Source organism: Asticcacaulis sp. AC460 (assembly GCF_000495795.1).
In the GTDB taxonomy this organism is placed as follows: Bacteria; Pseudomonadota; Alphaproteobacteria; order Caulobacterales; family Caulobacteraceae; genus Asticcacaulis.
This window is the reverse complement of sequence record NZ_AWGD01000045.1, coordinates 1-52,206: the sequence shown is the minus strand read 5'-3', so window position 1 is coordinate 52,206 and position 52,206 is coordinate 1. Positions and strand designations below refer to the sequence as shown.

The 52,206-nt window shown below is 60.8% G+C and carries 52 protein-coding genes; 10 read left to right on the top strand and 42 right to left on the bottom strand.

What is annotated here, in order from left to right; genetic code table 11:
* Positions 1-848: calcium-binding protein (locus ABAC460_RS47205; RefSeq protein ID WP_023455904.1), on the top strand; the 848-nt coding region annotated here is incomplete at its 5' end.
* Between the two features lie 143 nt (positions 849-991).
* On the opposite strand, the gene ABAC460_RS47200 is transcribed toward ABAC460_RS47205, so the two are convergent.
* The 7 genes from ABAC460_RS47200 to ABAC460_RS50070 form a co-directional block, all read right to left on the bottom strand.
* Positions 992-1,216 (bottom strand): hypothetical protein, encoded by a 225-nt coding sequence (locus ABAC460_RS47200; RefSeq protein ID WP_023455903.1) that lies wholly within the window; start codon positions 1,214-1,216, stop codon positions 992-994.
* 3 nt (positions 1,217-1,219) lie between these two features.
* Positions 1,220-1,645 (bottom strand): M15 family metallopeptidase, encoded by a 426-nt coding sequence (locus ABAC460_RS47195; protein WP_023455902.1) that lies wholly within the window; start codon positions 1,643-1,645, stop codon positions 1,220-1,222.
* Positions 1,642-1,845 carry a hypothetical protein gene (locus ABAC460_RS47190; RefSeq protein ID WP_023455901.1) on the bottom strand — a complete coding sequence of 68 codons (204 nt, stop codon included), beginning with the start codon at positions 1,843-1,845 and terminating at the stop codon, positions 1,642-1,644. Before ABAC460_RS47190 ends, ABAC460_RS47195 begins: the two co-directional genes overlap by 4 nt.
* 63 nt (positions 1,846-1,908) lie before the next feature.
* Complete coding sequence (locus ABAC460_RS49315; protein ID WP_162150359.1) at positions 1,909-2,532, bottom strand: class I SAM-dependent methyltransferase; 624 nt, start codon at positions 2,530-2,532, stop codon at positions 1,909-1,911.
* A 144-nt stretch (positions 2,533-2,676) separates the two neighbouring features.
* On the bottom strand, positions 2,677-3,411 hold the full coding sequence (locus ABAC460_RS49310; RefSeq protein WP_162150358.1) for a class I SAM-dependent methyltransferase: 735 nt from the start codon (positions 3,409-3,411) through the stop codon (positions 2,677-2,679).
* Between the two features lie 86 nt (positions 3,412-3,497).
* A complete protein-coding gene (locus ABAC460_RS49305; protein ID WP_081716698.1) occupies positions 3,498-4,229 on the bottom strand; it encodes a class I SAM-dependent methyltransferase in 732 nt (243 codons plus the stop codon).
* Positions 4,230-4,253: 24 nt separating this feature from the next.
* A complete protein-coding gene (locus tag ABAC460_RS50070) occupies positions 4,254-5,279 on the bottom strand; it encodes a hypothetical protein (protein WP_155914770.1) in 1,026 nt (341 codons plus the stop codon).
* Between the two features lie 140 nt (positions 5,280-5,419).
* Here ABAC460_RS50070 and ABAC460_RS47175 point away from each other — a divergent pair, with 140 nt between their 5' ends.
* Positions 5,420-6,307: a hypothetical protein gene (locus ABAC460_RS47175; RefSeq protein WP_023455898.1), complete on the top strand. Its 888-nt coding sequence runs from the start codon at positions 5,420-5,422 to the stop codon at positions 6,305-6,307.
* 43 nt (positions 6,308-6,350) lie between these two features.
* Here the strand turns inward: ABAC460_RS47175 and ABAC460_RS47170 are convergent, their stop codons facing one another.
* The 27 genes from ABAC460_RS47170 to ABAC460_RS47045 form a co-directional block, all read right to left on the bottom strand.
* Positions 6,351-6,593: a hypothetical protein gene (locus ABAC460_RS47170; protein ID WP_023455897.1), complete on the bottom strand. Its 243-nt coding sequence runs from the start codon at positions 6,591-6,593 to the stop codon at positions 6,351-6,353.
* Between the two features lie 27 nt (positions 6,594-6,620).
* Positions 6,621-9,323: a hypothetical protein gene (locus ABAC460_RS48700; protein ID WP_023455896.1), complete on the bottom strand. Its 2,703-nt coding sequence runs from the start codon at positions 9,321-9,323 to the stop codon at positions 6,621-6,623.
* On the bottom strand, positions 9,320-9,691 hold the full coding sequence (locus ABAC460_RS47160) for a hypothetical protein (RefSeq protein ID WP_023455895.1): 372 nt from the start codon (positions 9,689-9,691) through the stop codon (positions 9,320-9,322). The genes ABAC460_RS48700 and ABAC460_RS47160 overlap by 4 nt, the downstream gene beginning before the upstream one ends.
* 9 nt (positions 9,692-9,700) lie before the next feature.
* On the bottom strand, positions 9,701-11,857 hold the full coding sequence (locus ABAC460_RS47155; protein ID WP_023455894.1) for a fibronectin type III domain-containing protein: 2,157 nt from the start codon (positions 11,855-11,857) through the stop codon (positions 9,701-9,703).
* Positions 11,857-12,234 carry a DUF6950 family protein gene (locus ABAC460_RS47150; protein WP_023455893.1) on the bottom strand — a complete coding sequence of 126 codons (378 nt, stop codon included), beginning with the start codon at positions 12,232-12,234 and terminating at the stop codon, positions 11,857-11,859. Before ABAC460_RS47150 ends, ABAC460_RS47155 begins: the two co-directional genes overlap by 1 nt.
* Positions 12,222-12,830, bottom strand: a complete 609-nt coding sequence (locus tag ABAC460_RS47145; RefSeq protein ID WP_023455892.1) for a hypothetical protein — start codon at positions 12,828-12,830, stop codon at positions 12,222-12,224. Before ABAC460_RS47145 ends, ABAC460_RS47150 begins: the two co-directional genes overlap by 13 nt.
* Positions 12,827-13,510: a hypothetical protein gene (locus ABAC460_RS47140; RefSeq protein ID WP_023455891.1), complete on the bottom strand. Its 684-nt coding sequence runs from the start codon at positions 13,508-13,510 to the stop codon at positions 12,827-12,829. Before ABAC460_RS47140 ends, ABAC460_RS47145 begins: the two co-directional genes overlap by 4 nt.
* Before the next feature lies 1 nt (position 13,511).
* On the bottom strand, positions 13,512-15,782 hold the full coding sequence (locus ABAC460_RS47135) for a phage tail length tape measure family protein (RefSeq protein WP_023455890.1): 2,271 nt from the start codon (positions 15,780-15,782) through the stop codon (positions 13,512-13,514).
* Positions 15,779-15,955 carry a hypothetical protein gene (locus tag ABAC460_RS50065; protein WP_023455889.1) on the bottom strand — a complete coding sequence of 59 codons (177 nt, stop codon included), beginning with the start codon at positions 15,953-15,955 and terminating at the stop codon, positions 15,779-15,781. The genes ABAC460_RS47135 and ABAC460_RS50065 overlap by 4 nt, the downstream gene beginning before the upstream one ends.
* Positions 15,956-15,978: 23 nt before the next feature.
* Complete coding sequence (locus tag ABAC460_RS47130; RefSeq protein ID WP_023455888.1) at positions 15,979-16,332, bottom strand: hypothetical protein; 354 nt, start codon at positions 16,330-16,332, stop codon at positions 15,979-15,981.
* Between the two features lie 2 nt (positions 16,333-16,334).
* Entirely contained in the window at positions 16,335-16,760 is a 426-nt protein-coding gene (locus ABAC460_RS47125; RefSeq protein WP_023455887.1) for a phage major tail protein, TP901-1 family, read from the bottom strand.
* 6 nt (positions 16,761-16,766) lie between these two features.
* Positions 16,767-17,177, bottom strand: a complete 411-nt coding sequence (gp17, locus tag ABAC460_RS47120; RefSeq protein WP_023455886.1) for a tail completion protein gp17 — start codon at positions 17,175-17,177, stop codon at positions 16,767-16,769.
* A complete protein-coding gene (locus ABAC460_RS47115) occupies positions 17,177-17,428 on the bottom strand; it encodes a hypothetical protein (RefSeq protein WP_155914769.1) in 252 nt (83 codons plus the stop codon). The genes gp17 and ABAC460_RS47115 overlap by 1 nt, the downstream gene beginning before the upstream one ends.
* A gap of 11 nt (positions 17,429-17,439) precedes the next feature.
* Complete coding sequence (locus ABAC460_RS47110) at positions 17,440-17,784, bottom strand: phage head completion protein (RefSeq protein ID WP_023455884.1); 345 nt, start codon at positions 17,782-17,784, stop codon at positions 17,440-17,442.
* Positions 17,784-18,341 (bottom strand): head-tail connector protein, encoded by a 558-nt coding sequence (locus tag ABAC460_RS47105; RefSeq protein ID WP_081716697.1) that lies wholly within the window; start codon positions 18,339-18,341, stop codon positions 17,784-17,786. Before ABAC460_RS47105 ends, ABAC460_RS47110 begins: the two co-directional genes overlap by 1 nt.
* Before the next feature lie 122 nt (positions 18,342-18,463).
* Positions 18,464-18,886: a hypothetical protein gene (locus ABAC460_RS47100; protein ID WP_023455882.1), complete on the bottom strand. Its 423-nt coding sequence runs from the start codon at positions 18,884-18,886 to the stop codon at positions 18,464-18,466.
* A 31-nt stretch (positions 18,887-18,917) separates the two neighbouring features.
* Positions 18,918-20,135, bottom strand: coding sequence for a phage major capsid protein (locus tag ABAC460_RS47095; protein WP_023455881.1), 1,218 nt, complete (start codon positions 20,133-20,135; stop codon positions 18,918-18,920).
* A complete protein-coding gene (locus tag ABAC460_RS47090; protein WP_155914768.1) occupies positions 20,116-20,802 on the bottom strand; it encodes an HK97 family phage prohead protease in 687 nt (228 codons plus the stop codon). The genes ABAC460_RS47095 and ABAC460_RS47090 overlap by 20 nt, the downstream gene beginning before the upstream one ends.
* Before the next feature lie 134 nt (positions 20,803-20,936).
* On the bottom strand, positions 20,937-21,260 hold the full coding sequence (locus tag ABAC460_RS47085) for a hypothetical protein (RefSeq protein WP_023455879.1): 324 nt from the start codon (positions 21,258-21,260) through the stop codon (positions 20,937-20,939).
* Positions 21,257-22,477: a phage portal protein gene (locus ABAC460_RS47080; protein WP_023455878.1), complete on the bottom strand. Its 1,221-nt coding sequence runs from the start codon at positions 22,475-22,477 to the stop codon at positions 21,257-21,259. Before ABAC460_RS47080 ends, ABAC460_RS47085 begins: the two co-directional genes overlap by 4 nt.
* Positions 22,477-23,703, bottom strand: coding sequence for a phage terminase large subunit (locus tag ABAC460_RS47075; protein ID WP_023455877.1), 1,227 nt, complete (start codon positions 23,701-23,703; stop codon positions 22,477-22,479). The genes ABAC460_RS47080 and ABAC460_RS47075 overlap by 1 nt, the downstream gene beginning before the upstream one ends.
* Positions 23,704-23,852: 149 nt before the next feature.
* Positions 23,853-24,188 (bottom strand): hypothetical protein, encoded by a 336-nt coding sequence (locus ABAC460_RS47070; RefSeq protein ID WP_155914767.1) that lies wholly within the window; start codon positions 24,186-24,188, stop codon positions 23,853-23,855.
* A gap of 164 nt (positions 24,189-24,352) precedes the next feature.
* Entirely contained in the window at positions 24,353-24,814 is a 462-nt protein-coding gene (locus ABAC460_RS47065) for a hypothetical protein (protein WP_023455875.1), read from the bottom strand.
* 76 nt (positions 24,815-24,890) lie between these two features.
* Positions 24,891-25,670, bottom strand: coding sequence for a hypothetical protein (locus ABAC460_RS47060; protein ID WP_023455874.1), 780 nt, complete (start codon positions 25,668-25,670; stop codon positions 24,891-24,893).
* A gap of 230 nt (positions 25,671-25,900) precedes the next feature.
* Positions 25,901-28,030 (bottom strand): beta strand repeat-containing protein, encoded by a 2,130-nt coding sequence (locus ABAC460_RS47055; protein ID WP_023455873.1) that lies wholly within the window; start codon positions 28,028-28,030, stop codon positions 25,901-25,903.
* Positions 28,031-28,180: 150 nt separating this feature from the next.
* Positions 28,181-30,223: a beta strand repeat-containing protein gene (locus tag ABAC460_RS47050; RefSeq protein ID WP_023455872.1), complete on the bottom strand. Its 2,043-nt coding sequence runs from the start codon at positions 30,221-30,223 to the stop codon at positions 28,181-28,183.
* 172 nt (positions 30,224-30,395) lie between these two features.
* Entirely contained in the window at positions 30,396-33,887 is a 3,492-nt protein-coding gene (locus tag ABAC460_RS47045) for a beta strand repeat-containing protein (protein ID WP_023455871.1), read from the bottom strand.
* 353 nt (positions 33,888-34,240) lie between these two features.
* Here ABAC460_RS47045 and ABAC460_RS47040 point away from each other — a divergent pair, with 353 nt between their 5' ends.
* Complete coding sequence (locus tag ABAC460_RS47040) at positions 34,241-35,041, top strand: response regulator (RefSeq protein WP_052012832.1); 801 nt, start codon at positions 34,241-34,243, stop codon at positions 35,039-35,041.
* Between the two features lie 152 nt (positions 35,042-35,193).
* Here the strand turns inward: ABAC460_RS47040 and ABAC460_RS47035 are convergent, their stop codons facing one another.
* Positions 35,194-36,732: an ATP-binding protein gene (locus tag ABAC460_RS47035; RefSeq protein ID WP_162150357.1), complete on the bottom strand. Its 1,539-nt coding sequence runs from the start codon at positions 36,730-36,732 to the stop codon at positions 35,194-35,196.
* A 147-nt stretch (positions 36,733-36,879) separates the two neighbouring features.
* On the opposite strand from ABAC460_RS47035, the gene ABAC460_RS47030 reads away from it, so the two are divergent.
* Both ABAC460_RS47030 and ABAC460_RS47025 read left to right on the top strand, forming a co-directional pair.
* Positions 36,880-37,917 (top strand): bifunctional nicotinamide-nucleotide adenylyltransferase/Nudix hydroxylase, encoded by a 1,038-nt coding sequence (locus tag ABAC460_RS47030; RefSeq protein WP_023455868.1) that lies wholly within the window; start codon positions 36,880-36,882, stop codon positions 37,915-37,917.
* A 56-nt stretch (positions 37,918-37,973) separates the two neighbouring features.
* Positions 37,974-39,353: a nicotinate phosphoribosyltransferase gene (locus ABAC460_RS47025; protein ID WP_023455867.1), complete on the top strand. Its 1,380-nt coding sequence runs from the start codon at positions 37,974-37,976 to the stop codon at positions 39,351-39,353.
* Positions 39,354-39,503: 150 nt separating this feature from the next.
* Here the strand turns inward: ABAC460_RS47025 and ABAC460_RS47020 are convergent, their stop codons facing one another.
* Complete coding sequence (locus ABAC460_RS47020; protein ID WP_023455866.1) at positions 39,504-41,381, bottom strand: calcium-binding protein; 1,878 nt, start codon at positions 41,379-41,381, stop codon at positions 39,504-39,506.
* A gap of 183 nt (positions 41,382-41,564) precedes the next feature.
* On the opposite strand from ABAC460_RS47020, the gene ABAC460_RS47015 reads away from it, so the two are divergent.
* From ABAC460_RS47015 to ABAC460_RS46995, 5 genes are all read left to right on the top strand, one after another.
* Positions 41,565-43,511 carry a sialate O-acetylesterase gene (locus ABAC460_RS47015; protein WP_023455865.1) on the top strand — a complete coding sequence of 649 codons (1,947 nt, stop codon included), beginning with the start codon at positions 41,565-41,567 and terminating at the stop codon, positions 43,509-43,511.
* Between the two features lie 88 nt (positions 43,512-43,599).
* Entirely contained in the window at positions 43,600-43,917 is a 318-nt protein-coding gene (locus ABAC460_RS47010; protein ID WP_023455864.1) for a DUF485 domain-containing protein, read from the top strand.
* The gene (locus tag ABAC460_RS47005) at positions 43,914-45,575 is read left to right on the top strand and encodes a cation acetate symporter (RefSeq protein WP_023455863.1); all 1,662 of its coding nucleotides are present in this window, start codon (positions 43,914-43,916) and stop codon (positions 45,573-45,575) included. The genes ABAC460_RS47010 and ABAC460_RS47005 overlap by 4 nt, the downstream gene beginning before the upstream one ends.
* A gap of 80 nt (positions 45,576-45,655) precedes the next feature.
* Complete coding sequence (locus ABAC460_RS47000) at positions 45,656-46,327, top strand: hypothetical protein (protein WP_023455862.1); 672 nt, start codon at positions 45,656-45,658, stop codon at positions 46,325-46,327.
* Positions 46,328-46,398: 71 nt separating this feature from the next.
* The gene (locus ABAC460_RS46995) at positions 46,399-47,115 is read left to right on the top strand and encodes a DUF3307 domain-containing protein (protein ID WP_023455861.1); all 717 of its coding nucleotides are present in this window, start codon (positions 46,399-46,401) and stop codon (positions 47,113-47,115) included.
* Positions 47,116-47,178: 63 nt separating this feature from the next.
* Here the strand turns inward: ABAC460_RS46995 and ABAC460_RS46990 are convergent, their stop codons facing one another.
* From ABAC460_RS46990 to ABAC460_RS46965, 6 genes are all read right to left on the bottom strand, one after another.
* The gene (locus ABAC460_RS46990; RefSeq protein WP_023455860.1) at positions 47,179-47,646 is read right to left on the bottom strand and encodes a hypothetical protein; all 468 of its coding nucleotides are present in this window, start codon (positions 47,644-47,646) and stop codon (positions 47,179-47,181) included.
* A gap of 52 nt (positions 47,647-47,698) precedes the next feature.
* Positions 47,699-48,865 (bottom strand): toxic anion resistance protein, encoded by a 1,167-nt coding sequence (locus ABAC460_RS46985; protein ID WP_023455859.1) that lies wholly within the window; start codon positions 48,863-48,865, stop codon positions 47,699-47,701.
* A 139-nt stretch (positions 48,866-49,004) separates the two neighbouring features.
* Positions 49,005-49,907, bottom strand: a complete 903-nt coding sequence (locus tag ABAC460_RS46980) for an HpcH/HpaI aldolase/citrate lyase family protein (RefSeq protein ID WP_023455858.1) — start codon at positions 49,905-49,907, stop codon at positions 49,005-49,007.
* The gene (locus tag ABAC460_RS46975) at positions 49,904-51,013 is read right to left on the bottom strand and encodes a cysteine protease StiP family protein (protein ID WP_031237573.1); all 1,110 of its coding nucleotides are present in this window, start codon (positions 51,011-51,013) and stop codon (positions 49,904-49,906) included. Before ABAC460_RS46975 ends, ABAC460_RS46980 begins: the two co-directional genes overlap by 4 nt.
* The gene (locus ABAC460_RS46970) at positions 50,997-51,746 is read right to left on the bottom strand and encodes a hypothetical protein (protein ID WP_023455856.1); all 750 of its coding nucleotides are present in this window, start codon (positions 51,744-51,746) and stop codon (positions 50,997-50,999) included. The genes ABAC460_RS46975 and ABAC460_RS46970 overlap by 17 nt, the downstream gene beginning before the upstream one ends.
* Positions 51,743-52,206 (bottom strand): TRSP domain-containing protein (locus ABAC460_RS46965; protein WP_023455855.1); only part of this gene is annotated, 464 nt, incomplete at its 5' end. The genes ABAC460_RS46965 and ABAC460_RS46970, both read right to left, overlap by 4 nt.

The following is a 52,206-nucleotide window of genomic DNA, read 5'->3' as shown; positions in this document are numbered from 1 at the left end:
CGGCTGACACGGTTATCTCCCAGGTCAGCTACACCCTGGCCGACAACCTGGAAAACGTCGAACTGGCCAGCTGGGGTACGGCGGCGACCAATGCCTGGGGCAACGCGGTGGCCAACCACGTCACCGGCGGCCGCGGTTCCAACCAGCTCTATGGCATGGACGGCAACGACACCATCTCTGGCGGTGAAGGCAACGACACCCTCGACGGTGGCGCGGGTGCCGACTCCATGGCCGGCGGTCAGGGCTCCGACGTCTACTACGTCAACGATGCCAATGACGTCGTCTTCGAAGACTCGATCTCCGGCGCGGGTACGGACACGGTCATCTCGACCGTCTCCCGCACCTTGGCAGCCAACGTCGAGAAGCTGACCCTGGACGGCGCGGGCGACATCTACGGCTTTGGCAACACCATGAACAACACCATCACCGGCAATATCGGGGCCAACGCCCTGGACGGCGGTGCGGGTGCGGACACCATCACTGCCGGCGCCGGCGCCGACTCCATCTTCGGCGGCACGGGCAATGACAACCTGACCGGCGGTGACGGCGCCGATCGCTTCGCCTTCAACAAGACGGGTGGCGGCACCGACCACGTCACGGACTTCCAGGTGGGCGTCGACCACCTGGCGTTCAACGCGTCGGAGTTCACCAACAGCCTGGCCAACACCCTGTTCACCAGCAACGCCAACGGTACGGCGGTCGGCAATGTCGGTCAGTTCATCTACAACACGACGACCCACACCCTGGTTTGGGACAGCAACGGCACCGGCAGCGGCGGCGTTACGGCCACCGTCGTCTTCGACAACAATGTCACCATCACCAAGTCGGACCTGGTCTTCCTGGTGTAAGACGAAGGTTCCGCGCAAACTGAGAAAGGCCGGCGGGAAACCGCCGGCCTTTTTCTTTCAGTAAAAGGCAATTCTTCTCCTCTCCACTTGCGGGGAGCGGTGGAGGGGTATCTTGCAGAAGGCAGCCCAGCCCCCGCCCTCCCCTACTTGAACACCAGCGCCATGATCACCGTGAACATCGCGCCCCCTACGCCGATCAGCAACAGATTGACCCGATTGGTGAGATCCTTCACATCCCCTTTCACCGTGGTCAGCCCGTCATCGATGCGGCTGTAGCGCTCGGCGCACACCTGCTCGTGGGTCGAAATATCGGCCTGAGCCTTGAACGCCGCGTCCAATGCCCGCTCGGCGACCGTCTGTTCCGTCATGGCTTACAACCCCTTCCCGGCTTGAAAATCGGCCAGCGACCGCCCGCCGGTATATTGAAAGTGCGGATACTCGCGAAACCGGGTCCAGTCCCCGGCCCAGTCCAGCCCGTGCGCCTTGCCGATAGCCCCGATCCTCAGCCACAGCCGGCGGTCTTCACAGGCGGTTCCCCACACCGGCTTGCCCAGCCGCAGCGGCACGACATCGAACGCCACCCGCCAGTTATGAAAGGACTGTCCGCCCTTTGCATTGGTGACCTTTTTGCCGGGCCGGCTGCGTCCCTGGGCATAGAGCGCATCCTGGCTGTCGTGGTCACGATAGGTGGAGGTGACGAGGAGTTCGATCCCCTGGGCATTACAGCTTTCGAGGAACGCGCGCGCCTTGGCCGCGACGATGGGATGGAGCGCGGCGATATCCCGGGTATTGATCATTGGCCGCCCTCCCCGCTGTTGCGTGACTTGCCCCAGTAATATCCGGCAACGAGCGTGAGGATGCCGATGATGGCGGCGCCGGCCTGGATGAACATGTCCTGGTTCCCGACCGGCACGGGCACAAACGCCAGCACAACGAGGATAAAGGCGACAAACCCGATCAGGGCAAAAACCAGCACATGCTGAACTTCGAGTTTCATACAATTCCCCAATAAAAAACGCCGCTGTGGAGCGGCGCTTGCAGAGTATTTTGTTAAATCTTGTTAGCGGCGTTTGCGCCAGAAAGGCGTATCAACACGCCGCGACCCTCGAGAACCGGGATTAAGCCAAAAATGGTTTATAGCCTCCCTGTTTCTGGCAAACCCGGATGGAATTTTACCTATCCAATCAACGTAATTGTAGTCTTGACCTTCCCAATAATGGGACACTCTCGTGGCTGGTTCGCCGTCCGAATAATACTTCACCATCCAGCCAAAGTTCACAGTCCGCGTCAATATAGGAAAATAGTCCATTGATACGGCACAATCGTCGAAGAAATACATCGAGTTGTAAATACACAGAATCCCCCCAGGCTTTAATACATCATGTAATAAATTTATTTCATCAACAAATTTTCCGAAGCCATATACGTCCTTTATATTCACCACTTCCTCCCGCAGGGGAAAACGGCAAAACACGCTCATCGCCAATATCAAATCATAAGGGCCGCCAGAAAATACTGCTTCATAAGTCGATTCCTCTATCGAAATTCGGTCATGGGAAATAGCCGACGCCTTCTGCAACGCCTTTTCGTCGAGATCTACTCCTTTGATAATTGCATTAGGAAACACATCCGCCGCGTCCAGACATTCCTCACCAGAAGAACAGCCGAATGACAAAATACGCAAGGCGCGCCGACTTCCCAAAATAGCCGCCGCTTCTAGAAGAAAGGGAAGGTTTCGCCCCCTCCTAGTGCTTGTATGTATCTGGTGACGCTGTCCCAAGGATTTATTTCAACATTTCGAAAGGCACTGCCAAAATAAGCAAAAAATTCAATCCTTTATCTTTCGCCACAAAGTCACATCATGCAGCAGATGGGCGCAAGTTTCAGGATTGATCCACTCTTGGCGAATGCCATTTGCCTGAAGAGTCTTATCCTGTCTTTTCATCTCGATCCACTCATCTTCGGTCAGTTCGTCACCGCGAAAGAGTACGACATTACGGTTTGCGCGGCGGCCATCAGGTTTGTGCCTGACCATCCAACTACCATAAGGCGGAAATCCTCTGGCTTCAGGCTGGTACGCATCGAATAATGAAAAGTCGTCAAAAAAATATGCGGCATTGAATAGACCCAATATCCCGCCGTGAGCAAGATGACGATGAAGAAGACGAAGGCCATCATCAAAATGCGTGATCGGGTACAGGTGAGAAATATCCTCAAACTGCTTTGATTTTGGAAAAACGCAAAATACATTCATCGCAAAAATCGCGTCAAACGGACCGTGCGCACGAAGATTTCCCTCTGTTGAATCCATAATTGAAATGCGGGGATGATGAATATGGGCCGCCTTTTTTAGTGCTTCTTGGTCGACATCAACCCCAGTGATATCAGAATAGCGAAACACCTCAGCCAAATCGAGGCATTCCTCCCCGGTAGAGCAACCGAAAGACAGTACCTTCAGCTTTTTACGTCTACCAAAAAGACGCCTCGCGGATCGGAAAATATCGGCATGTCGCCCATGAAATGTTTTTGTGTGCGTTTGGTGTCGTTTAGTCAGTTCGTGCATACCCATCCCCATAAATTACACACAATACGCATGCGCATTTCAGTTTCGCAACTTTGCGAAAAATGAACAAATTAACATATGATAAACTATGCCTGCTTGATCCAAAGCGAGACATCAGTATGACGACCAGAATAAATTTCCGATGCTACCCACTCGTGCCTCGCAGAATCTTTCCTTAAATCCGGACTAACCGCCTTCAACGCTCTCCACTCTTCCCGAGAATATTCCTTCCCTTCGTACGTTGTATAAATACTTGTCGCCCGCTTCCCGTCGGGACGATATCGTTCCATCCAGCCGCTATGTAGGTTTACACCATGCATCAAAGGGGCGTATTTGGAATAAACTTTTGTATCATCAAAAAAATACTGGCAATTATACATTCCCAAAACACCGCCAGGCTTCAAATACCTATCAAGGTCATGTATCATCTCATCAAACATATAAAATGGATAAATTTCAGATATATTATCCAAGCCCTCCGTTGAGGGATAACGACACAATACATTCATAGCAAATACAATATCATATGGCGCGCCGGAAAGTATATTTTCTTCCGTAGAATGCATGAATTTGATGCGAAAATCATTTATAAGATTAGCTTTTGCCAATGCTTTAATATTAACATCAACACCAATTATCTCCGCATTCGGGAAAATCTCTGCGAAATCTTGACATTCGGCCCCAGTAGAACAACCAAAAGACAAGATTCGAGGTGAATTGGCCAAAACCAACCGTGATGCAATCTCCTGCATCAAATCAGTATGTCGGCCGCGAAAAGTCTGAGTGTGCAACTGGTGGCGGGGTTTGGCGTCGTCCATACCCCACCCTATCACTGCGACTACCTATGCTGCAACGCCGAAGATGTCGGTAATGAAGCGACCATTGAGGTCTATTGGAATCGGATATCCAGTCGAATTGATAGCCACCGCCGAAAGGACCTGGTCAGCTATCTGATCGCCAAACTTGAAGGTAAGGTTATAGGTTCCGGCGAGGGGCTTTATCTTGAATTCGACCGCAGCACGGCTTACCAGCGTTGTCCCCTGCACTTCTATAGGAGACCCCCAATGGCTTGCCGTAGAGATCTGATACCCCGAAATTATAACACTTGAAGTCGAATTCGAAGACGCAAGGCGCGGGGAGTTGCTCGCCGGAACCAGCCCAAATGTCAATGTTCCAAGCGCGGTCGAAATACACGGAGCAATCATCCACATCAGGTATCTCCCCTCCGTCAACTTGATAATTCCGGAAGAAGATACCGAACTCCCTTTAGTACCAACTGCCCCATTTCCATTCATATCAAAATTTGAATACGCCTGAGAAGTGAAAGCTGCAGATGCAGCAACAAGTTGAAAACAACCAAAACTCAAACTACTGGCTATTACGTACATAAAATACGTATTACCAGATGTAAAGGTAAAGTTCTGCTGCCCTCCCGCGATAGAATGGGAGCCTGAACTGCCGTCGCCGGCAATTTTAATAGCATCGAACGAAAACGCCCCCATTTGGTTTTGTGTAACTAAGACGCGAGTTCCTGTTGTTCCCCAAGCTTCTGGCTGAAGCGAAAAATTACCCACCGCTGTCTCTGCTGGTTCCACCAGCAATCCCAAATCTGTCACTGCGGGAGTGCCGCTTGGAAATAATGTAAAATTCCCCGCGCTCGTAAGTGCCCAAGCCTCCGACGGCCGCGAAAATGTCGCCGCGGTTGGATCGGACAACAACGCGCTCCAGGACGTATATTCGCGCCCTTTCAACCACGACCAGCCCGAAACAGGCTTAATATGAAAAGCCGCTCCAGGAGTAACCCAACTTGGCGTAGGCCTCGGCCCGCGAAAAGCCAGCCCCATACGGCCGATACCGAATCCCATCATTTTACGAAACCTGTCCTTTTAGCTTGAATTTCATCTCATCGGCCTGCAAAGCACACACCCCCTTGCCCGTCGGGAGTGACGTGTTACGGTGGTCCACGAAACCGGAACTATTCCAAAGACTTTCGAACCTGAGATGTGACATGGACGGTACCGCCCTCCCCAAGCCTGACTTTGGCAGCTATGACGTCGCGGCTCTGCGGACGCATATTCTTCAGCGCGCAACGGAGACTGACGCGGGAACAGATCCCTTCCGTCATCTCTACATAGAAGAGATTTTTCCCGACTGGTTTTACGAAGAGCTGCTTGCCCTGATGCTCCAGAAAAAGCACAGCGACGACCTTCAGGATCGCCGGCAGGACAGCAAGGCTTTCGTCACTAAACGGTTCAACCTTGTTGAGTTCGACCACCCGCTGATCAACTGCCTTCGGGCTGTCTTCAATGACACCGAAGTCAAACTTCTTCTGCTTCAGAAATTTTACCTGGACCCGGACGAAGAATTCGCTGCCAGTCTGGCCATCCACAAAGAATTCGAGTTCTTTTTTACCAAGGCGGGACGTTTTCAGAATATCCACGTCGATATTCCGCCAAAGTGTCTATCCTTCGTTTTCTATTTTCCGGAGCATGAAGTTTCTCCCGAAGAAGCCGAGCACAATGCGACCGTCCTTTACGACAAAAACCTCACGCCGCACTATCCCGCCAAATATAGACGGAACACCTGCTGTATTTTTGTCGCCCACTTCCATTCCTACCATGGCTTTGCATCGACCATCGATCGTGATGTCCTGGTCATGTTTCTGATCAGCTATCCCGAACTGGCGGAATGGTTGCGCCTAAAGGGATCAGGCAAGGAAATGCCGCCCTATAAGGAGATGCTGGACGCCATTGAAAACAAGCTTCGCCGTTATCCGTTGATTGAGTACGGAACCAGCGAAGAAATGCTCATAACCGCCCGCGCAACCTGTCGGATCAACGCGCCCAGCGGCCGCGTCATGCGGGAAGATGAAACCGCACCGGACGTGATGATGTAGCTGCACGCCAGCCCCATCCGACCGATGCCAAATCCCATCATGCTCAGGCTACCGTCACTTCCTGGCCGCCCGTGACGGCGAAATACTCCACCCAGCCCGACGGCACGGTCAGGCTCTTGCCGCCGATGGTCAGCACCACCGGCGTGCCATTGGCGTACACCCGGATGATCCCGGTAATCGCCGGCGTAAACGTCGCGGCATAGCTCTGCACCGGCCGGCCCGCCACGGGTCCGATCCGGCCGCCCTCCTCGCCCATCGCCTTGAACAGCGTAATCTCGGCAGCCATAACAAATCCTTCCAGAAAATGTGAAACCTATAGCCCCAGCCTCAGCCGGGTCACCTCAACGGGTTCGCGCACGAAGCCGAAATCGCTGTCCGACGGCGCACAGACCGGCCGCTCAAAGGCCAGCCAGTCCTCGTCATCCGCGATAAAATAGGCCCGGCATGTCGCAGCCGCCCCACTGCCCCCACCGCCCGTCAGTGTCACCGTCACGGCCGCCTCCAGATTCGCCCCGGCGGAATCCAGCACCACCGAGGTCACCTTCCCGCCGGCCACGACGGCATGCGCCATCGGCCACTGCTTTCCACCATTCGAACCGCCGCCGCCGAACACCACCGTTGGCGCCGACGTATAGCCGCTGCCTCCGCTGGTGACCGTGACCGACCGTGCCGTGCCCAGGGCCGGCGTGTAATAGATCCGCAGGATCAACTGCTCAGCTTCCGAAGGCACAACCGCCGTCGAGGTGAAACTGACATCCCCCTCCGCGGCCACGACCGGACAGGCCCCGTTCGACAGGTCGATCGCATCCGGATTGAGATTATCGTCGGTCAAAGGCGCGACCGCTTCGCGGTACTTCAGGTCCCACGAAAGCTGCTGATTATTGTCCGACCAGGCCGCGCCGCACCACGCCCGCAGCTTGAACGACGGATATTTCCCCTTCAGCTCATGCAGCCGGTCCCCGGTGATCGACTGCGCCACCAACAGGCTGTTCGCTCCGCCCGTATCCTTGTTGCGCTTGATCCGGACAGCATAGCGCCCACGCTTGCCGGCGATCCGGCTGACCGTGGCATTGCCTCCGGTCCGCACGGCATACCACCCGTTCGCCCATTCCGTCCCGGTCGCGGTCACGGCCAAACTCCCGGCCGGCCACTGCAGGAACTCGCCGTTCAGCAAGATCGGCGGCCCGCTATACGGTTCGTACAGCGACGGATAGCGGTTGCCATACCCCGTCCCGACATTGTCGGCCATTCGCACCGCCGGCCCGTCATAGTCGATCTCGCCGAAGTAACAGTTGACCGGGGCGATCGGAGCGATCGCCCCGACGAAGGCCCGCCGGAAGATCCAGTCGGTATCCCCGTCATTCCAGAGCGCCTCGACCAGATCGCCATCGGCCGGCGCCACGAAACCGCGCGTCACCGGATCGACCTCGCCGAAATAGTCCGGGGTCGGTCCCTTGGCGCGGAAGATCCAGTACACATTGACCGACACGCCCTCGACCACGGTCGTCGTGCCGCTCCACGCGATGGCATAGGACTTTCCGCAGTCCCCGCCCGGCACAAAACTGGCATAGCGCCATTCCCGGTCGATCCGCCCGCCGCCGGTAATATCCTGGCGGCTGATGATCTTCCCGAAGCTCGAATGCTGGGCATAGTTGCCGGCCGACGATCCCATCGATCCTGCCACGCCGCCATACCGCGCCACCGACGAACCCCAGTGACCGTTATAATACGAGGTGACCAGGTCGACCCGCGACCCCCGCCCGGACATGTGCACCCCGCCCAGATGGCACTCGACGGCCTCGGCGTGGCGCACATGCATCCGGTCCCCGGTCAGCGAACAGGCCGCATCCCCCGTGCGGTGGGCGTACAGGTAGTCGCACGTCCATTCCCGGCACGAATAGGTCACCCCCAGGGCCTCTTCGCCCAGTGTGTAGAAGGTGGTCTCCAGGTCGGCCATCCGCCCCAGCGCCCTGCCCGTCACATAGCTCCCCGGCGACACCACCGCCGGGTGCGCCACCACCACCTGGGTCTCGGTCATCGCCACGATCTCGAACTCGCCGTTGAAAGCGTCGGCAACCGTCGACTCGACGTGCGAGATCCGCACGCGCTTACCCAAGGCCAAAGCCGGAATCCCCGTCTGTGCCACGATCGGATTGCGCGTCACCGTAAAGGTCGTGCGCCCGCCATTATCCGCCGACCACACCGCCCCGGTAACCCGGTTCAACGCCGTCTTGTGCGAGATTTCACGCTGCGACCACAGGAACGGATGGCTGTCGGCGGTAAAGCGCGTCTCATCGACCCATTTGCGCACCCACAGCACGTGCACCTTGCTGGCGCCCAGGTCGCCATAGATGCCGAAACCCGCGCTGTTGCGGATGCCGGCGGCGATGGTCAGCTCGGAACCACCCTTGATCGCCAGGACCGGCCCGTTCAGCTCATAGCCCCGCACCGTCGCATTGCCCTGCGTACAGTTGCTCAGCAACAGGCCGGAATTGCCGTTGTAATACCAAAGGTCGATGTCGAACTGGCTGCACCCGGTGAACTGAAAGGCATAGGCCGACGATCCATAGACCTTGCCCTGGTATTTCCATGATCCGGGCCCATAAACCTCGCCGCCGACAATACTGAAATTGCGCAGGTTGCTGCCAGCGATCGCCACCGATCCACCATTGAGGTTCGACACCCGCTGATGCGTGAGGATCGACCCGCTCAGGTCCAGATCCACCCCCGACCGCATCTGGATCGGCGTGCTGCCGATGTCGAACAGCCGTCCCTCGCTCGACAGATAGACCCGTTGCCCCAGCCGCATGGCCTGATCGCCGGCAGCATCGATCGCCGCCTGCAGCCACTCCCGCGGGCTCAGCTCCCCCCTGCCCGTATCCGCGACCGACCGGACGACGGGCGGAATGCGGTCGGCGACGCTTCGCCGTTCCGCCCCTTCAAAGGCCGAGAAGAGCGGCGATCCCGACCGCCCGCGCGCCCCGCCAACCAGGACGATATTGCGCGGCGCCGTCATGGCCGCACCCGCAGAACACCGGAGCCGATCTCGCTGGCACCGTCGTCGCCGTCATAGACCGCCGTCAGCCGCCAGTCGAACACAGTGAACTCCAATCCCTCTTTCAGGACAAACTGCGCCAAGTCTTCCGCCGACAACCGCACATCGACCTCCCCGGCGGCGGCATCGATGATGGTCAATCCGCTCTCCCCCTCTGCATCGTTCTCCACCACCGCCACCGGCCCGCACGCAAAGCGGAAACCGGTATAGTCATTGAGGTCGACGGGCTCGAACGCCCCGTTCTCGACATGCGCCATCAGGGTCAGCCCCGCGGCAAAAAAGGTCCCGGCCGTGGCCATCAAAGGCACGGGGGCATAGGTAACGGGCATGGCTCTGTCCTATGGAATTGTGATGAATGCCGGCGACGTCGGAACCGGGACGGACGTAAATCCGGCCGCGTTTTCTGCTCGTACCCACAGATAATAGGTCCCGGCCGCCAGTCCGCTTTCGACGTGGCTGGTCGCCGTGATCAATCCGCTGATATCGGTCGGGCTCGTAAAGCTACTGCCGCTGGTCGTGAACACCCGATAACCTGTAACCGCAGGCCACCCCGTCGCCGTCCACGTCACGGTCAGGTCCGGCGCGCTGTAGGTCCGCCCCGGCGCCACGGGCCCGAACGCCTCCGCCCCGATGTCCGGAACGAAGGCGCCGCTGCCGGGACCGCCCGATGATCCCCATTCGGTCGTCGCCGGCCCGCCATACCCGCCACCGAAAACGGCGCGGCATTGCAGGATGACCGCCTCCGATGGCATGGGACCGGTCACGATATCCGCATGACCGCTGTCGCTTGTCGACCCGGCATAAACCGGCCCGCTCCAGGTCGCACCACCGTCCGTGGAATACTGGTATTGATAGGCGACATCGGACCGGTAGGCGTTACTCAAATGCAGGGTGTACCGTGCCTGATAAACGCCCGGACTGATCTGGACATAGTCCAGCAGCTCGTAATCGTTGATATTAGGCACCCCGACCGTATTGGTTCCCGTACCGCCACTGGCCGCCGTGTCGATCTCGATATACTCGTCGTCCTCGAACGCGAAGGCATCTTCCGTCATCTCGACGAAGGTCATGCGAACCTTCCCCGAGATCAAGTCGACAATCTCCACCCGGGTCGGCATGACGACGATGCCGTCCAAAGCCGCACAATCGGAAATCTTCAGCTTGACCAGCATCTCCCCCATACATCGGATCAGCGACAGCCCGCCGACCACGTAACCGCGCAGGCGGGCATTGACCTTGGCGTCATGGATCTTGGCGATGCGCTGGGCCTGCCAGTGATTTTGCACCCACGGCAGATCCAGCCGGCCGGCGCGAACCTCTCCGGCCTCGCTGATCAGGGCTTCGTTTCGCCACCGACCAGCATCGCCCTCCTTATAAGCCTCCGCCGCATGGGTGTAGACGATATCGAACGCGTTGCTGTCGGCTTCGGCATCGACCCCGCGCTCGAAGTAATAGCCATCGATAATGTCCAGCGTATCGTCGATTTCGACCAGATCCTCCGGATTCAACCACTTGCCGGCATAGACGATCAATCCGCCGCGCCCGTCCTCGGCCAGATAGCCGGAACACGCCTTCAACATATTATCGACCACCACCGACGGCGCATTGCTGACGTAATAGACGCCCCCCAGCGCATATCGCGCCTGGCTGGACAGATCCGGCAGCATCACGCTTTCGTCGCAGACATTCGCCGCCGTCGACCAGAACCGCAGATTGGGATTGATGACCCGTTCGAAATTCTTGCCGACGTCCTGGACCAGATAGTGCGCCAGGCAAACTATAGGGTTGTCGCTCCATTCCCAGCTATCGGCGTCGTCGATGCGATGATCGCCCACCCCGCCGTCGCGCGTGTCGTCGCGGCGCCAGTCATAGACCTTCCGCGCCTTCATCTCGACCGAAGGCGCCGGAAGCCCCTGCGGATAGTCGATCGAAAACTTGTCGAGCGGCGGATTCTGGCAGATCAGCAACAGGCTGGCGATCCCGTCGCCGCGCGCCGTCGCCGGCCACAAGGACGGCAGCGCCGCCGTGGCCTGGCTGTAGCTGGTCTCCGTGGCCAGCCCCAGACGCGTATAGATGCGAACACGGTCGTCATTCACGCCGAAGGTCTTGTCGTCCGGCGATATGACAAAGTTCGACCCATTCAGCGTGACCACAAAGTCATTGAGATAATAGGCCTCGATGCTCTCGATCTCACCGTCGTGCAGCGCGATGACGTCGTAACTGTCGGTGTCCTTGGCCGCATACAGCATGTACGACCCCGAGATGCGCACCCGGCCGAAGGCCCGCATACGCTCAGGGATAGGTTGTTTGGTCGTCTGGTAGGCCGCCTCACCGGCCGGAATATCCTTGCGGCCCACCGAACTGAGCGCCGTCGAAACCGTATAGGCCGTTGCGACATAGACGGCCGCATAGACGGCGGCATAGGCCGCGGTGCCGGCCGTAAACCCCAGAGCCTGGGTGACCCAGGCGGCAAACGCTGAAATCGGATCTCCCATCAGACCGTCCACGCCTTCAGGCATTTGGCCGGGCAGATCAGAACGCCACGCCGCCCCTGCAGCGCCCAGCGTTTGCCCGTGCAGATCGCCATCATCGGCTCCAGCAAGCCGGCTGCCGACACGACGCCGACGTCACCGCGCCGGGGCTGATCCGTGACCCTAAGCGACGTCAGCCCGTGCTCACACAGGGCCACAAGCCCGCCGAAATGGCGCAGCAACGCCTCCGCCCCGCCCTCGTCATAGACGCCGAAGGGTTCCGAAAGGTCGGGGTGGCCGTTCTCGACCAGCCACGCCGCAATGGTCTTGGCGCAATCGCTCAGACCGTAGGCGAAGCGGGTCGCCGACAACCGCGAAAGAAAATCGTCTAAACTGGCCATGGCTTTGTCGTCTCGTTGGCGTAACCGCGCACATTTCTGCAAAAATCGTCGTCCGACGATCGGGTTTTCTGGTCGCTGTCGGTGTAATAGGCGGGGTTGCCCTGCCGGCGCCGGACGAACTGCGATCCGATGCTGATGCTGATCGACGTCCTGGGCCCCATGTCACTGTCGGACTGCTCCTTGGACACCGAACACTTGTCGATCGTTCCCGTCCACAGCCAGAAAGGCGTTCCGACAGGCTGCAAATCGACCGGATCGAGGACCAGGAAACCGATGGAGGCACCGGCATAGCGAAGGTCGGACGAGTCGGTTTCCAACCCGGCCGCCAGATCAGCCCCCTGCACGCCATAGGCCGACATCCCCAGATCCACCCGCGAAGCCTGGCCGTTGATCAGGCTGGTCAGCGACGGAAGCCCGGTAACCTCGCCGATACCCAGATAGGTCCCGCCGGTCACATCGACGGCATCCCCCGCCAGCGCAAATGTCCCGAACGAAGCCGCGGCGCGGACGGGTGTGGGCGTATCGATATAGAGGATCGGCACGATGCTGACCGTCTCGGCCCGCAGCAATGCCAGTTGGTCATCACCGATAATCACGGCCGCGCCTCCACGAACGTCACCTGCAAACGGCCCGTCGCTTTCGACAGCCCGTCATAGTCGATCTGAAACGACCCCGGTTCGGCATGGACGTGCAGGAAGCAGTAGGACATGTACGCGGTCGCGCCTTCGGCCACGGCGCCCCGAAGCGGCGGCCGTATCTCGAAGGTTTGGTCAGTCCCCGACGTAGCTCCCTTGACGACCAGTTCGTAGATCCGCCACCGGTCCCCGTGGTGAAGACTGAACTTGCCGGCCCGGATCGTACCGGCGCAGTCCAGAACGATCGTCGTCTGCCGGTTGGCCGCGGCCGAATTGACGGCGAGCGAAATCGCCTGGGTGTAGTCGGCCGGATCGAACGTCACCCGCGCCGGAAAGGCCGAAGTCTCAAACGTCCGCGCGGGATCGCCGCCACCGACCTGCGACCTGGCCTGTCGCAGCGGCAGGATCAGCGACGGCACGCCGGACCCAATCAGGGCCAGCCACGCCTCCGCGGCCAGGACCGACTCCTTGCTCTTCAGCAAAGCATCGATCTGGATGCGCCAGGAACCGCCGGCCGAGGTGTCGACCGTCTGCGACCGGGCGCCATCTATGGCGATACCACCTGATTGCGAATTGCCGATCAGAGTCACCACCGGATCGGGGCAATGAAAAAGGCCGCAAGGCCAGACCAGATCCGCCACCTTATGCCGCCTCGTAGGTATCGCTTCGGCGGACGCTGCCGTAAGCGGTTTGATTGGCAATCTCGACCGCCCGTCCGGCCGCCGCTCGCGCATTACGCGCGCTGACGGCATTGACGTGGACATCGAAATATTTCGATTTATCGACCTCGACGCGCACGATCATCGGCCCACCCGCTGCAGCATTGACGTGCGGCATAATGGTTCCGGACACACGCGGCACAAACAATTCGGGCCGTTTCTCCCCGACCACATAGGCCCGGCCAGCCTCAACGGGCCCGCCCCCAGCACGAAACCCGGCAAAATCCATCAGGTTCGTCATCCAGCCACCGGACGTCCCGCTACCCCCACCCTGGCCGAAAATCCCGCCGCCCCCGAAGATTCCGTCGTGGCCATAACCGGCATCCTGGGCGGCGTTACCCCCGATCAGCATGCCGAGAATTTTCTCGAATCCTGAGGACGCCCATTTGGCGACCATGTTTTGCAGCGTGCTTTTGAAGGCCTCCTCGAACGTCGTCATGCCGGCGACGGCGCGCCCGAAGGCATCGGAAAAGCTGGTGCCAATCTCGAAAGCCATATCCTTGATCGGCGTCGCCAGCCGTGGAATATCCTTCAGCGACTCTTCGAACGGTACGATATTCGGCTGCTTGAGCACGCCAACGTCTTCCTGCCTCGGCGGTCCCAGTGGTCCCTCTTTCGCGTCGATGGCCTTTTTACGCAAATCATCCAGTTGCGCTGCCAAGTGCGCGCTCAGCAATCCCTTCACCTTCGTGCGCAAGGACTCTGGAAGCTGCTCCAATACGGTATAAATGGTCATCACCGGCATGTCGGCCTGCGCAACAACACGGCTACGCGCGACTGGCCTTGCGTTGCGTTTGGTTTTGGGGGGATCGACAGTGGTATCGGTGGTCGGTTTAGACCATTCGCCCATACTCCTGACTTTTGCGATCTTCCCGGCTTCCTCGTTCAGGCGATCGACTTCGGCCTGCGCGTTCTTTTTCTCCTGCTGGAGCTGCGGCAGTGTTTTGCCGGTATTGCGGTCGTAAATGATCCCCCTGAAATTGGCTTCATTCTTCGTCGCATCCGCCAGCCGCTTTTCAGCGACGGACAGAGCGCCCATGTTCTTCATGCCGCGGACTTGCAACTGATCCTGGGTCAGCGTTTCGACTTCAGCAAATTGCGAAACCCAGTTGGCCAGTTGGTTGACCAGATCGCCTATAGCATCCGTCGCGTCCTTGATCGGACCGATATTGGCAATACTCTGAACCAGATTGTCCCACGCTCCGCTCAGACTGCGTGTCAGGTTTTCGCCAGCGGTAAGGCTGTCATTGTAGGCTTTCGCATAGGTTTCGGTGAAAATCCGGAACGCTTCATTGCGTGCATCCGACGCCTTCCCGCTATCGAACAAAGCCTGAATATGCGTCCTCTCGCTATCGGTCAGGAAATGCAGACTATCATCCAGCTTGACGACATCGTCATAGTTGCCGGTGAACGCGTCCGAGACCTGCTGCGATGCCCCCACCAGGTCGATCCCCAGCACCTTTGATAAATGCGTCGCCGCATTGCCGAACTCGCCGATCCTTTCCGGATGAACACCCTCACGAAGAAACACCGATACAGCCTGACGCGCGCTCTCCGCGGATGCGCCCTGGGCGTCAAGGGCCCGCGCCACATCGGTCAAGGCCTCCGCGTTAAAACTTGATCCGTGAGCCAGCGCCGCGATCTGCCCGTTGAAGGTCGTCAGGTCGCGCTCCGTCCGCAGCGCGTTAGCGCCCAATCCGATGATCGCCGTTCCAACGGCGGCAACGATCACGCCTATCGGCCCGAAAGCGGCGCTGACACGAATGCCGGCTGCCGCAAGGGCGTCGAGCAATTTTGGACCATGCTGCAGCGCTGCCATCGCCAAAGATGTACCCGACATCAGGCTTTCCGCCGCACTGGCGCCTTCGCTGATCAGGTCGTTGAAACGTCCCGGTGAACGCGGCGGCCGACCGTTTGCACCACGATTCCCGCCCGCCGCCGGTGGCGTCGCATCGACCTCCTCCGTGCGACTCTGTCGAGTTCGGCGGATGCGTTCCAGTTCCGCGCCCGCGCGTCGTCCGGCACGGTCCGCCTGGGTTCCGAGGGCATCGAACGAAGCACCGACGCGCCGTATATCGGCGGCCATGGCATTCGCCTCGGTCCGAACGCGCGCCCGGGCGCGCTTCAACCCCGCGACCAGACCGTCGTCGTCGATCGTGAACTGATAGTGGGCCTCGCCCAGTCTGATACTCATGTCCAGCCGTGCTTCTGTTTCTCGGCGGCCCACGCTTTATTGTGAGCCGCCAGTTCCTGGGGATCTATCGGATCGTCAATCGGATCGGGCGCTGCGCAGGTGAATTCAAGGAATCCCTCAACCGCGCAGTTCCATTCCTTCAGGCTCAACGCCCAGAACTCGGCCCGCGACATCCGCATCTTGCCGAGGGCGAGGTTCAGCCAGTTGGACCAGAGGTCGCTTTCGCCTTTTCCCCGCCCCCGGCGCCCGCTTTTTTTGGGAAGAGCTGCATCACCAGCGTCTTCACCACCTGAAACGCCGCCTGGAACTCAGCCGACGACACATTGATCGCCGCCGCCGCCTCCCGCTCCAGCCCTCCGTCAACCAGGCACTCAACCAGCAGCCGGTTAAAGGTCTTCACATGGGCATTGAGCACCGCCACGGCGATCTCGTCGACGCCGTTAAAGCCGCTGTCATCCTCCACGGCCGCCAGGCCACGCAGGGTCAGTAGGACGGCGTGCTTGCCGCCGTCGATGGTGACGTAATCGCCACCGCGCGCCTTGATCGTCATGACTACGATACCGCCGTATAGTCGACCGCGCCCGACGACGTGCCGCCGATCGAATAGGTCACTTCACCGTCATGGTTGCCGGCTTCACTGACCTCGGTCAGGAAGAAGGTGCCGGCGAATGTGCCCAGCCCGTTGACGAAAACCTTGTAGCTCTTCAGCGTATTGTAAAGCCGGTAGTTGAACAGCTTCCCCATCACCGCCTTTTCCGATGCGTGATAATCGACGACGCCGCCGGCCTGGAAGGTCGCATTGCGCACACCTTCCCCGCCCAGCAGTTCGGTCCAGCCGGCGCTGTCGGAGTTGGTGACATCGACGGGCGAGCCGTTGATGGTGAAGTTCTTCGACCGGAGCGCCGGCAGGGTTTCCCAGGTCGTGCCCGAGGTGTTGACGGTAATGGTCATCAGGCGACCGGCAGATGCAGTGGTCATGGGGTATCAGCCTCCGAAAATGTGCAAACGATAGGTGGATTGATCGACATAGGCCCGCCCCGACTTGAAACAGTCGGTGTCGCTTCGGCGGGTATTGGGCAGGATGCCAAGGCCGGCATGGCCCCAACAGTTAAGCGCGGCATGAACGGCGTCGCCGGCCGCAGCCACGATGGCGGGACCGGCGTCTTCCGCCCCCCACACCGACAGGGTCAGGGTCATGATCACCCCTTCCGCCGCCGCATCGGTGTGGTTGCCGCGCGTCCGAATACGTTCGGTGACAACGTACGGAGTCTGCGGCTCATCAGCATCGGACGGCGCCTCCAGCAGATAGATCCGGTTCCCGACCAGGCCGCTCAAACCGGAGTCGGCCAGTAGCGCGGCCTGAACAGCGCCGACAATGGCTACGCGATCGACCATCACCGTCCTCCTTTATGTGATGCCGTGCGCAATATCTCGCCGGCCTGATCCCTGACCGCATCGGCCGCCAGATCGCCGCCACGAACCACCACGACCGAAACCTCGTCGTCGGAGCCGGCGACCTCCAGCCGCGCCCACGGCATCCGGTCTTCGATCTCCGCGACAGCCGCTTCAGCCGCGGCTTCCAACGCGCGCCGGATACGGATCGTCTCCTGCCGCACAAACCCTTGCGACAGGTCGGTCCAGGTCATCTTCACGCCCATCACTTCACATCCGCAAAGCTCAGCCGGATCCACGACCGTCCGGCCGGATCCACGCTCGAAATTTTATAGGTCCGCGACGCCGCCTCCCCGGCGACCCGCGATACGACTTCCAGTCTCTGCCCGGCCTGGATCACCGCCGTTTCGCTGTCGTAGCGCACCGTCGCCACACCGCGATTGCCGCCGTCTTCGCGCCCCGACCTTGCATCTGGCGCCGCAGCCCAGGCGACATGCGCCGACCGGGTGACAAAGGGCGCCCAGCTTTCCCGGCGCCCGCCCATGGCGTCGGCGTCGAAGACCGCCTGCAGGACGACCACCGTCTCGGTCAGGTCACGCAACCCGACCATCACAGCACCATCCGGCGAAACCCGGAAACCAGCTTATTGTAGCCCAGCCGGATTTCCTCCAGTGACGCTTGCTCATAGGCCTGCCGGTTCTCGAACCAGTGCGCGGCCAGCATCTTGATCGCCCGGATCAGCCGCGCCGGGATCAGGTCCGGCTCGGCATAACCGCAACGGAAATCGATCCGGACGGCGGACAGGTCCAGCCCGGCGGGGGCATAAACGGCCTTGCCGTGCGGCCCGCGCGTCAGCCAGTTTCCGGCATCGACCTCGACACCGGCCAGTTCCACGCCGGTTATGGCCAGCACCGGCCCGCGCTCGACGACGATCTGATCGTAAAGCCCGTCGCCGATCCGCACGGTTGTCCCGCATCCGACATTCATCCAGGCCCGCCAATGGGTCTCGACCAGCGACAGCCCGCAATCGGCCTCGACGGTATCGCGCGCGGCTGCAATCAATTCTGCAAGCAGCACATCATGATCGGCGCTTTCGATGCGCAGATAGGCGCGCAAGGTCGCAACCGAAACCGGCTCACTTGCCGGCGGCATAGTCAATTCAAGCATGAAGGCTCGCACAAACGATGGGAGAAAGCTGGAACAGAATCCCCTCTCCCCGTTCTTCACGGGGAGAGGTTAGGGTGAGGGGTTGCGTCAGAAGACGCAAACACTGTCAGAACAGATAAACCCTAGTTCCTCGCCGCCGGCGCCAGTTCCAGATGCCCCTTCAGCCACACCGCCGCCAGAGGCGCGGTGGTACTGTTATTTGCCACGGCCAGCTTGGCGCGGATATATCGCTTGCTGCCTTTGTAGCCGATCCAGAAGGTCTGGGTGTCCTTGCTGAAATCGAACGAAGCCTGGGCGGCGGTTCCGATCAGATCGGCAGCGGCCACAGCGGTTTCATTGCCGCTCATGGTCGAATTGTCCGACTCCCACACCGTCAGGGTAAAGGTGGCATCCGCATCGGCCAGCACGCCGGTGGCGATCACCAGGGACGCTGAACCGCAGCCTTGCAAATCCAGGGTGGTGAAAACCTGTTCGCTGTTGTCAGAAACAACCGCCGGCGCCAAGGCCACCACGGGCTGCAGTTTGGAAATATGATCGAGCATCATGATCGATGTCCTTTTCAGATAGGGGTTTCGCTTAGGCCGTACCGAACTTCAGATACTTGACCTTCTCGGTGCGATGCAGCCCGCCGCCGACGCGCTTGGTCGTGTAGAACTCGACATAGGGCTTGGCGGTATAGGGATCGCGCAACAGGGTCGTGCCGCGGCGGTCGTAAACGTGGTAGGCGCTGAAATCGCCGAACGCGATGGCGAAGGCATTGGCGGCGACCGACGGCGCCAGGTCGTTCAGCGTGACGCCATAGCCCAGGATGGTCGACGCCACCCCGGCCTGCAGCGACGGCTGGTAGATGTAATTGCCGTTGCTGTCCTTGACCTTGACCAGTTTCGACTGGGTGATCCGATCCATCATGAAGCCGGCGCGCGGCAGATAGGCCGGGTGCAGCAGCGCCACCAGATCGATCAGGTTATCATACGGATCGAGGCCGAAATCGCCCGACACACCCGTCACCTGATAGCCGACCTTGCCGTCAACGACCTCCGTCTTGCCGGTCTGCGCCGCCCCGGTATAGGTGAACAGCCCCTTCGGCTTGCCGATGCCGTTGCCGTTGGTGTGGGCGTCCAGTTCGTATTCGTTGAACAGCTCATTGACCTCACCGACCAGCCATGCCTCGATCTGGATGGCGTCTTCCAGGATGGTCTGGGTCGCCCGCGGCGCCGCATACAGTTCGTGCGCCACGATATCGGTGGTGCCCAGCTGCGGCGTGCCCGTCTCGCTGCGCGTCGCGGCTTCCGACACCCAGCCGGCCGCGCCCTTGCTGGTCTGGCGGACCAGCCGGATGGCCGGCGCCGTACCGCTGCGCACCGTGGCCACCGACCGGATCGGGTTCATCTCGCGGGCCAGGCCGGCGATCGCCGTATCCAGTTCCGGCGTCACCAGAAAACCGCCGGCCGCATCCGTGCCCTCATTGGCGGCGCGATACTGGGTCGGCACATTTTCCTTGCCCTGGCCACGCACCAGGTAGTCGGCCAAGGCTACCTGATGCTCGCTGCGCCGTTCATCGCCGCCCTGCGACAGATCTCGACGCGCCAGTCGCGTCTCGATGTTGGTCAAGGCGGCCTCGACCGCCGCGACCTTGCGCGCCTCGTTCAGCGCGTCATCGGCCTTACGCGTCAGTTCGGCAAACTCGGCGCGCATGCGCTTCTGCGCTTCCAGGTGAACACCATCGCGCGTCTGCGCCTCGGTGCGAATGGCCTCGACGATGTCGAGGATCTTGTCATGGCTGTCTTGCGACATGGGATAACCTCATAAGAAACAGTTGATCTTGCAGGCCTTTTACAAGTCCTGTCGGATCCGCTCCCTCCCGGAGGTCGGCCTCCTTGAACCCGCTTGACGTAATCGCGCGGGCGGCATTGCCGCTGAACCCGATCCGCTTCAGCAGGTGTTCGAAATCGCGCTTGGTCCGCGGCAGTTGGAACCCCGCCTCGGCCCTCAGGCTTTCGATGACGGCGCCAGGCACCGAATTGGCGGTGACCAGGCTGATCTCGCGCAAACTCACCTCGGTAAAGGTGACGGAACCATCGGTCTCGACCCGCCAGGCGACGGGCACGAAGCCGATCGACATGCCCAGCACGACCTTCATGCGAAACAGTCCGCCGACCCATTCGCGCTCGGTCGAGACGATCTCACCGACCGCCCGCAAACCCTCCAGCCCCTCCGCCAGATCCAGCCAACCGCCCACCGGCCGGTTGTCGGCGTGGTTGACGTACATGGGCAGAGTCCGCCCGCGGCTTTTCCAGGCGGCGATGCTTTTCAGGAAACACCCTGGCGCAAACCGGGTGTCATGACTGTCGAGCGTGTCGAACGGGCAGGCAAAGCCATCCACCCGCCCGGCCACCTCCGCCTCGACCTCACTGGCGACAAAGCGGTATTCCACCACTCCCGCACTCGGCACATGTTTCATGAAGAATAACCCGAAACTTAAAGACAGATATTTCAATATCTTATCCCTCCCCGTTATACGGGGAGGTGGATCATTTGCGGTTAGCAAATGAGACGGTGGGGGATTTGGCCCGCTGTAACCTTCGACACATCAGTTCAAGCTGACTGATCTTTCTCTCCCACCGCCACCAAGGCCGCCCTGGCCAGCGCTCCACACCTGGCCCGCGACACAGCCGCAGCCGGCGCCTCGCGCCACATCTCCCGCGTGCCGTCCAAAATCGACCGCGCCGCCGTCAAGGCCCGCGCCTGCCCATCTTCGACCTGAGCTTCCAGCTCGATCACCGTAGCCAGCTTGACGACCAGATCGGCCAAACCATCGGCCGCATCCTCGCCCAGCCGCACCACCGCCGCTTCCAAAATCCCGGCCAACCTTCCGGCCAAACGCCGTTCCGGCCCGCGCCGCATCCGCACATCCGTCATTGCGCCCCTCCAACCTTCATACCCAGCGGCACCTCACCGCCGGCAACCAGCACCACATCGCCCTCACCGCCAACCGGCCCGAACCCGACCAGTTGCCGCTTTTCATTGATGCTTAAACCCACACCTCTGGCCGCACGCTCCCAACGCACAGCCTCATCCGCTGCACTGGCCGCATCCGCGCTGTAATCGAACCGAATCTCAACCCCGGGCGCCACCGGCTGCAGCCACGCGGTCAACTCCCCGGCGATAAACTCGCACAACGGCCGCACCGTATCGCGGGCAAATCCCACCCGCGCCTCGGCCTGGTTATTGAAGGTCGAATCTCCGGCAATCCCCAGCAGCACCGGCGGCACGCCCAAGCCGAAACAGATCTCCCGCGCCGTCGCGTTCCTCAGCTCCATCGCCTGCATGTCCGACGACGACGCCCCCAACTCCTGATACGACAAGGTCCCGGCCAGGAAGGTCGGCAACCTTCGCGTCGCGTCATCCTTCATCTGCTGGCTCAACCTGACCCGCTCCTCGCGGATCTGGTCGGGCTCCAGGGTCGTATCCTTGTCGACCACCACCACAGCCGGCCTGCGCCCCTGGTGCTCGAACTGCCCCTTGGCATAGCCGCGAACCGCATTGTTTTCCTCGATCGACCGCCCGGCCATCTCGACCGGAGACGCCGCCCTGTCGCGCAGATTGGGCCGCTGGCGGATAATCCGCCGCACCTCGCACCACCCGTCGGGCTCGATGGGAAACACCACCGGTCCACCCGTCTCGCGCCGGAACTCATACCCGTTCAACACACCTTGCCGATCACGCCGCGGCTCAAATCCCTTGCGGCCATGGACATACAGCTCACTCAGCCCCGCCGTCACCCGCACCCCGCGCAGATAGGCCTGGCCGTAGGTCGCCATCAACACCGCCAGGGCATATTTGACCTGCCCAGCACTGTCCTCGCCATTGGCCCGCCGGTTCAGCACGTCCACCAGCGGATGATCCTCCACCCGCTTCCCGTCGCGCCACACCTCGATCGGCAGCTGCGCCACCGCCTGGCCGATCATGTCGGCGCACCGCGCCGCCACCGGATTGCCATAGGCCACCTCATAGGCGTCCTGCGTTCCGCTCAACCAATCGACCCAACTGGTCTGAGGGTTATCCAGCCGCGCCACATAGTCCCGCGCGACGCTTCGCCCAAAAAACTTACCTGCCCATCCATCCCAGAACGCCATCAGTACACTCCGAACCCGACCTGACGCCGGCTCAGCTCGGTCAGCGCCCACACCAGCGCATCCAGCCGATCCGGAGACTGGCCCTTCACGGCATATCCATTCGGTGTCATCTGCAATAACTGCCCTTCCAGCGCCGGAAACGGGCGCTTGTGATAGACCTTGTGCTGCTCATAAAGCGCGGCGATCGGCTCGGCCCGCACCTGCTTGCCGCGGCTGGCCGTGACCTCGCGGATTCGGCAATGGACTCCGTTGACCCGCAGATTGCTGGTCACCAGGTCGCCGCCGAAATTCTTCTCGACCACGACGCAGTCGGCCGCATAGGCATCGACCGCGCGCAGCACTTCCGTCGCCCAGCCCTCCGGCGACCTGGCCGCCACCGACCGGTCGTCCAGCACGATATAACCATCGGCGCCATACCGTCCGGCGACCACGATCCCGACCTCGTCGCCACCGCCGCCGGCCGGATCTACGCCCACGACGACCCGGCCGACGGCCTCCATGACCTTGTCTCGGCCCTGCACCCAGGCCCGGTCCAGCAACTCGCGCGTCCACAGAGCATTCTGGGCCGACGGCATATAGGCGCCATCCCAGATCCACGCCGCCCGCAACGGATCCTTCTTGCGATCCAGCGCCATCTGCTCGCGCAGCGCCGGCGGAAAATGCGGATTGCTGTCCCAGTTGACCCGCCGGCACACCGCCCCCTGCGGCGACACATCGCCACGAAAGAACCGGTCGACCGGATCGGTCGGCAGCATCGGGTTCCACAGGCACCACAGCTCGGACTGCGGGGTCCGCAAAACGGTAGGTATCAGCACATCCAGCGACCTTTGCCGCCCTTCACTGGCCTCTTCCCAGATGGTCAGGGTCGCACCTTCCAGCGACTTGATGCCTTCGGGTTTATTGCCGCGCCACAGCCCAAGGAACAGGATCTCCGCCCCATTCCGCACATTATAGAACCGACCGTTGGCCTGCCGGAACTCCCTTTCCAGCCCGTAAAATTCGAGCCGCTTCCGCACCAGGGTAAAGGCGCTATCGGCCAGGCTGCCCTGTATCTCACGAACAAACACCACCCGTGCGCCGGGCGTATTCACACTGTGATAGATAGCGGCATTGGCAAATTCCCAGGATTTGCCCGCGCCTCTGCCCCCATGCACCGCCCGGAATCGATAGCTCCCCAGCTCTTTTTCCGTCAGAAACTCAAAAGCCGGTATCGTTTCAAAGAACATTCTTCCTTCTCCTCTCCACGAAGTGGGGAGGTCGGGTGAGCAAGAGCGCATTGCGCTCGCCGCGCAAGGAAGCGGTGGAGGGGTATTTTCCGCAGATCCAAACGCCAAAAAAGCCAACAAAAAAGCCCACCAACCGGCGGGCCCATACATCACTCACAATCCTTGACGATGACGTCTGGCTCATCTGACTCGCTCCCCTCGTCAACCACGGAAGTATCATAATCGCCCTCCCCCAAGGGCGGCGCTTCACCCGTAGTCACATAATAAATCACCGGCGGCTCGATCTTCCCCTTGCCCTTGCCTTCAGCCTGACGGCCGGCATGCTCCATCAACAGCTTGGCGGCAGCCACCCGTGACGCCTCACTCTTTCCGCCGGCGACGATCTCGGCGAGATACCGGACGGCGATGGCCAGATAGTCCGGCGGCTTATAATCATCCCGGATATCCAGAGCCCTGCCCTTTCCACCGGCCGGCGGCGTAATCACGTCCTCCAGCCTCAAAATTCTCTGAAGCCGTCTGCGGCTTGTCATCATCGGCTTATCTCCAATGAAAAAGCCCGCCGGTTTCCACCTGCGGGCTCATTCATCCGTCGCAATTTCTGACGATGAGAACTGGCTCATCTGACTCGCCGTCACCGTCAAGCCGTTGTTCAAACCTCAACGCGAGCCATCATTCGGAAAAAACCCAACACGTACGCGTTGTAAATGGGCTCTCCCAGGCGATCGAACCAGTGATCGGAACTCCACGGCATCGGCGGATGATTCAGGGCCTGACGGGCGACCGCGTCGATATCGGGAAATGCCGTTAGACAACCATCGAGAATGGCTTTTTTCTGATCCGGAGCGGCAACCACCACATCATTACTAATCCAGGAATCATAAAGTATAGCCAACAATGCTACCGCTGATCCCGAACGCAAAAGATTCGTGTCCACACGTCCTTCGTATTCAGCCTCCTCAGCGGTGAGATACTTAAGAACCGGAAAACGAATAAAATCGGATGCTCCAAAGCTAAAGCCGTTATATCTCCAGACCATAAAGCAATACATCATCAGTATATCTTTAACGGCGTCGTAGGCCTCGTTAATATTTTCGTCCGTAATCAGATGCATGATTTTTTGATACTACACAGATCCCGTAGATGGAAGATGATATTGTCCGAAAGTATAGGTAGGAAAATTGTGATTTTTAGTTGATCACGTCCATCGCCGCGGCCATCATCCCGTCGCCGTGGACATGCACCCGTAACCCGGGCACCAGCTCCATATACCCCAACCCGGCCTGCACCTCCGCCGCCCAGGTCGCCGTCGTCCGGAACACCCGCGCCCCAACCTGAACCTCGATATCACCCGACCTATCATGGCCCTGCGCCACCGCATGATCACGGCCATCCACCCCATAACAGCAGTCCCAGCCGTAGATATGCGCCTCGCGGAAGCCCAGACTGTACATCAATCCCAGCACCGTCCCCGTCACACTTAATCCCGGCGCGACCACCGCACTGCCATCGGGCAAGGCCACCGCCCCACCGTCAGCCACATGCCACAGATACACATCAAACCCGACCAACCGCTCGAACACCTGCGGATGGCACTTGCTGGCCAACATATGCCGCGTTCGCCCCATCGGCTTCGCGACATGATCGGCGACACAGGCCCGCGCATCTACGGCCGCCCACAGATCCGGCCCGTCTGCAAACAGCCTGTACGCCCCATTCAACGCCAGGGACGGCGACATCAAAGGCGCCTGCAAAACCGACGGGCCATTGGCATAGATATGCACCGGCCGTCCGGCCTTCAGCCCGCAAGGCACCGGCGGCAACCCGCGCGCCAACGCCGACGCCACATGCGCCTGCAACATATCATCCCCAAAGCCGGTATCGGCCTGCAAAACCACCTGGGTCCCGGCCACATCCCCGCCGGCCGTGGCCCGCCATCGTCCCGGCGCTTCGACGACATATTCCAGCATGATACCTCAAGCCCCCGGGGGCTGCGGGGCAATTATTCAAATGTAAAAGTTGTCTTCTTCTCCCGCCCCGTTCTTCACGGGGAGGGGGGACCGCGAAGCGGTGGGAGGGGCTTTACCGTCAGTGGAAATACCACCTTTATTGGCAGATTTCCCGCGGAACACCGCCACCCCAGTCACAATCCGTGACCATGACAAACAGGCTCATCTGATTCAGCCCGGCCGTCAACCCATCACCACACAATATGATCCAGCACATCGGCCACCAGAACCCCAGCCACCAGCACACTATTCCCACTGCCCAGATCGATGACCACATCCGCGCCAACCTGGCTGACGATAGCGTCATTCTCGACCCCGCCGCTATAGGCGCTGACGTCCACGCCATCCCCATCCACCGCTGAGAAATCAACGATCCGATCACCGCCGTTCCCCACCGCAAAAAGGAAAACATCCGCCCCACCGCCACCCGTCAAGGTGTCATTCCCCCCACCACCATTCAAGCGGTTCGCCCCCGCATTGCCGGCGATGGTATTGTCCACCGCATTGCCGGTCGCATCGAAATCGCCCGCCCCCTGCAAATACAGCGCCTCGACAAATCCTTCCGCCAGGACATAGCTCACCGACGACAAGACCGTATCGAACCCATGCGCCACCTCCTCCACCACCTGATCAGCGGCCGTATCGACGATAAACACGTCATTGCCGTCCCCACCGCTCAGGGTGTCGGCGCCGGCGCCACCGTCCAGGGCGTTGGCGCCACTGTTGCCGGCGATGTCGTCGTCCCGTTCACTGCCGGTCGCGGACAGATCCGCGGTCCCGCCCAGCCTCCAGTGCTCGATCGTCACCGCATTCACAACCAGGTTGAAAAGGGTGACCACCGTGTCGGCCCCCTCACCGTCAAGCTCCACCACCGCATCGTCCGCGCTCTGGACGACATAGGTGTCATCCCCCAGCCCGCCGGTCAGTACATTGGGCCCGCCGTTTCCGGTCAGCACATTGTTGAGCCCATTGCCCGTGCCGCTGAGCGCCGCGCTGCCGCCCAGGCTGAGATTTTCAATATGGTCCCCCAACACCCAGTCGGCCGTCGTAATGACCGTATCGATCCCCTCGCCGTCCGCCTCGATCACCACATCGCTGCCGGCATAGACATAGTAGGTATCGTTGCCCCGGCCGCCGGCCAGGGTATCCAGACCGGCCCCGCCGTTCAGCCCATTATTGCCGCTGTTTCCGGTCAGGCGATTGTCCAGCCGGTTGCCGGTAAGCGTATAATGGCCGCCACCGGTCAGCACCACATCTTCGACCTCATAGCCGGCCGCATAGGTGACGGTGGTATAGACCAGGTCGTGTCCCTGGAAATCCAGCTCGGTCACCACATCCCCGACGGCATTGATGTAGTAGGTATCGTTGCCAAACCCGCCGGCCAGGGTGTCGTTGCCGCCGGCGCCGTCGATGACATTGTTGCCGCCATTCCCGGTCAGCCGGTTGGCCAGCGAATTGCCGGTCACCGTCGTATCGCCCGTCCCGGTCAGGATCAGGTGCTCGACCGCCCGCCCGAACAACGAATAGCTGACGCTGGCATAGATGGTGTCCGAGCCTTCCCCATGCTTTTCGACGACATTGTCGCCGGCCTCATCGACATAGTAGGTATCGTGCCCCAGCCCGCCGCGCAGGATATCGCCCCCCGCCCCGCCATCCAGGACATCGCGGCCGTCACCACCATCCAGCAGATTGCTGCCGGCGTTACCGGTCAGCACATTGTTCAAGGAATTGCCGGTGGCTGTAGTATTCCCCAGTCCGATCAGCACCAGGTTCTCCACCGCCCGCCCGAACAGCGAATAGCTGACATGGGACTGGATGGTGTCGATGCCCTGGTTGTGGCTTTCGACCACGCTGTCATTGACATGGTCGACATAGTAGGTGTCGTCCCCAAGCCCGCCCTGCAGGATATCGGCCCCGGCCCCGCCATCCAGCACATTGTTGCCCACATTGCCGATCAGCAGGTTGTTCATGCCGTTGCCGGTGGCGTTGATGTGGTCTGCTCCCGTAAGGGTCAGATATTCGATCTGCCGTCCGGCCAGCGAGAAACTGACCGAAGCCCTGACCAGGTCTACGCCCTGGCCGACCCCCTCCAGCACCGTGTCGCTGAGACTGTCGACGACGAAGGTATCGTTGCCGGCTCCGCCGCCCATGATGTCGTCGCCGTTTCCGCCATCGATCCAGTCGTGGCCGTCGCCGCCGAACAGCGTGTCCAGCCCTCCGCCGCCACTGAGGGTATCCTGGCCACCGAGGCCATTGGCGCCATCATTGTCCTCGCCGCCGGTGAACGTATCGTTATCCGGCGTCCCGGTAAAATAAACCATGGCTCGATCCCTTTAGGTTGGTCGCGAAGCTGACTTCTCTTTCCTTCTCCTCCCCATGAGAATGGGGAGGTGGCGAGCAAGTGAGCCCCCTTATGGGGCGAAACGCGTCGAGACGGAGGGGTCCCGAGGGCCGCACCAATTCATTCAAATCTACCAGACAATATGCGCCAGCACATCGGCGCGCACAGCATTCAACACCAAAACATACCCCCCATCCGTCAGGTCGATCCGCACCGCCGTATCGACCTGCATGACACTGCCCTCGCTGACCACGCCGGCAAAATGCCCGGTCAGATGCAGCGTATCATTCTCGGCCGCGCTGAAGTCGTTGACGGTATCCTGCCCGCTGCCGGCAGCAAACAGGAACAGGTCGCTGCCGCCCCCGCCCCACAGCAGATCATTACCCGCCGCCCCTTCGACGACATCGCTGCCGGCTTCACCATACAGCCGGTCCTGACCACCATTGCCGACCAGGGTGTCACTCCCCGCCCCGCCATACAGCTGATCCAGGTCCGACGTCCCCCCGGCCCCGGCATCCAGACGGTTATTCCCGGCATTCCCGCTCAGGATATTCCCGACACCATTGCCCGTCCCGTTCAGGTCCCCCGTCCCCGTCAGGGTCAGGCTTTCGATCGTCGTTCCCTCCAGCGAGTAGCTGATCGGCGCGACAATCAGATCGAAACCATCCGTATCCTCGATAACATCGTCGCCATCGACATAGTAGGTATCGTGCCCGGCGCCCCCGCTCAGCGTATCGGCGCCGCCACCGCCATCAAAAACGTTGTTGTCGGCGAAACCGCGGAGCGTGTTGGCGGCGCTGTTGCCGGTGGCCTTGTTGCCGTTTCCGACGATGCTCAGGATTTCAACATTCTCAGGCAGGGTGAACGACACGCTGGTCGAGATCCGGTCCGTCCCTTCGCCGGCGTTTTCGAAAACCACATCGCCGGCATTTTCGATCCAGTAGCTGTCGTCCCCAACACCGCCGGCGGCATAATCGGCGCCTGCCTCGCCATGCAGCCAATCATCGCCGCCAAGACCAAACAGGGTATCATTCCCGTCGAGGCCCACCAGTTGATTGAAATTTTGGCTGCCGGTAATGACGTTGTCGAGTTCATTACCATAGGCGCCGATCAGGTTTGCGACCATATTCTCCAGGTTCGCCCCCAGATGGTAGTCCTCAACCTTGCTGACGAAGACGGTATCGATCCCCTCCCCGGCCAGTTCGGTCACCTTGTCGTACAGGTAGTTGATGACATAGGTATCATCCCCCAACCCGCCGGTCATGACGTCCAGACCCTGGGCCCCGTCGAGCAGATTGTTACCGGAATTACCGATCAGGATATTGGCCTGGCTGTTACCGATGGCGTCGATATTCGCCGCCCCCGTAAGGATCAGCGTCTCGACCACCCGGCCGACCAGCGAATAGGATGCCGACGCATAGATAAGGTCATTGCCCTCATTGTAGGTTTCGACCACATTGTCACGGCTGGCATCGACGTAATAGGTGTCGTCGCCTGCCCCGCCGGTCATGGTGTCGTTCCCGCCGGCGCCGTCGAAGACATTATTGCCGGCATTGCCTGTCAACCGGTTGGCCAGCGAATTGCCGGTCACCCCGGTGTTGCCGCTGCCGGTCAGGATCAGGTTCTCCACCGCCCGCCCGAACAAGGAATAGGTCACGGTCGAATAGACGGTATCCGTGCCCTGCCAGTGCGCTTCGACGACATTGTCACCGACGTTGTCGACATAATAGGTGTCGTCCCCCAGCCCGCCCTGCAGGACATCGGCCCCGGCCCCGCCGTCCAGCACGTTGTTGCCGCCATTGCCGACCAGCAGGTTGTTGAAACCGTTGCCGGTGGCGTTGATATGCGCCGCCCCAGTGAGGGTCAGATACTCGATCTGCCGTCCGGCCAGCGAAAAACTGACCGAGGCCCGTACCAGGTCTATGCCCTGGTTGGTGCCTTCCAGTACGCTGTCGTCGGAACTGTCGACGACGAAGGTATCATTGCCCATCCCCCCGCCCAGGATATCGGCGCCGGTTCCGCCATCGATCCAGTCATGGCCGTCGCCGCCGAAAATCGTATCCTGGCCGGCGTCACCGCCCAGTACATCGTCTCCGCCCACGCCGGTAACACCGTCATTCGCGACGCCGCCCGTATAGGTGTCATTGTCGGACGTCCCTGTAAAATAAGCCATGACCAAATCCTTAGGTTTTAACTCTAACAGTCTTCTCCTCCCCATTTTGCCTGCGGGCGAGGCTGGGTAGGGGGAGCGCTAAATGATGGCCTGTCCACCAAAGCCTTGGCGAAGGTGGAAGGGGTATCATTCTTACGTATTTCTCTTCTGCTAACGAACGCCTGAGGTCCTCTCACCAGACAATATGCGCCAAGACATTCGCGAGATTGGCGCTGCTGACCTGAATCGAATTTCCACCGCCCAGGTCGATCAGGACATTGGCGCCGGCTTGGGTCACAATCGACGTAAGTACGGCACCACCTGTGTAAGCGTGAATATTAATGCTGTCGTTAGCCGCTTCGGAAAAGTCGGCAATTACATCGACGCCACTACCTGCTTCGAACAGGAAGATATCCGCTCCATCCAGGCCGGTATAAAAGTCGTTTCCAGTGCCACCGTTAAGAACGTTTGAGGCGTTGTTTCCAACCAAAACATTGCCGTCAGCATTACCGGTAGCTGAGACAGCTTGTGCTCCGGTCAGTTGAAGCTGTCGCACCGTGGTCCCTGCTAACGTGTAACTAACCGTCGAAAAAATGACATCGCTTCCCCCTGGGCTATCAATCACCACATCCTCAGCATTTTGAACGTAGTAGCTATCGTTCCCGCCGCCTCCGACAAGTTGATTGATGCCCGAATTGCCGATCAACAGATCATTACCAGAGGTTCCCGTCGCATTGATGTCCGCCGTGCCTGTCAACTGTAATTCTTCCGCCCCGGTTCCTCCCAAGGCATAGCTGACCGTGCTGTAGATGCGGTCCACCCCTTGGCTATCCGTCACCGTATCCCCAGCATTTTGGATGACATAGGTGTCGTTACCCGCTCCACCGTCAAGAACATTGATTCCGTCATTACCCGTCAACGCGTTGTTTCTCGAATTACCAGTCGCGTTGAAGTTCCCCGTCCCAGTCAAAATAACGGACTCAAGCCATGCACCAAGCGTGTAGCTGGACGAAGCTACGACAACATCAGCCCCCGCCCATTCGCCTTCGATAATAACGTCGCCTGAATTGTCGATGAAGTAGACATCTCCTGACGTCCCCCCCGCCATCGTATCAGCTCCGACGCCGCCATCGAGGACGTCACTGCCTTGCCCGCCGTATAGTGAATCTGCGCCCAAACCACCCGTCAAATGATCGCCGTCTCTACCCCCGTCCAGCGTATCCGCCCCATCTCCGCCAGCAAGCGTGTCACTTCCGTCTAATCCATTAATGACATTCGCCCCCGAATTTCCAGTAATTGAGTTGCTCAAAATGGTCCCAGTACCGTAAATATTTGCCGTACCCAGCAGATCGAGGGCTTCAACAAATGTGTTCGGCATGGTTAAACCGATAGCTGTTCGAATTGTGTCGTATCCCTCCCCTGGTAGTTCTCGGACCTGATCACTGAGGTTATCAACGTAATAGATATCGTTTCCTGCCCCTCCAAACATAGAATCGCCCCCTCCAAGGCCGTTCAGGACATTGTTGCCCGTATTGCCTTTGAGGTAATCGTTCGAAGCGCTTCCCGTAATGGATAAATCTGCGCTCCCGCCCAAGCTAAAATACTCCACATTATCCGCACCAACTGTGTAATCGATATACGAGATAACGGTGTCTGCTCCTTCTCCATTGCTTTCCATAACAACATCTTCAGCGTTTTGAACGATATAGACGTCATTTCCCGCGCCACCTGTGAGGATATTTATGCCGGCGTTTCCAGTAAGTATATTACTATAGGCGTTCCCAGTACCATTGACATTCCCTGTTCCCGTCAAGGTCAGATGCTCGATATTGATCCCGAGGCTATAGCTGACCGACGACACGACTAGGTCATTTCCAGCGTTCAACGCCTCCACAACCACATCACCGGCGGAATCGATCACATAGGTATCATCCCCAAGTCCTCCGGCCAGGATATCATTGCCGCTGCCGCCATCCAGCCGGTTGGCCGCGCTGTTGCCCCAAATCTGATTGTTGGCCTCATTACCGGTGCCATCAATGACTCTGGTTCCGATCAGTTCCAGGTCTTCAACGTTCCATCCGGTTAGGCTATAGGTCACAGTCGAGAGAACGCGATCCTGCCCCTCCGCAACTCCCTCGACAATCATGTCTCCGGCAGCATTGACAACGTAGGTGTCGTTGCCCGCTCCACCCGCCATGGTGTCGAGCCCCTTGCCGCCGTCCAGCCGGTTATGGCCGCTATTGCCGGTCAACAGATTGGCGAGAGAATTGCCGATGGCCTGGCTATTGGCGCTGCCGGTCAGGATCAGGGTCTCGACCGCCCGCCCTACCAGCGAATAGCTGATCGTCGAGTAGATGGTGTCGTTACCCTGGTGGTGATCTTCCTCTACGATGTCGCCCGCCGCCTGGACATAAAAGGTATCGTCGCCACCGCCGCCGTACATGATATCATTGCCGGCGGCACCATCAATGACATTGTTCCCGTCGTTTCCGGTGATGATATTGTGCAAACCGTTGCCCGTCGCATTGATATTCGCGCCGCCCGTCAGCACCAGCTTCTCGATCGGCTGACCCGACAGGCTATAGGTTACCGACGACCGGATAGTATCGATCCCCTCATTGCCGAATTCGAACACCCGGTCCGCGCTGTCATCCACAATATAGGTGTCGTCGCCGTCCGCACCACGCAGCGTATCGGCGCCAGCGCCGCCGTCCAGGACATTGCCGCCCGCCGTGCCAAAGAGCCGGTCGCCGAAAGCCGATCCGGTTACATTCTCAACATCCAGGATCAGGTCCGTCCCGGCCCCGCCGGTCGCCTGGGCGGTGGCGATGGCCAGATGCACCTCCACAGCGCCGGCTGCGTTATGATAGCTGATTGTATCATTGCCATTTCCGCCGCGGACCGTATCGTTCCCGGCACCGCCGCTCAGCCAGTCATTTCCGTCCTGGCCTTCCAGAACATCGGCGCCGTTGCCGCCGTCGGCGACATCGTTGCCGTATCCGCCATAGAACCGGTCATCGAACGCACCGCCGTAAAAGCTGTCGTCACCCAACCCGAAATGGACCTCGATGACCTCAAGATTTTGGAGAAGTATCCCTCCCGCAATGTCGGTGCCGGCCGCCGTCGCCGCCAGGCTCATATCGATCCGGTAATTGGCTTCATGGTACCAGCGGTCCAGATCGAGATACAGGCTGTCCACCCCGTCACCGCCATCGATCGTGTCGCTTCCGGCCAAGCTGAAGATAACATCGTCCCCGGCACCGCCGCGCAGGACATCGTTGCCGAAACCGCTTGCGCTTAGGGGATTGATCACGGCGCCGTCCCACAGCACGTCGTCGCCGTCACCGCCGTGCAGGCTGTCGTCCTGGTCGCCGCCGTCCAGCGTGTCGGCGCCGGTGCCTCCGCGCAGGGTATCGTTCCCAGTCCAGCCATCTTGCCGGCTGCCCCCGCTGGCATCCTGCAGCAGGTCGTCGCCGGTTTCACCGGCCAGCACGTCGAATCCGGCGCCCCCCAGCAGGGTGTCGTTGCCCCATCCGCCGGTCACATCGTCGTCGCCATCATTCCCCTGGAGAAAATCATTCCCGCTGCCGCCGGAAAGCGTGTCATTGCCACCGGCTCCGCCCGCCGTATCGTTGTCCAGCCCGCCGGCAAACGTGTCGTCACCCGAAGTCCCCACATAATACATGGCGGTCCCTCACTTCGTTGAATGTAAATTGTCGTTTGAAACGCTACGCGGCACAGAGGCTCACGACTACGGCCGCACATCTGTCGACCCTGTATTGACGCCCCCATCGCCGAAACCTGTCGTTAACTATGAACGCCCGACCGTCATCCTGCAACCCGTCACCTGGCTGCGTGCACGAAAAGGTGACCCGCCTCACGCGCTTTGCAAATTTTTACATCACGACGATATTGCTCGGAGATTTTCGTAAATTTGTTGTGACAGCAGGCTTTGCGGTGAAAAAATGCCTGAGGGTTTACCAGACTTTTACCCCCGGCGCCCATATCGTCGGACATTGAGTAACCTTGGTATGTTGCATGCGTCTCACAGCTTTGATCCTCGAAGACAGCGCCACCCAGGCGACAATTATCCGCCGGATGGTTGAAGCGCGCGGCTGGTCGGCCCTGCACTTCACCGAGGTCAAGGACGCCCTGGAAGCGGTTCAGATCATGGATATCCGGGCGATGTTCCTGGACGTCTATGTCGGCGACCGCAACACGCTCAGACACTTCGATCGTTTCCGCATGCTCGCGCCAGGGGCGGTGATCGCCCTGATGACGGCCGGCTCCAAGGAGACCTCGATCGCCGACACCCTGGCCCAGGCGCGCAAGTACCAGGCCGACTACCTGATGCCCAAGCCCTTTACCGAACCCCAGGTCGGCGATGTCCTGACCCGGGCCGAAAAAGGCGGCCCCCTGCACAGCCGCCACGTGCTGGTCATCGACGACAGCCGCACAGTGTGTCTGTTCGTCAAATCCGCCCTGGAAGCCGAGGGCTACCGCGTCTCGGTGGCCCCGACGATGGAGACGGCCTTCTCGAGTGTCGACATAGCCCACGTCGACCTGGTGCTGTGCGACGTCTTCATGCCGGGCATGGGCGGCCTGAAGGGCATGCGCTCCATCCGCTCGACCTGGCCGAAGGTACGGCTGATCTCGATGTCGGCCGGCATGGAGAACAAGGTATCCAGCCTTGAAGCCCTGAACGCCAGCCGCCGCATCGGCGTCCACGGTCAGATCTGCAAGCCCTTCACGAAGGAGGACCTGCTCGAAGTGGTCGAAGCCGTCCTGGAACCCATTCCCCACATCCCCGACACCCCCGCAAAATCCGTGATGCTGTAACCCTTTCCTTGGCACTGAATCTCGAGCAAGGGCCACATGCGGAAGTTTCGAGCGCCCTCCTCCCTACGAATGCCTGCCGGCGAGGCTGGGGAGGGGGACCCCGAAGGGGTGGAGGGGTATCTTACTGCAAGCGCAACAGATAAAGACTGCCCCTAAGCCAGCACCCTATCCATCTTCCTTGCCAACTGATCCGGCGTAAACGGCTTGGACAACAACTCGACTCCTGGATCCAGTACACCGTCGCGCGTCACTGCGTCATAGGTATACCCGGTCATATACAACACCCGCAGCTCCGGCCGCATCACCTTCGCCGCCTTCGCCAACTCGCTGCCCAACATGCCGGGCATGATAATATCGGTAAACAGCACCTCGATCTCCGGATCATCGGCCAGCAGTCTTAGCGCTGCCGCCCCGCCATCGGCCTCCGCCACCCGGAACCCCAGGTCGATCAAGACCTGGACCGCGATCGCCCGTACCCCGGCCTCGTCCTCAACGACCAGCACCTTGCTGCCGCGCTTCGACGGCCTGGCCTCGGACAGGGCGACCTCGGCACGCGCTTCAACCGGCCCGCCCCGATGTCGCGGCAGGTACAAAATCACCGTCGTTCCCTCGCCTGGCACTGACTCCAGATCCGCATGGCCGCCCGACTGCTTAAGATAGCCGTGGATCTGGCTTAGGCCCAGTCCGGTCCCCTGCCCCACCCCCTTGGTGGTAAAAAACGGCTCGAACGCCCGCGCCAGGACCGCCTCGCTCATGCCGATGCCCGTATCGGTCACGGTCACCACCACATGGTCACCTTCATTCCAGGTCGCGATGATCAACCGCCCGCCGTCGGGCATGGCGTCGCGCGCATTGACCGCCAGGTTCAACAGGGCGTTCTCGAACTGCACCGGATCGATCTTGGTCGTCCACAGCCCTGCCTCCAACCGCAAGTCCACAGCGATCCGCTCGCCCAGCGTCGCATGCAGCAACTCACCCATGCCCGAAACCAGCCCGTTGACATCGACCACCACCGGCTGCAGCGGTTGCTTGCGCGCGAAAGCCAGCAGACGCCTCGTCAGGCTGGCGCCCCGCCGCGCGCCGTCAAAGGCCGCCTCTATGTGATGGCTGATCTGATTCTCGCCGCGCGCAAGCCGTCTCTGCGCCAGATCGAGATTTCCGATGATGATGCCCAGCAGGTTGTTGAAGTCGTGCGATATCCCGCCGACCAGCTGACCGACCGCCTCCATGCGCTCATACTGCGCCACCTTGGCCTCGGCCTCGCGGCGGCTTTCAATTTCTGCGCGCAATTCTGCCGTCCGCTCTTCGACCCGCCGCTCCAGCGACTGCAGAAGCTCCTCACGCGACACTTCCAGTTTTTTAGAAGTCTCAAACGCCCGGGTCACCCCATCGACCAACAGCACCATCAACACCGCCGACAGGGCATAGACTGCCAGCGCCATGCCGCTTGACGTCCACGGAAAGTTGAAGGCGGTTTCGGTAGGAAACAGGAACCGCCACGCCAGCCCGCCGGCCAGGACGGCACACACCGCACCCGGCCACCGCCCCCAGAAGGCGCTCAGCAGGATAACCGGTACAAAGGTAAGGAACGGCACCCCCTGCCATTGGGGCGCAACAGCCATGCGAATCCCAAGGCTGATAAGAGCCAGCCCCGCCGCGGCGCCACAAGCCACCACCGGACGCGCCGCCATCCACGCTCTTACATCCCACAGCCACATACCGGCATGCTAACGCAACCCGGCGCCGATGGGAAGTTGCCCGTTGACAGCCGATGCAAATGGGAGCACCGCTGAATCTGTCCGGGCAGACTGGGCGAACACAGCACTGAGGGAGCCTCTATGCACTACGATTTCATCGCCTTCATCGGGCGTTTCGAACCCTTCCATAATGGCCACATGGCGGTTGTCCGCCGCGCGTTGGAAACCTGCGACCGCCTGATCGTGCTCGTCGGTTCCGCGCAGTCGGCGCGGTCGACGCGCAACCCCTTCTCGGCTGCCGAGCGCGAGGTCATGATCCGCGCCGCCCTGGGTGCCGACTCCGACCGGGTCATCATCCACCACCTGGTCGACCATCTCTACAACGAAGGCGCCTGGCAGGCCGACGTCCAGGAACATGTCGCGGCGGCCATCGTCCAGTCCGGGAAGAGCCCCGCCGATGTCCGCATCGGCCTGATCGGCCACGATAAGGACGAAAGCTCGTGGTACCTACATGCCTTCCCGCAGTGGGACCGGATCGACGTGCCCTTCGCCACCACTCTGTCGGCGACCGAGCTGCGCCGCCACCTGTTCGCGGCCGACGAAGGCGCCCTTCGCCTGGTCCAGGCCAATGTCCCCCAGGCGGTATATGAAACCCTGCTGGCTTTCAGAAAATCCAAGACTTTCAACCTCCTGGCCGACGAACAGCGCCATATCGACAGCTATAAAGCTGCCTGGGACGCCGCCCCCTACCCGCCGACCTTCGTCACGGTCGACGCGGTCATCGTCCATTCCGGCCATGTCCTGCTGGTCAAGCGCGGCGCTCATCCGGGCAAGGGCCTGTGGGCCCTGCCCGGCGGCTTCCTCAACCCCGAAGAATCCCTGCTCCAGGCCGCTATCCGCGAACTGAAGGAAGAGACGCGCATCAAGCTGCCCATTCCCGTCCTGAAAGGCAGCCTGAAAGGCCGTCAGGTCTTCGACGATCCGGACAGGTCGCAGCGCGGCCGCACCATCACCCACGCCTTTTACTTCGAGTTCGCCAGCGGCGACCTGCCAGCGGTGCGCGGTTCGGACGACGCCGCCCGCGCTCGCTGGGTCCCCCTGGCCGAAGCCCGCCGCCTGCGCGAACACCTGTTCGAGGACCATTTCTTCATCCTCGAACACTTCCTGGGAACCGCCTGATTTCCTGCTCAAGGGGATAGACCCCGACGAGCTCAACCACAGAAGGAGCTTCTGTCATGACCAATCCGATCCTCAATACCGACAGCTACAAGGCCAGCCACTACCTGCAATATCCGCAGGGTACGCAACAGGTCTTCTCGTACGTCGAAGCCCGCGGCGGCCCCTATCCCGAGGCCCTGTTCTTCGGCCTTCAGGCCATCCTCAAGGCCGAGTTCGCCAACCCGGTCACGGCTGCTGATATCGACGAAGCCCGCGACCTCCTCCCGGCCCACGGCTTGCCCTTCCACGAAGCCGGCTGGCAGCTATTGCTGGACCGCCACGGCGGCCGCCTGCCGCTCGAGATCCGCGCCCAGCCCGAAGGCACCATCGCCCCCGTCCATGTGCCGATGATGACGGTGGTCAATACCGATCTCGACTTCTTCTGGCTGACCAGCTATGTCGAAACCGCCCTGCTGCGCGTCTGGTACCCGATCACGGTGGCGACCATCAGCCACGGCGTCCGCCGCATCATCCGCGACGCCCTGGTCAAAACCGCCGACGATCCCGACGGCGAACTGCCGTTCAAACTACACGACTTCGGCGCCCGCGGCGTCTCCTCGCACCAATCGGCGGCCCTGGGCGGCCTGGCCCACCTGGTCAATTTCCAGGGCAGCGACACCTTGGCCGCCATTGTCGCCGCACGCAAATTCTACCACGAACCCATGGCCGGCTTCTCGATCCCGGCAGCGGAGCACTCGACGATCACCAGTTGGGAACGCCCAAACGAACAGGCCGCCTACGCCAACATGGTCCAGCAGTTCGGCAAGCCCGAGGGCCTGTATGCCGTGGTTTCGGATTCCTACGACCTGTACCACGCCGTCGACCACATCTGGGGCGAAGCCCTGCGCCAGAAGGTCATCGACAGCGGCGCCACCCTGGTCGTCCGTCCCGACAGCGGCGATCCGGTCGAGGTCGTGTCGAAAACCCTGCACCTGCTGGCCAATCGCTTCGGCACGGACACCAACACCAAGGGATTCCGCGTCCTGAAAAACGTCCGCGTCATCCAGGGCGACGGCGTCAATCCGGTCAGCATCGCCGCCATCCTCGACCGCATCACGGCCGAAGGCTTCAGCGCCTCGAACCTGGCCTTCGGCATGGGCGGCGCCCTGCTGCAGAAGTGCGACCGCGACACCCTGCAGTTCGCCTACAAGGCATCGGCCGCCAGGGTGAACGGCGTCTGGCGCGACGTCTACAAGGACCCCGTCACCGATACCGGCAAGCGCTCGAAACGCGGTCTGCTGGGCCTGACTACGGACCTGAAGACCACCGCCGTCCGCGACAGCGACTGGCAGCCGGTCAACGGCGGCGACAACCTGCTGCAGCCGGTATGGCGCAACGGCGAACTGCTGCGCGACGAGCCCCTGAGCGCCATCCGCGCCCGCGCCGCTTCCGCCTGATCGTGACATCCCCCTGCGTCGATGTTAAACTCGTAGCTCAGGGGGATATCATGACCAATCGCAATACCATCGATCGCCGCACCCTTCTGTTGTCAGCCGGCGCCCTGTCTCTGAGCGCCTCCGCGACAACGGCTGGCGCTGCCCCCACCGCTACCAGACGATGTGGCTAAGCACGTCGGCCCGGGTTGCGTTGAGCACCGTAATGACATCGGTCGCCGTCAGTGTGATGACCACGTCCGCCCCTGCCTGGACAACCATCCCTGCATTGGCAACGCCGCCTGTGTAGGCGTTGAGGTTGACGCGGTCATTTTGTGCCGCGCTGAAATCATCGATCCGGTCGCGCCCGCTGTTCGCGGTGAACAGGAAGGTGTCCGCCCCCAGCCCGCCGATCAGCACGTCACGCGCGCCAAGACCGTTCAGGACATTGTTGCCATCATTGCCGGTCAGGGTGTTGCCCAGGCTGTTGCCCGTCGCGCTCCACCCGGCCGGCCCCATCAAGGTCAGGTTCTCCACCAGGGTTCCGCCCAGCGCATAGCTCACCCAGGAAACCACAAGGTCCTTGCCCTGCCCCGCTGTCTCGATGACCACGTCTCCGGCCGATTGCACATAGTAGGTGTCATCCCCCAAACCGCCGACCAAAGTATCGTTGCCGCCGTCGCCATTGAGCAGGTTATTACCATCATTACCGGTCAATCTGTTGCTGGAACCATTGCCCGTCGCTTCGAGATTACCCGTTCCGGTCAGAACGAGATCCTCGACAAAATCCGACAGCCCGTAGTTGAACCCGGCCAGAAGCAGGTCCGTTCCACCGTTGGCGGCTTCGATGACAACATCCCCGCCATCGACCACGTAGGTGTCGTTGCCATCCATCCCTATCAGCGTATCGGCTCCGGCAGCGCCGTCCAGTCGGTTAGCGCCGGCACCGCCGGTGATCATATTCTTGTGGCCGTTGCCTGTTCCATCGCCCAGCCCAAACCGAAGGTTCTCGAAATTGGCGGCCAGCGTTCCGCCGACGCTGGAGATTACCTCATCGATCCCCTCGCCGCTCGCCTCGATCAGGGTTGCCGTTGAAATGTTAACAATGACGTAGGTGTCGTTACCGGCGCCGCCGACCAGGGTCGAATTTTGCCCCCAAGGATTCTCCAGCCGATCGTTGCCGGCCTCTCCCAGCAAAAGGTCTGTACCGTTGGTGATGAACGTGTCGTTTCCCGTCCCGCCCTCCAGTTTGTTGGTGCCAGCGCCACCTTCCAAAGAGTCGTTGTCAGCCCCCCCAATCAGGGTGTCATTCCCGGCGTCACCGACCAACCGGTCGTTGCCAACGCCCCCAACAATCGTGTCATCTCCGGTATAGCCCACCAGAAGATCGTCTCCCGCATCCCCGCTCAGACCGTCGTTGTCTTCATAACCCCGAAGGACATCGTTACCATCTCCGCCGGAAAGGATATCATTGCCGATACCACCGCTTAACGCGTCCTGACCGGCATTGCCAGTCAACGTGTCGCTGCCTTCCTGACCGTACAAGGAGTCGTCGGCGATCCCGCCAGTCAGCCGGTTACCCAGGCCGTTGCCCCGAATATAGCTGTTTAATGTACCGGTCTGGACCACGTCTTCGATGTAGCTGCCGAAAAGATCGACACCTCCGGCAAAGTAAAGCAGGTCACGTCCGCCCCCGGCGGTTTCCACGAAAGAATCGCGATAACCACCGTAATAGGTATCGTCGCCCAGCCCGCCGATGAGTGTGTCCCGGTCGGTATCCGCTCCCCCGTTCAGAACATCGTTACCATCGCCGCCAACCAGACTATCACGGCCGGCGCCACCGAACAGACTGTCGTTTCCCGCATTCCCGTTCAGGGTGTCATTGCCAGCCGCACCGTCTGCCGTGTCGGCGCCGCTCGTCCCCACGTAGGTGTCATTGCCCGGCGTCCCCGCATAGACCGCGGCGATCGGCGAGGCCGATGCCTCAAGGACAGGGTTCCCCAGAACAGCATTTAACACCGTGTCGCGCTTTATCGTATTGATACCCGCCATAATCATCCCCATCGCAATTGTTTATAAAATCTTAACCCATTGTGACAGTGGATCAATCTGCTGGCAATACCAACGGTAACCGCGAACCGGAACCGACTCGGCCTTAGAATAAATCTTTTGAGTTGCCTTATTGAGCGAAACGGCCGAAAACTTCGCCAACAAAGATAAGTCACAGGGAACACCATGCTCCGTCTCAGCCTGTCCGCCGCGCTCGCCGCCACGGTCCTTGCCACGCCGGCCCTCGCGGCGCCGCAGTTCGCCAAAATATTCACCGACCACGCCGTCATCCAGCGCGACCAGCCGGTCACCGTCTGGGGCACCGCCACGCCCTCCCAGGCCGTCACCGTCTCGCTGAACGGCCAGTCGGCCACCGCCACGGCCGACGCCGCCGGCAAATGGCGCGCCACCCTGCCCGCCATGACCGCCGGTGGCCCCTTTGTGCTGACGGCCGCGGCAGGAGGTGAAACCGCCACCCGCAACGACATCCTGGTTGGCGACGTCTATCTGTGCAGCGGCCAATCCAACATGGAGTTCTCGGTCCGTAACTCGACCAATGCCTGGGGAGCCCTGATGGGCGCCGGCAACAACAATATTCGCTTTGCCAACATCCAGAAGGACAGCCAACCCCTGCCGCTGGACGACCTGACCCATCCAACCGAATGGAAGGTGTCCGGCCCCGACGTCACCGGCGACGCCTCGGCCGTCTGCTATTACATGGCCCGGTCACTCCAGGCCCGATACCAGGTCCCGGTTGGCTTCATCAATTCGAGCTGGGGCGGCACCACCATCGAAAGCTGGGTCGGGCCGTCGTCGCTGAAAACCGTCCCGGCCTTCGCGGAAGGCGTCGCCGCGGTCGACCAACTGGGGACCAATCCCGCCAAGGCCATGGCCGATGAGGAACAGCGCCAAGAGGCGTGGTGGGACGCCCACGACAAGAACGCCAAGGCCGAACGCGCCTATATCTCGCCCAAGTACGACGACGCCAAATGGCCGTCCCTGACGCCGGTCGGTTCGTGGAAGGCCGCGGGCATCGACGAATTCAAATCCCACGACGGCGTCAGCTGGTTCCGCACCACGGTCGAGCTGACCCAGGCCCAGGCCGCCACGGCCAACCAGCTGGTGCTCGGGCCGATCGACACCTACGACACCGCCTGGGTCAATGGCACCCGCGTCGGCGGCGCCAGCATGTCGTGGATGTGGCGCGAGTACAATGTCCCCAAGGGCGTGTTCAAGGCGGGCACCAATATCGTCGTCCTGCGCGTCCTCAGCGGCGGCTGGGAGGGCGGCCTGACCGGCCGGCCGGAGAACCGCGCGGTGAAGACCAGCGACGGCCAGTACATCCAGCTCAAGGCCGACTGGAAATACAAGCTTGGCATGGCTTCCAAAGGCCTGTCCGTCCCGCCGGCGCCGTGGAACGTCCCGACCAGCCTGACCACCCTCTATAACGGCATGATCGCGCCGTTGAAGGGCTACCACCTCAAGCTGGCGGCCTGGTACCAGGGCGAGGCCAATGTCGGGCGCGGTGAACAATACCGCACCCTGCAACCCTTGCTGATAAAGGACTGGCGCGAGACCTTCGGCCAGCCCGACATGCCCTTCCTGGTGACCCAGTTGACCGCCTTCGGTTCGACTGCCAGCCAACCCGTCGAGTCCGGCTGGGCGGAACTGCGCGAGGCCCAACGCCTCAGCATCGCCAAGGATCCCCACGCCTTCACCGCCATCACCATCGACTTCGGCGACCGTTCGGACATTCACCCGACGCAGAAGACGATCGTCGGTGAACGCCTGGCACGCGCCGCGCGGGTCGTGGCCTATGGTGATACCTCGATCACCCCGGGCGGTCCGGAAGCCATCTCGGCCACGCGGTCCGGCAACGACATCGTCGTCGCCTTCAAGAGCACCAATGGCGGCCTGCGTACTTATAGCTCAGACCTGGCCATCGGTTTCGAAGCCTGTGCTGGCGGCACCTGCCACTATGTTGCGGGTTCGCCGTCGGGCGATACGGTGGTGCTGAAAGGCGCCGGCGCCGGCGTCACCAAGGTGCGCTATGCCTGGGCGGATTCGCCGTTCGTCAACCTGTTCAGCGCCGACGACCTGCCCGCCGCGCCGTTCGAACTCACCGTTCAATAGATTTTGATTGCTTTCCAGCGGAAACTGACGCCAGTTTCCGCCACGGCACCCCTGTGCCTAAAAAATAATAAGTGGGGAGAGACACAAAGTGAGTACCGAAGACGAGGTTTACCGCCGCATATATGACGACCCGAGGTTCCAGACCCTGGTCAAAAAGCGCGGCCGTTTCGCCTGGACGCTGGCCTTCATCATGCTGCTGGCCTATTACGGCTTCATCACCCTGATCGCCTTCGATCCCAAGCTGCTGGGCATACCGGTCAGCCCGGATACGGTCATCACCTGGGGCATCCCGGCGGGCATCGGCCTGATCTTCCTCTCCTTCCTGCTGACGGGCATCTATGTCGTCCGCGCCAACGGCGAATTCGATCGCCTCAACCGCGAACTCCTGAAGGAGCACGGCCAGTGACCCGTTTTCGTCCCTACCTGATCGCCTTGCTGCTGGCCGTCCTGCCGGCCGCCGCCCTGGCCGACGCCCTCACCGGCGACGTCCACAAACAGGGTATCAACGTCATTGCCATCGGCATGTTCCTGGCCTTCATCGTGTTGACCCTGCTCATCACCCGGTGGGCGTCCAAGCGATCGGCCTCGACGAAGGACTACTACACCGCCGGCGGGAAGATCACCGGCTTCCAGAACGGCCTGGCCATTGCCGGCGACTACATGTCGGCCGCCTCCTTCCTGGGGATCTCGGCCCAGGTCTTCACCTCGGGTTTCGACGGCCTGATCTATTCGATCGGCTTCCTGGTCGGCTGGCCGATCATCCTGTTTTTGATGGCCGAGCGTCTGCGCAACCTGGGCAAGTTCACCTTCTCCGACGTCGCCTCCTACCGCCTGGGCCAACGCCCCATCCGCTTCCTGTCGGCCCTGTCGTCCCTGACCGTGGTCGCCTTCTACCTGATCGCCCAGATGGTCGGCGCGGGTAAACTTATCCAGCTCCTGTTCGGCCTCGACTATATGGTCGCTGTCGTCCTGGTCGGTTGCCTGATGGTGCTGTACGTGCTGTTCGGCGGCATGCTGGCCACCACCTGGGTCCAGATCATCAAGGCCGTCCTGCTACTGTCGGGCGCCACGTTCATGGCGGTCATGGTCATGCGCTCGGTCAATTTCGATTTCGGCCAGTTGTTCGCCCAGGCCGTGTCTGTCCACGCCAAGGGGGACGCCATCATGGCCCCCGGCGTGCTGATCACCGACCCGATCTCCGCCATTTCGTTGGGCCTGGCACTGATGTTCGGCACGGCCGGCCTGCCCCATATCCTGATGAGGTTCTTCACCGTCCAGGACGCCAAGGAAGCCCGCAAGTCGGTCTTCTACGCCACCGGCTTTATCGGTTATTTCTACATCCTGACCTTTGTCATCGGCTTCGGCGCCATCCTGCTGGTCGGCACCAATCCGGCGTTCAAAGATGCAGCCGGCGGCCTGTTGGGCGGCGCAAACATGGCGGCCATCCACCTGGCCAAGGCTGTCGGCGGCGACCTGTTCCTGGGCTTTATCTCGGCTGTCGCCTTCGCCACCATCCTGGCGGTGGTAGCCGGTCTGGCCCTGGCCGGCGCGTCGTCAGTGGCGCTGGACCTCTACACCCACGTCCTGCGCGGCGGCCAGGCCAACGAAAAGGCCCAGATGATCGTGTCCAAGGTGGCGGTGGTCCTGCTGGGTGTCCTGGCCATCGTGCTGGGTGTGGTCTTCGAAAAGCAGAACATCGCCTTCATGGTCGGCCTGGCCTTCTCGGTGGCGGCGGCAACCAACTTCCCCATCCTGATCCTCAGCATGTACTGGTCGCGGCTGACGACGCGCGGCGCGGTTATCGGCGGAGCTTTGGGCCTGATCACGGCCCTGACCCTGACCGTCCTGTCGCCGACCGTCTGGGTCGATGTCCTGCACCATCAGGCAGCCATCTTCCCGTACAAGTACCCGGCCCTGTTCGCCATGATCGCGGCGTTCGGTGGTATCTGGGCCTTCTCGGTGACCGACAACTCCGCCAAGGCCAAGGCCGAACGCGACAAGTTCTTCGCCCAGTTCGTTCGCTCCCAGACCGGTCTCGGCGCCTCGGACGCGGTGGACCACTAAGGAGGTAAACCTCTTCAATTGACAGCCAAATTTGGTTATTTTACAACAGACACATAAATTTGGCTGTCTGGAAAGAATCAATGGAAACATTGAGTGAAAAGCGCCGCGCCGTGCTTACGGGTGATATCATCAAATCCTCCGTTCTCGCGTCAGACAAACTTGCCGCCGTCCGCGCAAATCTTGTTCAGACAGTCAACGATTTTCAGACTGCATGGCCGAATAGTGTGGTGGGTGAACCGGATTTTTTTCGAGGTGATTCCTGGCAGTTGCTGTTAACGGCTCCCAGCCACGCCTTACGCTTGTCCCTTCTGATACGTTCGAGATTGCGCGCCAACGAAAGAATTGACACCCGTATTTCAATCGGAATCGGCAGCATCGAAAATGTCGAGCAAGCCAGAATTTCGATGTCCACAGGTGAGGCGTTTACGCTTTCGGGTCGCGCACTGGACGATATGGGCAGTTATATCCAGTTGACCGGCGCCTTACCGAACACCGCGGGGGCCATCGCAGATTGGGTACCTTTGACACTTCAACTTTGCGGCGTCATGATGCGCTCATGGACAAGACGCCAATCGGAAATCGTAAGTCAGGCGCTGATCATGAAAGCACCCGAGCACGAAGAAATCGCCAGGCTATTGACGCCGCCGGTAGCAAAGCAAACTGTGACAAAGTCCTTGCAAGCTTCCAATTGGCGTTCCCTTGTCAGTGTGATTAAAGTTTTCGAAAACACCGACTGGGACGCGGACGCCTAAAAAACAGAACAGCCCACACCGACTGTCTATACCTAGACAGCGCGATTTGACTGCCGAGAGGACACATCCACGTGGCCACATTTCTTGCGCTTTTTGCAGCTCACATGCTGTCGGACTTTGTGTTGCAAACGGAATGGATGGTCGCAAATAAGAGACGGCCCGCGATTCTGTGTCTTCACATTCTCATAACCGTTGCCGTTGCAGTCGTAATCATGGGGGGCGCTCCGCTGCCGCTTCTCGCTGCGTTGGCCGTATCGCATTTCTCGATGGATGCTTTGAAAACGTACGTCTTGAAAGACAATATATCGAGCTTTCTTGGAGACCAGATATTTCACATCGCGATTCTTGCGATCCTTTCATGGATTTATCCGGACACCTTTGAACAATGGTGGTGGCCTCAATGGCTTTCAGAGGCCGGTTTGAAACTCTACCTGACCGGTCTGACCCTCCTATCCGGAATAGTCGCAAACCTCCTGTTTGGTGCCTTTCTTATCCGAAAACTTACCGCGCAGTTTACCACCCAGATAAGAAGCAACATAAAAGGCCTCGAAAAGGGAGGATTTTACATTGGCCTCCTGGAGCGTGGCCTTGTGATGCTCTTCATTTTGATCAATCAGCCAACAGGTGTCGGTTTCCTCATAACCGCCAAATCGATTTTACGTTTTGGAGATGTTAAGAATGCTGCCCAAAGGAAATCCACCGAATACATAATCATTGGCACATTCATGAGTTTTGGTTGGAGCTTGTTGATTTCCGTGATCACCCAATCCTTAATGAAATACTGGTGATAACCCTTATCTCAGCCGCGAGCCCCTTAGCCCTCGGAGAATCATGCTGGCCAATGAGAAGCCCTACAAAAACGGATTGTCCTTGTCGGCATAGCGCTGGCCGATGAACTGCGTGTTGTGCGTAAAGGCATCCAGGTCATGCTGGGCCAGGCTGCGCATCATGTCGTCCAGCTTGTCCTGCATCTTGTCCAGGCTTTCATCCAGGATGAAGCTGGCCGACTTGCCGGTCTTGCGGAAGATCTCGGCGCGGTGCGCCGGCGGAATATCGATATAGCTCTTCACCAGCTTGGGCAGGTGCAGATCGCGCATCTGCTCCAGATCGAACCGGTTAATTCCGGACGTCGCCTCACGCGAGGCAGCATCCTGAACCTCATCCAGCGTCACGAGTATCTTGCGGATTCGTGTCTGGGCGCTGGGCGGGATACGGGTATCGTTATATTCGACCCGCACGGGAGAGGTCGCCGGCGGCAAGGGCGCCGGCGCTGGCGAGGGCTTGGAAAACAGCCTCCGAAAGAACTCCACGATATTCATACCCGACAAGAATAACCCGTGAGTCGTAAAAAATGAACCACGGACGAAAGGCTTAGTTCAGGGCCAAGGGCGAATTTCCGGAATTATCCGCCATATTGCCCTGAGCACGCGCGATATAGCCCTTGGCCTTCTCGGTCTCATGCGACAGCGTGTCAACCGTCGTCTTCATATTGGCCAGCGCCTTGATCTTGAATTCGTCGACCGCATCCATGGTCGCATAGATGTTGGCGAAGGCGCGCTGCAGGGTTTCGACATGGATGGTCGCCGAGGTCGCCTGCTCATGGATGCGCGCCGTATTCGACTTCAACAGTTCGCTGGTGCTGGCGATCATGTTCGAGGTGGTGGTATTCAACGCCGTGATCTGGTCCAGGACCAGCTTCTGGCTGGCCAGGGCCTGGGCCACCGTCACCGCCGTGCGCAGCGCCGCGATAGTGGTCGTCGACGCCCGGTCGACGCCCTTGATCAGTTCGATATTGTTCTTCTTTATCAGGTCCAGAGCCAGATAGCCCTGCACCGTCACCGCCATCTGGGTCAGCAGGTCGGTGGTACGTTGGCGGACATAGAACAGGGCGGATTCACGGATGGCCCGCGCCTTGGTCGGGTCGGAGGCGTCCAGTTCCGCCGCCTTGTCCTCCAGCTTGCCGTCCAGCGTCTTGGAGATGTGGATGACCTGCTCCAGCTTGCCCATCATCTCCCACATCTTGCGGCGCTCGCCATCGATGGCGACATTATCCTGCAACAGTTCGTCCTTGCCGCGCGCCAAGGTTACCAGGATGGCATTGATATGGCTCTGGGCCGACTGGTACTTGTCGAAATAGGCCTTCAGCTTGTTGCCGAACGGAATGAAACCGAACAGTTTGCGCGGCTGCAGCAGCGCCCCACCGCGCGACGGATCCAGGTCCTCGATGGTGTGACGCAGGTCGATCAGCGAATTGCCGACACTGCCCTCGCCGTCCATCTGCCGGGTCGGCCGATCCAGGAAGCGGTTGCTTTGCGACGACAGGGCGGAGATCTCGCGCTGGCCCAGGCTGTTGAGCTGGTTGATCTTGGTGCCGAAATCCGGGCTGTTGGCGTCGACGCTGATCAGGTCGGCCACGAAGGTGTCGACCTTGCTCTCCAGTTCGGTCTTCACCGCGGTCTCGATCGGCACCAGGCCCGCGGCCTTTTCCACGGGGACAACGGCGACAGGTGCCGGCGCTTCGAGAACGAGATCACTCATGGTCGTGTTTCCTCCGGAACGTCGATATCGACAGGCGGTCGCGCGCGACTCTGCGACACGCACCACTGATAATGCAGTCGCGGCCGGCAGGCGAGTATTTAAATATCGTCATGAAGGCCCCCCTCCCGTCGGCGTCGACTTACGCGACGCGGCTGTCCGCCGTTAGCAGTCCCTCGGTAATACCATAGATTTGCGCGCGCTGGGCGATATTTTCCGCCCAGCGGCTGTGCGTTGCCGGCTCGCACATGCTGCCATTCGCCCCGAACACCGCCGGAGAGGCCGCGTCCAGGATGGCGCGCGCCTCCATGATCTCCGCCGGCGTCGGCTTGTACAGGCGCTGGATCACCGGGATCTGGCTGGGATGGACCGCCGTCTTGGTCAGCAGGCCGTGTTCGATGTCCTGCTCGACCTCCTCGGTCAGCAGGGCATGGTCGCCATAATGCTCGAACACCGGCGCCGAGACGCTGAAGCCCTGGCTGGAAAAGGTCGCGGCGATATTGCGGATAGCAACGCCCAGCAGGCCGTCATAGGCGGTGCGGTAGCGTGACCGGCGAACCCCGATCAGGCCCAGTATATCATTGCCGCCGATCCGTACGGCCAGCACCTGGTCGCGCCACGGCAACAGCAGATCGCGCAGCCGGGCCAGCGCCGCGATATCGAACGCCTCCTCGCCTTCGATGCTGGGCATCAGGCGGTGCCCCCCCAGGCCCGGAACGTTCAGCCAGCTATGGGCCGTTTCCGTGCTCACCTTGGGCAGGACGAACCCTGCCAGCCGCTCGACCCCGGGCATGGCCAGGATCCGCCCCAGCATCTGCGGCGTGCGCGGACGCACGAAGACATGAACCGCCGGCGTCAGGCCGGTGAAGCGCTGCAACACGATCTTCAACGCCTGCTCGGCGCGGGTGGTTTCGTCTTCGCGGATGGCGTCTTCGAGACAAATGACCATGGAGCGCAGGTCGGGACAGGCGCCGTAGGCATTCTCGAGTGCCGCCGGATTGAGCACCGGTGTATATAAGGTCGCCCCCAGCTCGATAGCCCTCATTCCTGCTCACCCTTCAAACGCTTGATAATCGTCACGGCCCGGTAGCCGCCCAGATCCCGCTCCACCACCGGCACCGCGGACGTCGCCGCCAGGTGCTGCATGTGAAGCGTCTCCGGATCCGCGGCGTCACGGATAAAAACCCTGTCCGGCACCCGGCGCAGGAGGGCGCGTGTCGCCTCGGCTATGCCCGGTTTGATGCGGTTTACGTCGCCGACCGCATACTTGTCCATAAGCTCGCGCAGAATTGCCTGGCTGGCGGTTCGGGCGCGCCCGGCCTCCGTCAGCGACCACGGCGACGACGCACCGTCTGCCGCCGCTGTCCACACCGAATCCAGGAAATGCCGGGTCAGATCGTGCGGCCCATGGTCGGCCTGGAACAGGCAGGCATGAAAATCCGACGGCCCGACCAGGTCCTCGGTCAGGACGGTGCGGCTGATCAGGCCCGATACGATGCCGTTGAGCAGGCCGCTGGGGATGACATAGTCGTCGACCGTTGCCGCCAGGCTAGCACAACCGGCGGGATCGGCAACGACCGCCAGGAAGGGCGCAAATCCGATGTCTGCCCGGGCCAGCGACGTCTGCAGTTCGCCGGAGATGGCCCCCTTCCCCGTCCAGCCGTCCAGGAAGACCGAGGTCGCCGTGCCGTGGCGTTGCGCGATATGGCGCAGGGCGTTGAGGTCGATACCCCGGCCGCGAATGATGCTGACGGTATAGTGAAAGGTCGTGACGCCCGACCGCTCGAGGCACCGTTTCAGCAGGACGCCGATCGGCGTCCCGGCGCGCGCCAGCGAGATGATCACGCATTGCGTCGCCGTCTGCGGCCGCGCGGCGATCTTGCCGGCCAGGGTTTCGATATCGCGTTTCAACCGGCCGGCATTGCGCGCCAGGGCTTCGTGATAAAGCTGCAGGTAGCGCGCATCCGGCACCTTTTCGGCCGACAGCATTTCGGAATAGTGTTTTGCGCCCGATTGGATCAGGCGCTCTTTCTCTTCGATCGCAACGTGCGCGATATGCGCCGGCTTCAGCAGCATAACCACATCAACCGGCGCAAAGGTGCCGCAGAAGTGCGCCGGCCGCGCCAGAACGGGTTCAGTCAATCCAGACATTGTCACGAACCTGGCTCTTCCACAGTTGGGATTGGGTCGGCGTCATGGCGAAGTCGCAAAGGTCCATGAAGCCGACATCGGACTGGCTGTCGCCCATGCCGATGACCGGCGTATCGGGATGGGCCTCGCGCAACCGGTCAATCAGGTATTTCACGGCATGGCGTTTGCTTAGCCAGCCGGGCAGATAGGCCAGATTGTTGCCGTTGCGGTGCACCCGCCACCCGGCCGGCAAACGGCCAGCCAGGTCGCGCTCAACATCGACCAGACTCTCGCCGTGGTCGCGCTCGCTCTTGATGTAGAAATACTGCGTCTGTCCATTCTCCGCCGCCAGCCAATGCCGGAAGGCGGAGCGATCGAGCCCGTCCGTCAGGGCGGCATAGACCTCTTCGACGGCCTCGGCCTTGCGCGCATCGGCCAGTAAGCGGTCATGCCAGGCGGCGTCGATCCCGCCGTCGGCGTCGATGATACAGCCGCCATTGCCGCAGATCGCCGGCGCCTGCTCGATATCGACCCGGGCCAGCACATCGCGGCTGCGCGCCGTTACGGGGATCACCTGCCCGATGCGCAGCCAGCTCAGCATATGTTCCTGACGTCGCGTGGCATAGCCGCTGGGACTACCGTCGGCCAGCCTGCTCATCAGCCGCAAACCCTCGGCCGATCCGTCCGGGCACTTTCGGGCGGTCTGGAACAAGGTATCGTCGAGGTCGGCCAGGATGATGGGCGCTGCGGTCATGTGCCACCACGACCATAGCTGCAGCCAAACACTTCAACGGGAATGTCCCGCCCCAATAGGGACAGGGCCGCGCGCGCCTCGTTTTGCTGGTCTTTCACCACCTCGGTCATGATCCACAGTCTGTCCGGGCGATGCCCCAGAAGATTATATAGGAAGCAGGGTGCACCGCTTCCATAGGCATCCGAAAAGCGCGATACGCTCTGCATGGCGGCCCCCAAAATCGCCGGACTGCGGGTAATGCACTGCACCGCCGCGATGGCACCCTGAGCCTCGGCGTCTTCGGCCGCCAACAGCGCTTCGTAGGAATGCTCGCCGTCCCCCAGCACCAGAATACGCTCGCCAGGCACAACGGTGACCGCCGGCCGCACCGCCCGTTCCGAATCGCGCAAACCGGTGCGGCTGCGCATGCCGCCGGCCGGTGCCGCGCCGGCCTGGTTGGAGGCCGCCGCCAGGACCGGTG

What these genes read in the sequence shown, in the direction of transcription:
- ABAC460_RS47200 (WP_023455903.1), bottom strand. Translation starts at nt 1,216, where the DNA reads ATGACGGAACAGACGGTCGCCGAGCGGGCATTGGACGCGGCGTTCAAG.
- ABAC460_RS47195 (WP_023455902.1), bottom strand. Translation starts at nt 1,645, where the DNA reads ATGATCAATACCCGGGATATCGCCGCGCTCCATCCCATCGTCGCGGCC.
- ABAC460_RS47190 (WP_023455901.1), bottom strand. Translation starts at nt 1,845, where the DNA reads ATGAAACTCGAAGTTCAGCATGTGCTGGTTTTTGCCCTGATCGGGTTT.
- ABAC460_RS49310 (WP_162150358.1), bottom strand. Translation starts at nt 3,411, where the DNA reads ATGCACGAACTGACTAAACGACACCAAACGCACACAAAAACATTTCAT.
- ABAC460_RS49305 (WP_081716698.1), bottom strand. Translation starts at nt 4,229, where the DNA reads ATGGACGACGCCAAACCCCGCCACCAGTTGCACACTCAGACTTTTCGC.
- ABAC460_RS50070 (WP_155914770.1), bottom strand. Translation starts at nt 5,279, where the DNA reads ATGATGGGATTCGGTATCGGCCGTATGGGGCTGGCTTTTCGCGGGCCG.
- ABAC460_RS47175 (WP_023455898.1), top strand. Translation starts at nt 5,420, where the DNA reads ATGGACGGTACCGCCCTCCCCAAGCCTGACTTTGGCAGCTATGACGTC.
- ABAC460_RS47170 (WP_023455897.1), bottom strand. Translation starts at nt 6,593, where the DNA reads ATGGCTGCCGAGATTACGCTGTTCAAGGCGATGGGCGAGGAGGGCGGC.
- ABAC460_RS48700 (WP_023455896.1), bottom strand. Translation starts at nt 9,323, where the DNA reads ATGACGGCGCCGCGCAATATCGTCCTGGTTGGCGGGGCGCGCGGGCGG.
- ABAC460_RS47160 (WP_023455895.1), bottom strand. Translation starts at nt 9,691, where the DNA reads ATGCCCGTTACCTATGCCCCCGTGCCTTTGATGGCCACGGCCGGGACC.
- ABAC460_RS47155 (WP_023455894.1), bottom strand. Translation starts at nt 11,857, where the DNA reads ATGGGAGATCCGATTTCAGCGTTTGCCGCCTGGGTCACCCAGGCTCTG.
- ABAC460_RS47150 (WP_023455893.1), bottom strand. Translation starts at nt 12,234, where the DNA reads ATGGCCAGTTTAGACGATTTTCTTTCGCGGTTGTCGGCGACCCGCTTC.
- ABAC460_RS47135 (WP_023455890.1), bottom strand. Translation starts at nt 15,782, where the DNA reads ATGAGTATCAGACTGGGCGAGGCCCACTATCAGTTCACGATCGACGAC.
- ABAC460_RS50065 (WP_023455889.1), bottom strand. Translation starts at nt 15,955, where the DNA reads ATGTCGCGGGCCGAGTTCTGGGCGTTGAGCCTGAAGGAATGGAACTGC.
- ABAC460_RS47130 (WP_023455888.1), bottom strand. Translation starts at nt 16,332, where the DNA reads ATGACGATCAAGGCGCGCGGTGGCGATTACGTCACCATCGACGGCGGC.
- ABAC460_RS47125 (WP_023455887.1), bottom strand. Translation starts at nt 16,760, where the DNA reads ATGACCACTGCATCTGCCGGTCGCCTGATGACCATTACCGTCAACACC.
- gp17 (WP_023455886.1), bottom strand. Translation starts at nt 17,177, where the DNA reads ATGGTCGATCGCGTAGCCATTGTCGGCGCTGTTCAGGCCGCGCTACTG.
- ABAC460_RS47115 (WP_155914769.1), bottom strand. Translation starts at nt 17,428, where the DNA reads ATGACCTGGACCGACCTGTCGCAAGGGTTTGTGCGGCAGGAGACGATC.
- ABAC460_RS47110 (WP_023455884.1), bottom strand. Translation starts at nt 17,784, where the DNA reads ATGGTCGGGTTGCGTGACCTGACCGAGACGGTGGTCGTCCTGCAGGCG.
- ABAC460_RS47105 (WP_081716697.1), bottom strand. Translation starts at nt 18,341, where the DNA reads ATGCTTGAATTGACTATGCCGCCGGCAAGTGAGCCGGTTTCGGTTGCG.
- ABAC460_RS47100 (WP_023455882.1), bottom strand. Translation starts at nt 18,886, where the DNA reads ATGATGCTCGATCATATTTCCAAACTGCAGCCCGTGGTGGCCTTGGCG.
- ABAC460_RS47095 (WP_023455881.1), bottom strand. Translation starts at nt 20,135, where the DNA reads ATGTCGCAAGACAGCCATGACAAGATCCTCGACATCGTCGAGGCCATT.
- ABAC460_RS47090 (WP_155914768.1), bottom strand. Translation starts at nt 20,802, where the DNA reads ATGAAACATGTGCCGAGTGCGGGAGTGGTGGAATACCGCTTTGTCGCC.
- ABAC460_RS47085 (WP_023455879.1), bottom strand. Translation starts at nt 21,260, where the DNA reads ATGACGGATGTGCGGATGCGGCGCGGGCCGGAACGGCGTTTGGCCGGA.
- ABAC460_RS47080 (WP_023455878.1), bottom strand. Translation starts at nt 22,477, where the DNA reads ATGGCGTTCTGGGATGGATGGGCAGGTAAGTTTTTTGGGCGAAGCGTC.
- ABAC460_RS47075 (WP_023455877.1), bottom strand. Translation starts at nt 23,703, where the DNA reads ATGTTCTTTGAAACGATACCGGCTTTTGAGTTTCTGACGGAAAAAGAG.
- ABAC460_RS47065 (WP_023455875.1), bottom strand. Translation starts at nt 24,814, where the DNA reads ATGCATCTGATTACGGACGAAAATATTAACGAGGCCTACGACGCCGTT.
- ABAC460_RS47060 (WP_023455874.1), bottom strand. Translation starts at nt 25,670, where the DNA reads ATGCTGGAATATGTCGTCGAAGCGCCGGGACGATGGCGGGCCACGGCC.
- ABAC460_RS47055 (WP_023455873.1), bottom strand. Translation starts at nt 28,030, where the DNA reads ATGGTTTATTTTACCGGGACGCCGGATAACGATACGTTCACCGGCGGC.
- ABAC460_RS47050 (WP_023455872.1), bottom strand. Translation starts at nt 30,223, where the DNA reads ATGGCTTATTTTACAGGGACGTCCGACAATGACACCTATACGGGCGGC.
- ABAC460_RS47045 (WP_023455871.1), bottom strand. Translation starts at nt 33,887, where the DNA reads ATGTATTATGTGGGGACTTCGGGTGACGACACGTTTGCCGGCGGGCTG.
- ABAC460_RS47040 (WP_052012832.1), top strand. Translation starts at nt 34,241, where the DNA reads ATGCGTCTCACAGCTTTGATCCTCGAAGACAGCGCCACCCAGGCGACA.
- ABAC460_RS47035 (WP_162150357.1), bottom strand. Translation starts at nt 36,732, where the DNA reads ATGGCGGCGCGTCCGGTGGTGGCTTGTGGCGCCGCGGCGGGGCTGGCT.
- ABAC460_RS47030 (WP_023455868.1), top strand. Translation starts at nt 36,880, where the DNA reads ATGCACTACGATTTCATCGCCTTCATCGGGCGTTTCGAACCCTTCCAT.
- ABAC460_RS47025 (WP_023455867.1), top strand. Translation starts at nt 37,974, where the DNA reads ATGACCAATCCGATCCTCAATACCGACAGCTACAAGGCCAGCCACTAC.
- ABAC460_RS47020 (WP_023455866.1), bottom strand. Translation starts at nt 41,381, where the DNA reads ATGGCGGGTATCAATACGATAAAGCGCGACACGGTGTTAAATGCTGTT.
- ABAC460_RS47015 (WP_023455865.1), top strand. Translation starts at nt 41,565, where the DNA reads ATGCTCCGTCTCAGCCTGTCCGCCGCGCTCGCCGCCACGGTCCTTGCC.
- ABAC460_RS47000 (WP_023455862.1), top strand. Translation starts at nt 45,656, where the DNA reads ATGGAAACATTGAGTGAAAAGCGCCGCGCCGTGCTTACGGGTGATATC.
- ABAC460_RS46990 (WP_023455860.1), bottom strand. Translation starts at nt 47,646, where the DNA reads ATGAATATCGTGGAGTTCTTTCGGAGGCTGTTTTCCAAGCCCTCGCCA.
- ABAC460_RS46985 (WP_023455859.1), bottom strand. Translation starts at nt 48,865, where the DNA reads ATGAGTGATCTCGTTCTCGAAGCGCCGGCACCTGTCGCCGTTGTCCCC.
- ABAC460_RS46980 (WP_023455858.1), bottom strand. Translation starts at nt 49,907, where the DNA reads ATGAGGGCTATCGAGCTGGGGGCGACCTTATATACACCGGTGCTCAAT.
- ABAC460_RS46975 (WP_031237573.1), bottom strand. Translation starts at nt 51,013, where the DNA reads ATGTCTGGATTGACTGAACCCGTTCTGGCGCGGCCGGCGCACTTCTGC.
- ABAC460_RS46970 (WP_023455856.1), bottom strand. Translation starts at nt 51,746, where the DNA reads ATGACCGCAGCGCCCATCATCCTGGCCGACCTCGACGATACCTTGTTC.